Source organism: Kitasatospora sp. NPDC101183, from assembly GCF_044767945.1.
Classification (GTDB): Bacteria; Actinomycetota; Actinomycetes; order Streptomycetales; family Streptomycetaceae; genus Kitasatospora.
On record NZ_JBIWOW010000036.1, the window covers coordinates 1 to 57,671 of the forward strand.

44 protein-coding genes, 2 pseudogenes and 1 riboswitch (1 of these 47 running past the window's edge) are annotated in these 57,671 nt (G+C 73.2%); of the genes and pseudogenes, 9 read left to right on the forward strand and 37 right to left on the reverse strand.

Annotated features, from left to right (window positions below; all coding sequences use genetic code 11):
- Positions 1-99 (forward strand): annotated as a pseudogene (locus ACIRRS_RS34350) (ATP-binding protein); the annotation flags it as partial.
- 64 nt (positions 100-163) lie between these two features.
- Here ACIRRS_RS34350 and cimA read toward each other — a convergent pair.
- The 3 genes from cimA to ACIRRS_RS34365 all read right to left on the reverse strand — a co-directional run bounded on the left by cimA (position 164) and on the right by ACIRRS_RS34365 (position 4,493).
- Positions 164-1,768 carry a citramalate synthase gene (gene cimA / locus ACIRRS_RS34355; protein WP_402979569.1) on the reverse strand — a complete coding sequence of 535 codons (1,605 nt, stop codon included), beginning with the start codon at positions 1,766-1,768 and terminating at the stop codon, positions 164-166.
- A gap of 359 nt (positions 1,769-2,127) precedes the next feature.
- The gene (locus ACIRRS_RS34360) at positions 2,128-3,240 is read right to left on the reverse strand and encodes a branched-chain amino acid aminotransferase (protein ID WP_402979572.1); all 1,113 of its coding nucleotides are present in this window, start codon (positions 3,238-3,240) and stop codon (positions 2,128-2,130) included.
- A gap of 215 nt (positions 3,241-3,455) precedes the next feature.
- A complete protein-coding gene (locus ACIRRS_RS34365) occupies positions 3,456-4,493 on the reverse strand; it encodes a 3-isopropylmalate dehydrogenase (RefSeq protein WP_402979575.1) in 1,038 nt (345 codons plus the stop codon).
- A 131-nt stretch (positions 4,494-4,624) separates the two neighbouring features.
- On the opposite strand from ACIRRS_RS34365, the gene ACIRRS_RS34370 reads away from it, so the two are divergent.
- A complete protein-coding gene (locus ACIRRS_RS34370) occupies positions 4,625-7,108 on the forward strand; it encodes a YfhO family protein (protein WP_402979578.1) in 2,484 nt (827 codons plus the stop codon).
- A gap of 51 nt (positions 7,109-7,159) precedes the next feature.
- Here ACIRRS_RS34370 and ACIRRS_RS34375 read toward each other — a convergent pair whose 3' ends face one another.
- From ACIRRS_RS34375 to ACIRRS_RS34475, 21 genes and pseudogenes are all read right to left on the reverse strand, one after another.
- A complete protein-coding gene (locus ACIRRS_RS34375; protein WP_402979581.1) occupies positions 7,160-10,495 on the reverse strand; it encodes a S8 family serine peptidase in 3,336 nt (1,111 codons plus the stop codon).
- A 208-nt stretch (positions 10,496-10,703) separates the two neighbouring features.
- The gene (locus ACIRRS_RS34380; RefSeq protein ID WP_402979584.1) at positions 10,704-10,868 is read right to left on the reverse strand and encodes a hypothetical protein; all 165 of its coding nucleotides are present in this window, start codon (positions 10,866-10,868) and stop codon (positions 10,704-10,706) included.
- A gap of 313 nt (positions 10,869-11,181) precedes the next feature.
- Positions 11,182-12,768 (reverse strand): phosphoglycerate dehydrogenase, encoded by a 1,587-nt coding sequence (gene serA / locus ACIRRS_RS34385; protein ID WP_402979699.1) that lies wholly within the window; start codon positions 12,766-12,768, stop codon positions 11,182-11,184.
- Positions 12,769-13,008: 240 nt separating this feature from the next.
- Positions 13,009-14,007: a ketol-acid reductoisomerase gene (gene ilvC / locus ACIRRS_RS34390; protein ID WP_402979587.1), complete on the reverse strand. Its 999-nt coding sequence runs from the start codon at positions 14,005-14,007 to the stop codon at positions 13,009-13,011.
- Between the two features lie 105 nt (positions 14,008-14,112).
- Positions 14,113-14,637: an acetolactate synthase small subunit gene (gene ilvN, locus ACIRRS_RS34395; protein ID WP_030286969.1), complete on the reverse strand. Its 525-nt coding sequence runs from the start codon at positions 14,635-14,637 to the stop codon at positions 14,113-14,115.
- 32 nt (positions 14,638-14,669) lie between these two features.
- Complete coding sequence (locus ACIRRS_RS34400; protein ID WP_402979589.1) at positions 14,670-16,523, reverse strand: acetolactate synthase large subunit; 1,854 nt, start codon at positions 16,521-16,523, stop codon at positions 14,670-14,672.
- Positions 16,524-16,860: 337 nt separating this feature from the next.
- Entirely contained in the window at positions 16,861-19,887 is a 3,027-nt protein-coding gene (locus ACIRRS_RS34405) for a putative bifunctional diguanylate cyclase/phosphodiesterase (protein WP_402979702.1), read from the reverse strand.
- 501 nt (positions 19,888-20,388) lie between these two features.
- Positions 20,389-23,424: an AAA family ATPase gene (locus tag ACIRRS_RS34410; protein WP_402979592.1), complete on the reverse strand. Its 3,036-nt coding sequence runs from the start codon at positions 23,422-23,424 to the stop codon at positions 20,389-20,391.
- Between the two features lie 143 nt (positions 23,425-23,567).
- A complete protein-coding gene (locus ACIRRS_RS34415) occupies positions 23,568-23,726 on the reverse strand; it encodes a hypothetical protein (protein WP_402979595.1) in 159 nt (52 codons plus the stop codon).
- Between the two features lie 252 nt (positions 23,727-23,978).
- Positions 23,979-25,475, reverse strand: a complete 1,497-nt coding sequence (gatB, locus tag ACIRRS_RS34420) for an Asp-tRNA(Asn)/Glu-tRNA(Gln) amidotransferase subunit GatB (protein WP_402979705.1) — start codon at positions 25,473-25,475, stop codon at positions 23,979-23,981.
- A gap of 80 nt (positions 25,476-25,555) precedes the next feature.
- Positions 25,556-25,816, reverse strand: coding sequence for a hypothetical protein (locus ACIRRS_RS34425; RefSeq protein ID WP_402979598.1), 261 nt, complete (start codon positions 25,814-25,816; stop codon positions 25,556-25,558).
- Positions 25,813-27,306, reverse strand: a complete 1,494-nt coding sequence (gene gatA, locus ACIRRS_RS34430; protein WP_402979601.1) for an Asp-tRNA(Asn)/Glu-tRNA(Gln) amidotransferase subunit GatA — start codon at positions 27,304-27,306, stop codon at positions 25,813-25,815. Before gatA ends, ACIRRS_RS34425 begins: the two co-directional genes overlap by 4 nt.
- A 5-nt stretch (positions 27,307-27,311) precedes the next feature.
- The gene (gene gatC / locus ACIRRS_RS34435) at positions 27,312-27,608 is read right to left on the reverse strand and encodes an Asp-tRNA(Asn)/Glu-tRNA(Gln) amidotransferase subunit GatC (RefSeq protein ID WP_030057414.1); all 297 of its coding nucleotides are present in this window, start codon (positions 27,606-27,608) and stop codon (positions 27,312-27,314) included.
- 618 nt (positions 27,609-28,226) lie between these two features.
- A pseudogene (locus tag ACIRRS_RS34440) lies at positions 28,227-29,714 on the reverse strand (putative bifunctional diguanylate cyclase/phosphodiesterase); the annotation flags it as partial.
- A 373-nt stretch (positions 29,715-30,087) separates the two neighbouring features.
- Positions 30,088-32,406, reverse strand: a complete 2,319-nt coding sequence (ligA, locus tag ACIRRS_RS34445; RefSeq protein ID WP_402979604.1) for an NAD-dependent DNA ligase LigA — start codon at positions 32,404-32,406, stop codon at positions 30,088-30,090.
- Positions 32,407-32,423: 17 nt separating this feature from the next.
- Positions 32,424-33,452, reverse strand: a complete 1,029-nt coding sequence (locus ACIRRS_RS34450; protein ID WP_402979607.1) for a methionine synthase — start codon at positions 33,450-33,452, stop codon at positions 32,424-32,426.
- 83 nt (positions 33,453-33,535) lie between these two features.
- The gene (locus ACIRRS_RS34455; protein WP_402979610.1) at positions 33,536-34,225 is read right to left on the reverse strand and encodes an SDR family oxidoreductase; all 690 of its coding nucleotides are present in this window, start codon (positions 34,223-34,225) and stop codon (positions 33,536-33,538) included.
- 13 nt (positions 34,226-34,238) lie between these two features.
- Entirely contained in the window at positions 34,239-34,763 is a 525-nt protein-coding gene (locus ACIRRS_RS34460; protein ID WP_402979613.1) for a TIGR00730 family Rossman fold protein, read from the reverse strand.
- A gap of 41 nt (positions 34,764-34,804) precedes the next feature.
- A complete protein-coding gene (locus ACIRRS_RS34465) occupies positions 34,805-35,362 on the reverse strand; it encodes a Uma2 family endonuclease (protein ID WP_402979616.1) in 558 nt (185 codons plus the stop codon).
- A 64-nt stretch (positions 35,363-35,426) separates the two neighbouring features.
- Positions 35,427-36,563, reverse strand: coding sequence for a tRNA 2-thiouridine(34) synthase MnmA (mnmA, locus tag ACIRRS_RS34470; RefSeq protein WP_402979619.1), 1,137 nt, complete (start codon positions 36,561-36,563; stop codon positions 35,427-35,429).
- Between the two features lie 49 nt (positions 36,564-36,612).
- Complete coding sequence (locus tag ACIRRS_RS34475; protein WP_402979622.1) at positions 36,613-37,794, reverse strand: cysteine desulfurase family protein; 1,182 nt, start codon at positions 37,792-37,794, stop codon at positions 36,613-36,615.
- A 171-nt stretch (positions 37,795-37,965) separates the two neighbouring features.
- Between ACIRRS_RS34475 and ACIRRS_RS34480 the strand changes: the two genes are divergently transcribed.
- Complete coding sequence (locus ACIRRS_RS34480; RefSeq protein WP_402979625.1) at positions 37,966-38,742, forward strand: IclR family transcriptional regulator; 777 nt, start codon at positions 37,966-37,968, stop codon at positions 38,740-38,742.
- Here the strand turns inward: ACIRRS_RS34480 and ACIRRS_RS34485 are convergent.
- From ACIRRS_RS34485 to ACIRRS_RS34520, 8 genes are all read right to left on the reverse strand, one after another.
- Positions 38,648-39,307 carry a trimeric intracellular cation channel family protein gene (locus tag ACIRRS_RS34485; protein ID WP_402979628.1) on the reverse strand — a complete coding sequence of 220 codons (660 nt, stop codon included), beginning with the start codon at positions 39,305-39,307 and terminating at the stop codon, positions 38,648-38,650. The genes ACIRRS_RS34480 and ACIRRS_RS34485 overlap by 95 nt on opposite strands.
- Positions 39,308-39,352: 45 nt before the next feature.
- The gene (locus ACIRRS_RS34490; RefSeq protein ID WP_402979631.1) at positions 39,353-40,435 is read right to left on the reverse strand and encodes an ABC transporter ATP-binding protein; all 1,083 of its coding nucleotides are present in this window, start codon (positions 40,433-40,435) and stop codon (positions 39,353-39,355) included.
- 34 nt (positions 40,436-40,469) lie between these two features.
- Positions 40,470-41,561, reverse strand: coding sequence for an ABC transporter ATP-binding protein (locus tag ACIRRS_RS34495; RefSeq protein WP_402979634.1), 1,092 nt, complete (start codon positions 41,559-41,561; stop codon positions 40,470-40,472).
- Positions 41,558-42,568: an ABC transporter permease gene (locus ACIRRS_RS34500; protein ID WP_402979637.1), complete on the reverse strand. Its 1,011-nt coding sequence runs from the start codon at positions 42,566-42,568 to the stop codon at positions 41,558-41,560. Before ACIRRS_RS34500 ends, ACIRRS_RS34495 begins: the two co-directional genes overlap by 4 nt.
- A gap of 118 nt (positions 42,569-42,686) precedes the next feature.
- Positions 42,687-44,462: an ABC transporter substrate-binding protein gene (locus ACIRRS_RS34505; RefSeq protein WP_402979640.1), complete on the reverse strand. Its 1,776-nt coding sequence runs from the start codon at positions 44,460-44,462 to the stop codon at positions 42,687-42,689.
- Positions 44,463-44,514: 52 nt separating this feature from the next.
- Positions 44,515-45,504, reverse strand: a complete 990-nt coding sequence (locus ACIRRS_RS34510) for an ABC transporter permease (protein ID WP_402979643.1) — start codon at positions 45,502-45,504, stop codon at positions 44,515-44,517.
- Between the two features lie 458 nt (positions 45,505-45,962).
- Positions 45,963-46,832 (reverse strand): enhanced serine sensitivity protein SseB C-terminal domain-containing protein, encoded by an 870-nt coding sequence (locus tag ACIRRS_RS34515; protein ID WP_402979646.1) that lies wholly within the window; start codon positions 46,830-46,832, stop codon positions 45,963-45,965.
- Positions 46,833-46,947: 115 nt separating this feature from the next.
- On the reverse strand, positions 46,948-47,730 hold the full coding sequence (locus ACIRRS_RS34520; protein ID WP_402979649.1) for an enhanced serine sensitivity protein SseB C-terminal domain-containing protein: 783 nt from the start codon (positions 47,728-47,730) through the stop codon (positions 46,948-46,950).
- Positions 47,731-47,918: 188 nt separating this feature from the next.
- Positions 47,919-48,025, forward strand: a riboswitch (glycine riboswitch).
- 231 nt (positions 48,026-48,256) lie between these two features.
- On the opposite strand from ACIRRS_RS34520, the gene gcvT reads away from it, so the two are divergent.
- From gcvT to ACIRRS_RS34545, 5 genes are all read left to right on the forward strand, one after another.
- Positions 48,257-49,378: a glycine cleavage system aminomethyltransferase GcvT gene (gene gcvT / locus ACIRRS_RS34525; protein ID WP_402979652.1), complete on the forward strand. Its 1,122-nt coding sequence runs from the start codon at positions 48,257-48,259 to the stop codon at positions 49,376-49,378.
- Positions 49,379-49,469: 91 nt separating this feature from the next.
- A complete protein-coding gene (gene gcvH / locus ACIRRS_RS34530; RefSeq protein ID WP_402979655.1) occupies positions 49,470-49,847 on the forward strand; it encodes a glycine cleavage system protein GcvH in 378 nt (125 codons plus the stop codon).
- Between the two features lie 80 nt (positions 49,848-49,927).
- Complete coding sequence (gene glyA / locus ACIRRS_RS34535) at positions 49,928-51,208, forward strand: serine hydroxymethyltransferase (protein ID WP_402979657.1); 1,281 nt, start codon at positions 49,928-49,930, stop codon at positions 51,206-51,208.
- A gap of 151 nt (positions 51,209-51,359) precedes the next feature.
- Positions 51,360-52,727 (forward strand): L-serine ammonia-lyase, encoded by a 1,368-nt coding sequence (locus ACIRRS_RS34540; protein WP_402979660.1) that lies wholly within the window; start codon positions 51,360-51,362, stop codon positions 52,725-52,727.
- Between the two features lie 98 nt (positions 52,728-52,825).
- A complete protein-coding gene (locus ACIRRS_RS34545) occupies positions 52,826-53,749 on the forward strand; it encodes a hypothetical protein (protein ID WP_402979663.1) in 924 nt (307 codons plus the stop codon).
- 60 nt (positions 53,750-53,809) lie between these two features.
- On the opposite strand, the gene ACIRRS_RS34550 is transcribed toward ACIRRS_RS34545, so the two are convergent.
- From ACIRRS_RS34550 to ACIRRS_RS34560, 3 genes are read right to left on the reverse strand one after another with little or no spacing between them, the layout of a single operon-like run.
- Positions 53,810-55,150 (reverse strand): MFS transporter, encoded by a 1,341-nt coding sequence (locus tag ACIRRS_RS34550; protein ID WP_402979666.1) that lies wholly within the window; start codon positions 55,148-55,150, stop codon positions 53,810-53,812.
- Positions 55,033-55,365: an MFS transporter gene (locus ACIRRS_RS34555; RefSeq protein WP_402979669.1), complete on the reverse strand. Its 333-nt coding sequence runs from the start codon at positions 55,363-55,365 to the stop codon at positions 55,033-55,035. The genes ACIRRS_RS34550 and ACIRRS_RS34555 overlap by 118 nt, the downstream gene beginning before the upstream one ends.
- 22 nt (positions 55,366-55,387) lie before the next feature.
- Positions 55,388-55,981, reverse strand: coding sequence for an NADPH-dependent FMN reductase (locus tag ACIRRS_RS34560; RefSeq protein WP_402979672.1), 594 nt, complete (start codon positions 55,979-55,981; stop codon positions 55,388-55,390).
- A gap of 130 nt (positions 55,982-56,111) precedes the next feature.
- Here ACIRRS_RS34560 and ACIRRS_RS34565 point away from each other — a divergent pair, with 130 nt between their 5' ends.
- The gene (locus ACIRRS_RS34565; RefSeq protein ID WP_402979675.1) at positions 56,112-56,837 is read left to right on the forward strand and encodes a TetR/AcrR family transcriptional regulator; all 726 of its coding nucleotides are present in this window, start codon (positions 56,112-56,114) and stop codon (positions 56,835-56,837) included.
- Here ACIRRS_RS34565 and ACIRRS_RS34570 read toward each other — a convergent pair.
- Positions 56,834-57,274: a nuclear transport factor 2 family protein gene (locus ACIRRS_RS34570; protein ID WP_402979678.1), complete on the reverse strand. Its 441-nt coding sequence runs from the start codon at positions 57,272-57,274 to the stop codon at positions 56,834-56,836. The genes ACIRRS_RS34565 and ACIRRS_RS34570 overlap by 4 nt on opposite strands.
- A 55-nt stretch (positions 57,275-57,329) precedes the next feature.
- Positions 57,330-57,671, reverse strand: partial view of a hypothetical protein gene (locus ACIRRS_RS34575; RefSeq protein ID WP_402979681.1) — the end only. Its footprint extends 360 nt past the window's final position; the window shows 342 of its 702 coding nt (coding positions 361-702); its start codon lies beyond the right edge, outside the window; its stop codon occupies positions 57,330-57,332.

A 57,671-nucleotide genomic window follows, 5' to 3' on the forward strand; every position in this document is an offset into this window, starting at 1 on the left:
GACACCCCCATCATCACCCTCGACGCCCGCCGCCGCGACAGCGCCAAAAGCGCCCTCATCACCCTCGTCGAACACGCCCTCCTCGCCCGACTCCGGTGATCAGAACGACTGTGGCCCGAGGGAGTTGATCAACTCCCTCGGGCCACTGGCGTTTTCGGGGCGACTACTCGGCGGGCTCCAGGCCCGCGCGGATCAGGCCGTAGGTGTAGGCGTCCTCAAGTGCCAGCCAGGAGGCGGCGATCACGTTGTCCGCCACGCCCACGGTCGACCAGGTGGTGGAGCCGTCGGTGGACTCGATCAGCACCCGGGTCTTCGAGCCGGTGCCGTGCTGGCCCTCCAGGATGCGGACCTTGTAGTCCACCAACTCGAAGCCGGCCAACGGCGGGTAGATGCCCTCCAGGGCCGCGCGCAGCGCCTGGTCCAGCGCGTCGACCGGGCCGTTGCCCTCGCCGGTGGCGATCCGGCGCTCGCCCTTGGCCCAGAGCTTGACGGTGGCCTCGTTGCCCGAAACCCCGTGGGGGCCCTGCTCGCTGATGGTCCGCCAGGACTCCAGGGAGTAGAAGCGGTCCCGGCTGCCGCGCACCTCGTCGCGCAGCAGCAGCTCGAAGGAGGCGTCGGCGGACTCGTAGGTGTAGCCGAGGTTCTCCTGCTCCTTGACCTTGGCCACCACCCGCCCGGCGAGGTCCCGGTCGGTGGAGAGGTCGTAGCCCAGCTCCTTGCCCTTGAGCTCGACGGAGGCGCGGCCGGCCATGTCCGAGACCAGCATCCGCATGGTGTTGCCGACGAGTTCGGGGTCGGTGTGCTGGTAGAGGTCCGGGTCGACCTTGATCGCGGAGGCGTGCAGGCCCGCCTTGTGGGCGAAGGCCGAGAAGCCGACGTACGGCTGGTGGGTGGAGGGGGCGAGGTTGACCAGCTCGGCGATCGCGTGCGAGATCCGGGTCATCTCGGCCAGCCGGCCCTCGGGCAGCACCGTGCGGCCGTACTTCAGCTCCAGCGCTCCGACCACCGGGAACAGGTTGGCGTTGCCGACCCGCTCGCCGTAGCCGTTCGCGGTGCACTGCACGTGGGTGGCGCCGGCGTCCACCGCGGCCAGGGTGTTGGCCACCGCGCAGCCGGTGTCGTCCTGGGCGTGCATGCCGAGCCGGGCGCCGGTGGCGGCGAGCACCTCGGCGACGGTCTCGCGCACGCCGGCGGGCAGCATCCCGCCGTTGGTGTCGCAGAGCACCACCACGTCCGCCCCGGCCCGGTGGGCGGTGCGGACCACCGCGAGGGCGTACTCGCGGTTGGCCTTGAAGCCGTCGAAGAAGTGCTCGCAGTCGATGAACACCCGCCGCCCCTGGGAGCGCAGGAACTCGACGCTGTCCCGGATCATCTCCAGGTTCTCGTCGAGGGTGGTGCGCAGCGCCAGTTCGACGTGCCGGTCGTGCGCCTTGGCGACGAGGGTGACGACGGGGGCGCCGGAGGAGACCAGGGCGGCGAGCTGCGGGTCCTCCGCGGCCTTGCCGCCGGCCCGGCGGGTGGCGCCGAAGGCGACCAACTGGGCGTTCTTCAGCTCCAGTTCGGCGGCGGCGCGGGCGAAGAACTCGGTGTCGCGGGGGTTCGCTCCGGGCCAGCCGCCCTCGATGAAGCCGACGCCGAAGTCGTCCAGGTGCCGGGCGATGGCCAGCTTGTCCGCCACCGTCAGGTTGATGCCCTCGCGCTGGGCGCCGTCGCGCAGCGTGGTGTCGAACACGTGGAAACTGTCGTCGGTGCGGCTGGCCTCGGTCATGACCCCTGGTTCTCCGTTTCGGGGAGGTTGGTGCTGCTCTACGGGACTTCGTCCCGGTTCCACTGTCCAGCATCCCGCGCGCGGCCCCGGTGTCCCCGAGCCCTTCGTGGGGGCTCTCGGCCGGTCCGGGAAACAAAAAGACCCCTCGCGGGGTGCGAGAGGTCTGCGCGCGGGTCTGGACGCTGGTGGTCGCTCCGCATCGGGTACTGCGGAGCGGTCACTGCGGACCGGCGCGCCTGCTGCTAATAATCAGCGAAAGCGAGGACACGCTCGCAGTCTGGCACACCCCCCGGGAACCGGCCCGCGCGTCTCGCGATGCGAAACGTCGCAGGCCGGAGCCGGTCCGGGCGTTCCTCGGATCAGACGATCTTGTGCAGCCAGTTGTGGGTGTCCGGGCGCTGGCCGCCCTGGATCGCCAGCAGCGCCTCGCGCAGCTTCATGGTGACCGGGCCGGGCTCGCCGGTGCCCACCGTCCAGTCGGCGGCGGCGGACTTCACCGAGCCGACCGGGGTGATGACGGCGGCGGTGCCGCAGGCGAACACCTCCGTGAGGGTGCCGTCCGCGTTGCCCTGCTGCCACTCGTCGGTGGAGATCCTGCGCTCCTCGACGGCGTAGCCGAGGTCGGCCGCCAGGGTCAGCAGCGAGGCGCGGGTGATGCCCGGCAGCAGCGCGCCGGACAGCTCGGGGGTGACGATCCTCGCGTTCTCGCCCTCGCCGAAGACGAAGTAGAGGTTCATGCCCCCCATCTCCTCGACCCAGGTGTGCTCGGCGGCGTCCAGCCAGACCACCTGGTCGCAGCCCTTGGCGGCGGCCTCGGCCTGGGCGACCAGCGAGGCGGCGTAGTTGCCCGCGCACTTCGCGGCGCCCGTGCCGCCGGGCGCGGCCCGGACGTACTCCTTGGACAGCCACACCGAGACCGGCTTGACGCCGCCCGGGAAGTAGGCGCCGGCCGGGGAGGCGATGATCATGAACAGGTACGAGTTGGACGGGCGCACGCCCAGGCCCACCTCGGTGGCGAACATGAACGGGCGCAGGTACAGGCTCTGCTCCGCCTCGTCCGGCACCCAGGACTGCTCCTGCTGGACGAGCAGCTCGACGGCCTCGACGAAGGTCTCGACGGGCAGCTCCGGCATCGCCAGGCGGCGGGCCGAGGCCCGGAAGCGCTCGGCGTTGGCCTCCGGGCGGAAGGTGGCGATCGAGCCGTCGGCCTGGCGGTAGGCCTTGAGCCCCTCGAAGATCGCCTGGCCGTAGTGCAGGGTCATGTTCGCCGGGTCCATCTCGACCGGCGCGTACGGGACGAGCTGGGCGTCGTGCCAGCCGCGGCCCTCGGTCCAGCTGATGGTGACCATGTGGTCGGTGAAGACCCGGCCGAAACCGGGGTTGACCAGCCGGGCCTCGCGCTCCGCTGCGGGCAGCGGGTGGGCGGAGGGCTTGAGGTCGAACGTGATGGGCGCCGGGGTGGGCGTGCTCATGGCTGTTTCCTTCACCGTGGGGTTGGTTCGGGCCGCCGCCACCGCCGCGACGCCACGGCCGGGGAGAGCCGGGACGAACGCACAGCGGCACGGCCCACTGTCGATACTCGCATCCAGAGGGCCGTGCCGAACAGTTGCCCGCTCCTTGGAGCGCTGCAAGCTGCGGTTATACGGTCCGGCCCGCGGGCCGGAACCTTGTTCTTGGTCCCGGTCCGCTAGCCGGATACTCGGGCGGCGAGCGCGTCGCCGACCTGGGTGGTGCTGCGGGCGCCCGAGCGCTCGGTGAGGTCCGCCGCGACGGCCGCCTCCACCTTCGCGGCCTCGGCGGCGAAGCCGAGGTGCTCCAGCAGCATGGCGACGGACAGCACGGTGGCGGTCGGGTCCGCCTTGCCCTGGCCCGCGATGTCCGGGGCCGAGCCGTGCACCGGCTCGAACATGGACGGGAACTCGCCGCTCGGGTTGATGTTGCCGCTCGCGGCCAGGCCGATCCCGCCGGTCACGGCGGCGGCCAGGTCGGTCAGGATGTCGCCGAACAGGTTGTCGGTGACGATGACGTCGAAGCGCTCGGGCTGGGTGACGAAGAAGATCGTCGCCGCGTCCACGTGCAGGTAGTCGGTGGTGACCTCGGGGAACTCCCGGCCGACCTCGGCGAAGATCCGCGACCACAGGTGCCCGGCGTGCACCAGCACGTTGTTCTTGTGCACCAGGGTCAGCTTCTTGCGCGGCCGCGCCTGCGCCCGCCGGTACGCGTCGCGCACCACGCGCTCGATGCCGAACGCGGTGTTCAGGCTGACCTCGGTCGCCACCTCCTGCGGCGTCCCGGTGCGCAGCGAACCGCCGTTGCCGACGTACGGGCCCTCGGTGCCCTCGCGGACGACGACGAAGTCGATCTCCGGCTGCCCGGCCAGCGGCGAGGCCACCCCGGGGAACAGCCGGCCCGGCCGCAGGTTGATGTGGTGGTCGAACGCGAACCGCAGCTTCAGCAGCAGCCCCCGCTCCAGCACCCCGGACGGCACGCTCGGGTCCCCGATGGCACCCAGCAGGATCGCGTCGTGGGTCTTCAGCTCTGCCAGCACGTCGTCCGGCAGGGTCTCCCCACTGCGGTGGTAGCGCCGGGCCCCGAGGTCGTACTCGGTGGTCTCCAGCTTCACATCGGCGGGAAGCACGGCATCCAGGACCTTGAGCCCCTCGGCCACCACTTCCTGGCCGATGCCGTCACCCGGGACAACTGCGAGACGAAGAGTGCGAGACATGCCCGTGACACTACTCCGCCGTCCCAGACCCTGACATACCGCGTCCACCATTCGGACGCGGTGCTCGACCCGGACTCCACCCGGGGCGCGTGCGGCCGGGCGGGCGCCCGGGGCGTGCGTAGGGTGGCGGGATGGTGCGCAGTGGGGTCGGGTGGCGGCGGGAGGTGCTGGTCTGCGGGGGTGCGGGCGGGCTGGCGGCGGGTGGGTACGCGGTGGCGGCGGGGTTGCGGGGGCGGTGGCCGGCCGGGGCCGGGGAGGTCGCGGTGCCGTACCACGCGCACCTGTGGGACCTGCTGCACGGGGACGCCTCCGGGGACCTGCTGTTCAACTGGAACAGCGGCTACGGCGTCCCGTTCCTCGCGGACTTCTTCGCCTATCTGATGAACCCGTTCTCCTGGTTGACGGCCCTGCTCCCCCGCGACCAGGGCCACCTCGCGGTCTTCCTCGTCGCCCTGGCCACCATCGCCCTCGGCACCGCCCTGATGGCCCACCTGCTCGGCCGGGTGCACCCCGGCCCGCACCGGCTGCGGGTGTTCGCCGCCCTCGGGTACGGGCTCTGCGCCTGGGTCCTGGACATCGGCGGCGCCGCCCCGATGTGGCTCTGGGGCCTGGTCTCGCTGCCGCTGCTCGGCCTCGCCGGGGACTGGTGCCTGCGCGAGCGCCACTGGACGGCCGGCGCCCTGTGCGTGGCCCTCGCCTGGGCCGGCAACCTCTACACCGCCGCACTCGCCACCCTCGTCGCCGGACTCCTGTTCGCCGTACGGCTGTTCGCCACCCCGCTGGCGCTGCGGCACCGCGTCCGGGCGGTCGGACGGGCCGTCACCATGACCGCCACCGGGCTGCTCCTCGCCGCGCCCGTGCTGTACGTCGCCGTGCGGGCCGCCCGCGGCGCCCAGCCGGAGTCCCCCGTGCAGCCGCTCGGCCCGTCCGGCCTCGGCGGCCACCTGGCCCGGCTGCTGCCCGCCGCCCAGGACGGGCGGCCGCTGCCGGACGTCGCGATCGGCGTGCTCGGCCTGCTGCTGGTGTGCGGGCTGCCGTTCAACCGCCGGGTGCGGGTGCGCGAGCGCGCCGCCTGGTGCACGGCGCTGGTGCTGGTGGTGCTCACCTTCGTCTGGACCCCGACCTACCTGGTCTGGCACGGCCTGGCGATCCCGGCCGGCGGGCCGTACCGGGTCGCCTTCGTGCTCAGCGGGCTGCTGGTGCTGGCCGGCTGGGTGTCGCTCTCCCACCGGCCGGACGCCTTCGCCCTGCTCGGCTCCGCCGCGCTCGTCGCGGTGATCGCCGCCCTGGCGGCCTCCCGGCACGGGGTGGGCGCCACGACCTGGACGCTGCTCGGCGCGGGCTGCGCCGTCCTGCTGACGGCCCTGTGGACGCTGGACCGCCGCCACACCGACCGCCGGGCCGAGGCCCTGGCCACCTGGGTGATCGGCGGCGCGGTGCTCGGCAACGCCGTCTGGTCCGGCTACTCGGCCCTCGGCGCCGCCCCCGACCCCGGCCCCTCCCCCTCGGCCGTCCGCGCCGGGCACGCGGCCGTGCGCGCCGCCGACGACTGGCCGCACGGGCGCAGCGACCCGGGCCCGCACGCCTTCGGCACCAACGACCCGCTGCTGCTCGGCGGCCAGGGCGGCGGCTACTTCAGCGCCTACCTGCCGACCGTCGCCGCCCGCCTCCTGCACGACCTCGGCGCCGGCTGGACGGCAGGCGGGCGGCAGACCGGCAGCGTCACCGACCCGGTCGGGCAGGCCCTGTTCGGCGTCCGCGGCCACCTGGACGACGGGCCGCCGCCGCAGGGCTTCACCCCCGTACGGGCGGCGGCGCCGCCGCTGGTCACCGTGCTGGCGCCGGGCGCCCGGCCGGACACCTCCTCGGTGTGGTCCCGGCAGGAGGCGCTGCTCGGCTCCCAGGTGTACGACGCGCCGGTGCCCGTCCCGGCCGGCGGCCCGGCGCCCACCCTGCACGGCACCAGCGGCTGGTCCGTCCCGTCCGGGGGCGAGGGCACGGTGTTCACGGCGGCCTGCACCCCGGGCTCGACGGCGTACTTCCACGGCGTCTGGTTCCGGGGCGAGGTCAGCGCCCTCGGCACCACCTACCGCAGCGAGGGCGAGCAGCCCACCACCGCCGAGCCGATCCGCCGGCTGGGGCCCGTCCCGGCGGACGGGGTGGTCCGGGTGACGCTGCGCCCGGACGGGATCAGCCAGGTGCCCGCCCGGCCCGTCGGCTGCCTGCGGGCGGGGGCGCTGGACGCCGCCGTGGCCCGGTCGGCGGCCACGGGCGCCACCCGCGTGGCGGCGGGCGGGCACACCCTCACGGCGGCGCTGCCGCCCGGCTCCCGGGGCACGGCACTGCTGTCCGCCCCGGCCACGGAGGGCTGGACCTGCGCGGCCGGCGACGGCCCGTACGCGGCGCCCACCCCGGTGCTCGGCATGATCGGCGTCCCCCTGGGCGGCGGCGCCGACCGCGTCTCCTGCGCCTTCCGCCCGCCCGGCCTGACGGAGGGCCTGACGGTCGCCTCCGCCGCCGCGGCCGTCCTCGCCCTGGTCACGGTCTTCGCCCGCATCTCCCGCAGCCGAAGCAGCCGGAGCGGCCGGAGCCGCCGGGAGGCGGCCGCAGCGTAGGACGGCCCGCCGGAGGGGTCCGGCGGGCCGTCCGTTCCTCACGGGCGGGGCTCAGGGGAGGGTGACCACCTCCGCCCGGCGGGTCGCCGGGTTGAGGTGGTGGAGCAGCAGGAGCTGCGAGGTGTCCCCGGCCGCGCGCTGGACGGCGAGGACGGTGCCGGGGGCCTCCGGGGTGGCGAGGGCGAGGGGGCCGCCGGGGCCGGAGCGGACGGTCAGGGGCGGGTTCAGGACGTCCAGGGCGAGGCTCGGGCGGGTGCCGTGCAGGCCGATGGAGGAGTAGGACTGCGCCGGGTCGGGCGTGCCGGGGGCGACGGTGCCCGTCCAGACGCCGTAGCGGACGGTGCTGTGCCCCGGCCCGACGCCCGGCAGGGCGCTCAGCCGGACGGGCAGGACGAGGACGTCACCGTCGAGCAGCCCGGTGTCCACGTCCCCCCAGCGGGCGTTGAGCGGCTGCACGTCCAGTTCCGCGCCGGTGCGCGCGTCTACCGCCCGGGAGACCAGCACGTCGCTGCCGCGCAGCCGGTCGGCCTTGAGGACGACGTCGGCGACGCCGTCCCCGTCCGTGTCCAGCGAGACCCGCACGCCGTAGAGCCCGACCGGGGTCGGGGCCGCCGCCCAGAGCCGGACACCGATGTACAGCTCGTCCGAGGAGGCCGCCGCGCCGACGGCCCGCAGGTTGGCGGCCCGGTCGCCGGGGCTCTGCACGCAGATGTCCCTCGGCTGGTCCGCCGAGTCGGTCGCGTCCTCCGGCCGCACGCCCGCGCCGGGGCCGACGGCGGCGCCGCTGTCGGGCGGGCAGTCGGGCCAGCGGGCGCCCTCGCCGCCGAGGGCGAAGGCGCTGACGAGCCCGGGCCGCTCGCCCGGCGCCGCGCTGCCGCCGAGCACGACGAGGGTGCCGTCCCGGGTGGTGCGGGTGGCCGCGCCGGCGCCGAGGTCGGTCACCGGGCGGGGCGCGGCGAACACCGGCACCCGCAGCTGCGGCAGCGAGGCGGCGGAGGGGGTGAACAGCACCCGCCCGGAGAGCTCGCCCCGGTAGCTGCGCGCCCTGCCGCCCTGCTGGGCGTCGATGGTCGGGTCGGGCGTGCGCCCCAACTCCCCCGGTACGGACAGGGTGACGCGCACCCGGGCCGTCCCGCCCGCCGGGACCTCGACCTGCGCGGGCGCCACCTCGTAGGCGGCGCCGGGCAGTTCGGTCGCCGCCGCGTAGCCCGTACGGTAACTGACGCTCTCGGAGCCGGAGTTGCGCAGCTCGACCTCCCGGACGAGCGCCGTCGGACCGCCGACCTCGACGGGCCCGTAGGAGACGCCGACCGCGCCCTCCACGGCGCCCTCCCCCGCCGCGTACGCGACCACGGGCGTGCGGACGGTGCGGTCGACCTGGGCCCGCCCGGCGCCGGTGCGCTCCGGCCCGTAGACGGGCCCGGTGCGGTCGTCGCCGAGGTAGGTGTCGGCGGCCGTGTTCATCAGCGCGGCCTTGAGTTGCTCGACCGTCCAGTCCGGGTGCGCGGCGCGCACCAGCGCGGCGAGCCCGGTGACGTGCGGGGTGGCCATGGAGGTGCCGTCCTCGCGCTGGCCGCCGCTGCCGCTGCCGACCTTGGCGGACCAGATGCTCTCGCCGGGCGCGGCGAGGTCGGGCTTGACGATCCCGGGGACGCCGAGGCCGCGCGAGGTGAAGTCGGTGAGGGTGTCGGCGCGGCCGGGCTGGAGCTGGGAGACGGAGCCGTGCAGCGGGTTCCCGGCGGTCGCGAGCCGGACCTGGACGGGCCCGGCGGCGGCCGCCTGCCGCAGCCGCTCGCCGTCCGCGCGGCCGAGCAGCACGGCGGGGACGCGGTCGTCCCCGGAGATCTCGGCGAGGTGGTCGCTGTCGGCCGTGTAGAGGGCGCCGACGGCGCCCGCGTCGGCGGCGTGGTCGGCGCGCGGGCCGGAGTTGCAGGCCCGCTCGGCCTCGCGGGTGCGCCAGGCGAGCACCGCGACCTTGCCGGCCAGCCGCGCCCTGTCGGCCTCGCTGAAGGCGGTGCAGCCGTCCGACTGGTCGACGGGCAGGGCGAGTTGGCCGCTCACCTCGGCGGTGGACCAGCCCTCGTAGCGCTGGCTCCAGTGGCCGGGCACGACCCCGGCGAGGGTGTCGGGGGCGAGCACGGTGACGCCGTCCACGTCCGCGTGCCCGTGGACGGAGGCGGCGACGGTGACGGCCCGGGCGGCGGTGCCGGGGCTGCCGCCGATGCCGTACACGTCGCCGTCGTTGCCGGAGGCCGCGACGACGACGGTGCCGAGTTCGGAGAGCCTGTCGACGGCGAGGGCGTCGGCGTCGTCGGGGCTGCCGAAGCGGCTGCCGAGGGAGAGGTTGACGACGTCGAGACGGCCGGAGAGGTCGCCCTTGCCGCTCGGGTCGGCGGCGAGGTCGAGGGCCTGGGCGAGGCGGTCGGTGGAGCCGTCGCAGCCGAAGACCCGGATCGCGTACAGCTGGGCGCCGGGGGCCGCGCCGGGGCCGACCTTGAAGGAGGCCGGGTCGAGCCCGGTCCGGTACGGGCCGGTGTACGGGTGCCCGTCGGCGGTGACGCCGTACCCGGCGGCCGTCCCGGCGACGTGGGTGCCGTGGCCGTTGCGCACGCAGTCGAGCGGGTTGTCGCTCGGGTGCGGGACGGGCTGGTGGTGCGGGGAGGCCGGGTCGGGGTCGTAGTCGTCGCCGACGAGGTCCTTGCCGCCGATCACCTTGGCGCTGGGGAAGAGCCCGGCGGGGGCGGGCTTGCCGCGCTCGACGGAGCGGAACGCCTCCTCGGTGCCGGGGCCGCCGAAGTCGGCGTGGGTGTAGTCGATGCCGCTGTCGATGATGCCGATCCGCACCCCCTCGCCCGTGTTTCCCTCGGCGCCCTCCCAGACGGAGGGGGCGCCGGTGAGCGGCACGGAGTACGCGTTGTCGCGCTGCTTGCGGACGATCGGGTGCACGGCCCGGACGCCGGGCAGCGCCCGCAGCGCGTCCAACCGCCCGGCGGGCGCGTCCACGGCGAGGCCGGTGAGCAGGGTGCGGGTGCGGTAGAGCTCCCGGGCGGCGGGCGCGGCCCGGTGGACGGCGGCGGAGAGCCGGTCGAGCGCCTCGCCGGCCCGGCCGCGCTGGGCGGCCCCGGCGTCGGCGGCCTCCCGGCGGACGGCCTCCGGGGAGCGCCTGGCCCGCCGGGCTCCGTCGGCGGCCCGACGCCAGGCGGGCCCGACGGCCTCGGTGTCGAGTTCGAGCAGGACGGAGGCACTGGGGCCCGGCGGGGCGGCGGAGCCCGGCCCGCCGGCGGCCGGTCCGGCGGCGAGGGCGGTGGCCCCGGTGAGCAGGGCGAGGGCGAGGCCGATCCGGGCGAGTGGACGGCCGAGGGGATGGTTGAGGGGTGGCAGGCGCACTGTGGGTTCTCTCCCCCGGCCGGGGGACTGATCCGCACACCGTGGTCGCTGACGCCCGCCCTCGCGGACGTCGATCACCCTTCCGGGGGCCCCAAATTAGGATGATCGCGTTTGCGTGGGCGAGCGACATCCCCCGAATGGACCCCGGTTGCACTCGACGGAGTGACGCGCCGTCAGCCCGCAAGGCTCAATAGGCCGATGGTAGGAGTCATCCGCCGTGGCCGGTCTCGCCGCCGTTGTCCCGGCGGTCCAGCGACCGCTGGAGCGCGGCGGCGGCGAAGGGGTTGCGCTCGGCGGCCCGGCGGCGGCGCGGGGCGCGGACGGGGGCGGCGGAGGGGGTGGAGGTGGCGCGGCGGTCGGCGGTGGTGGGCATACCTGGCTCCTTGGAAGCGGCGCGCCCGGGGGCGCGGCGGAAGGGACTGGAGGGGTACGCGCGAGAGCAGGGGTCGCCTGCCCGTGAGGGCGCACGCGCACACGGGCCGCACACCCTGGCTACAGGGGCGGCACACCGTATGGCTCTTCCACGGTACGACCCCGCACCGGCCGTGTCTGCACGGATACTTGGATTTCCTAGTATCTGAGACGAGCCGCACTCGTGAGGACGCGGCAGGGGGCGCGGCAGGGAACGCAGCAGGGCCCGGACCCCCTCACGAGCGGGGGTCCGGGCCCTGGCGGAACGGAGCCGGTCAGCCCAGGTCGACCGAGCGGGCGAAGCGGGCGCCGATCTCGGCGGCGATCGCCGAGAGGACGTCCTGCGAGATCTCGGTGTCCACGGTGATGGAGGCGAGCGCGCTGCCGCCGTCACGGGCGACCTGCATGCCCGCGATGTTGATGCCCGCGTCGCCGAGGTGCTTGCCGAGCACGCCGACCACGCCGGGGCGGTCCTCGTACTTGAAGAAGGCCATGTGGTCGGTGAGCGCCACGTCCACGTCGAAGGCGTCCACGCCGACGATCTTCTGGGTCTGCTTCGGGCCGGCCAGCGTGCCGGAGATCGCGATCTCCTCGCCGTCCGCGAGGGTGCCGCGCACGGTGATCACGTTGCGGTGCTCGGGGCTCTCGCTGGAGGTGGTCAGACGCACCTCGACACCGCGCTCCTGCGCGAACAGCGGGGCGTTGACGTACGAGACCGTCTCGGCCACGACGTCCTCGAACACGCCCTTGAGCGCGGACAGTTCGAGCACCTTCACGTCGTGCTGGGTGATCTCGCCGCGCACCTCGACGTCCAGGCGGACGGCCACCTCGCCGGCCAGGGCGGTGAAGATCCGGCCGAGCTTCTCGGCCAGCGGCAGGCCGGGGCGCACGTCCTCGGCGATGACGCCGCCCTGGACGTTGACCGCGTCCGGGACGAGCTCGCCGGCGAGCGCCAGGCGCACCGACCGGGCGACGGCGATGCCGGCCTTCTCCTGCGCCTCGTCGGTGGAGGCGCCCAGGTGCGGGGTGGCGACCACGTTGTCGAAGGCGAACAGCGGGGAGTCCGTGCACGGCTCCTTGCTGTAGACGTCCAGGCCCGCACCGGCCACCCGGCCCTCGCGCAGGGCGGCGGCGAGCGCCTCCTCGTCCACGATCCCGCCGCGGGCGGCGTTGACGATGCGCACGGTCGGCTTGACCTTGTGCAGCGCCTCGTCGCCGATCAGGCCGATGGTCTCGGGGGTCTTGGGGAGGTGGACGGTGATGAAGTCCGAGACCTCCAGCAGCTCCTCCAGCGAGACGAGCTTGACGCCCATCTGCGCGGCGCGGGCGGCCTGGATGTAGGGGTCGTACGCGACGATCTTCATGCCGAACGCGGACATCCGCTGCGCGACCAGCACGCCGATGCGGCCGAGGCCGACGACGCCGAGGGTCTTCTCGCTCAGCTCGACACCGGTGTACTTGTTGCGCTTCCACTCGCCCTGCTTGAGCGCCGCGTTGGCCGGGGCGATGTTGCGGGCGACGGAGATCAGCAGGCCGCAGGCGAGTTCGGCGGCGGTGACGATGTTGGAGGTCGGCGCGTTGACGACCATGACGCCGGCCTTGGTGGCGGCGGAGACGTCCACGTTGTCCAGGCCGACGCCGGCCCGGGCGACGACCTTGAGCTTGCGGGCGGCGGCCAGCGCCTCGGCGTCCACCTTGGTCGCGGAGCGGATCAGGATCGCGTCCACGTCGGCGATCGCGGTCAGCAGCTCGGTGCGGTCGGCGCCGTTGCAGTGGCGGATCTCGAAGTCGGGGCCGAGCGCGTCCACCGTGGCGGGCGACAGCTCTTCGGCGATCAGTACTACGGCGGTTTTGGATGTCACAGTGCTCACGACAGTGGGGTCCTTAACTGTCCGGTTCCCCCGGGCACGTAGGTGGCGTGGAGGGCGGGGGAAGGTGGCATGCCGCGTAGGTAGACGCACGACGCTGTGGGCCTGACGCGCACTCGGAGTGTATCGACGGGCTGGATACCCGGCTGCTCCCGTCCGGCGAAATCACCCGGACGGGAGCAGCCTACTTGTACAAGGGCGTTACAAAATCTACGTCCTCGCGGATCTTGAGATTCAGGCCTTGTCGTTGACCCAGCTCATCAGCGAGCGCAGCTTCTTGCCGGTGGTCTCCAGCAGGTGGTCCTCGTCGGCCTTCTTGTACTCGTTGTACTTGGGCAGGCCGGCCTTGTACTCGGCGATCCAGGTGTTGGCGAAGGTGCCGTCCTGGATCTCGGTGAGGACCTTCTTCATCTCGGCCTTGGTGTCGGCCGTGATGATGCGCGGGCCGGTGACGTAGTCGCCCCACTCGGCGGTCTCGGAGACCGACCAGCGCATCTTCTCCAGGCCGCCCTCGTACATCAGGTCCACGATGAGCTTCAGCTCGTGCAGGCACTCGAAGTAGGCGATCTCCGGCTGGTAGCCGGCCTCGACCAGGGTCTCGAACCCGGCCTTCACCAGGGCGGCGGTGCCACCGCAGAGGACGGCCTGCTCACCGAACAGGTCGGTCTCGGTCTCCTCGGTGAAGGTGGTCTTGATGACGCCGGCCTTGGTGGCGCCCAGGCCCTTGGCGTAGGACAGCGCCAGGGCGAAGCCGTTGCCGGTCGCGTCCTGCTCGACGGCGACGATCGCGGGGACGCCGCGGCCCTCCTCGTACTGGCGGCGGACGAGGTGGCCCGGGCCCTTCGGGGCGACCATGCAGACGTCGACGTCCGCCGGGGGCTTGATGAAGCCGAAGCGGATGTTCAGGCCGTGGCCGAAGAACAGGGCGTCGCCGGCCTTCAGGTGCGGGGCGATGTCCGCCTCGTACACGTCGGCCTGGATCGGGTCCGGGACGAGGATCATGATGACGTCGGCCTCGGCCGCGGCCTCGGCGGGGGTGACCACGCGCAGGCCGGCCTCCTCGGCCTTGGCGCGGGACTTGGACTCCGGCTTCAGGCCGACGCGGACGTCGGCGCCCGAGTCGCGCAGGGACAGCGCGTGGGCGTGGCCCTGGCTTCCGTAGCCGATGACCGCGACCTTGCGGCCCTGGATGATGGACAGGTCGGCGTCGTCTTCGTAGAACAGCTCGGCCACGGGGGCACATCTCCTTGCGTGATGGTTGCCGGGGGTTCCACCGTAAACGGGGCCGGCAGTGGTGTGGGTCGGTGCTTCGAAAGGTGAGACGACAGCGCCGGGTGATCAGGCGCTGCGGTCGAGGGCGCGCAGCGAGCGGTCCGTGATGGAGCGCGCGCCGCGGCCGATGGCGACCAGGCCGGACTGGACCAACTCCTTGATGCCGTAAGGCTCCAGCATCCTGAGCATGGCCTCCAGCTTGTCCGAACTGCCGGTGGCCTCGATGGTCACCGCTTCGGGCGACACGTCGACGGTCTTGGCACGGAACAGCTGGACGATCTCGACGATCTGCGACCGCGTCTCGTTGTCGGCGCGGACCTTCACCAGGACCAGTTCCCGCTGGATCGCAGCGGACTGGTCGAGTTCGACGATCTTTATCACGTTCACGAGCTTGTTGAGCTGCTTGGTGACCTGTTCCAGCGGGAGGTCCTCGACGTTGACCACGATCGTCATCCGGGACACGTCCGGGTGCTCGGTCGGGCCGACGGCGAGGGAGTCGATGTTGAAGCCCCGCCGGGAGAACAGGGCGGCGATGCGGGCGAGCACGCCGGGCTTGTTCTCGACCAGGACGGAGAGGGTGTGCTTGGACATGTGGCGTTCCTCAGTCGTACTGGAAGGGGGGCTCAGTCGAGATCGTCGCCGAAGTCGGGCCGGACGCCCTTGGCGAACTGGATCTCGTCGTTGGAGGTTCCGGCCGCGACCATCGGCCAGACCATGGCGTCCTGGTGGACGATGAAGTCGATGACGACGGGGCGGTCGTCGATCGCCATCGCCTGCTCGATCACCGCGTCCAGGTCCTCGGGGCTCTCGCAGCGCAGGCCGACGCAGCCCATCGCCTCGGAGAGCTTGACGAAGTCGGGGATGCGGGTGCCCTGGGCCGGCGGCTCGATGCCGTCGTGTTCGGGGCCGGAGTGCAGCACGGTGTTGGAGTAGCGCTGGTTGTAGAACAGCGTCTGCCACTGCCGGACCATGCCCAGCGAGCCGTTGTTGATGACGGCGACCTTGATCGGGATGCCGTTCAGCGCGCAGGTGACCAGTTCCTGGTTCGTCATCTGGAAGCAGCCGTCGCCGTCGATCGCCCAGACCGCCTTCTCCGGGCGGCCCGCCTTGGCGCCCATCGCGGCCGGGACGGCGTAGCCCATGGTGCCGGCGCCGCCGGAGTTGAGCCAGGTGCCGGGCTTCTCGAAGCGGATGAACTGCGAGCTCCACATCTGGTGCTGGCCGACGCCCGCCGCGTAGATCGCGTCCGGGCCGACCTTCTGGCCGATGCGCTCGATCACCTGCTGCGGGGAGAGCCGGCCGCCGGGGGCGGGCTCGTAGCCGAGCGGGTAGGTGCGCTTCCAGGTGTCGAGCTTCTCCCACCAGTCCGCGTAGTCGCCCTTGTGGCCGGCGTCGAACTCGGCCTGGACAGCGACGATCAGGTCGGCCAGCACCTCGCGGGCGTCGCCGACGATCGGCACGTCCGCCGGGCGGTTCTTGCCGATCTCGGCCGGGTCGATGTCGGCGTGGACGACCTTGGCGTGCGGGGCGAAGCCGTCCAGCTTGCCGGTGACGCGGTCGTCGAAGCGGGCGCCGAGGGTGAACAGCAGGTCCGACTTCTGCAGTGCGGTGACGGCCGGGACGGAGCCGTGCATGCCGGGCATGCCCAGGTGCTGCGGGTGGCTGTCCGGGAAGGCGCCGAGCGCCATCAGGGTGGTGACGACGGGGGCGCCGGTCAGCTCGGCCAGGATGCGCAGTTCGGCCGTGGCCCGGGCCTTGATCACGCCGCCGCCGACGTACAGCACCGGGCGCTTGGCGGCGACCAGCAGCTTGGCGGCCTCTCGGATCTGCTTGGCGTGCGGCTTGGTGACCGGGCGGTAGCCGGGCAGCGCGGTCTCGACGGGCCAGCGGAAGGTGGTGGTGGCCTGGAGCGCGTCCTTGGCGATGTCGACCAGGACGGGGCCCGGGCGGCCGGTGGCGGCGATGTGGAAGGCCTCGGCGATGACCCGGGGGATCTCGGACGGGTCGGTGACCAGGTAGTTGTGCTTGGTGATCGGCATCGTGATGCCGCAGATGTCCGCCTCCTGGAAGGCGTCGGTGCCGATGGCCTTGGAGGCGACCTGGCCGGTGATGGCGACGATCGGCACGGAGTCCATGTAGGCGTCGGCGATCGGGGTCACCAGGTTGGTGGCGCCCGGGCCGGAGGTGGCCATGCAGACGCCGACGCGGCCGGTGGCCTGCGCGTACCCGGTGGCGGCGTGGCCGGCGCCCTGCTCGTGGCGGACGAGGATGTGGCGGACCTTGACCGAGTCCATGAGCGGGTCGTACGCGGGAAGGATGGCCCCGCCCGGGATGCCGAAGACGGTGTCCGCGCCCACGGCCTCCAGCGAGCGGATGAGCGACTGCGCGCCGGTCATGGTCTCGACGACGTGCTGGGGAGCGGGAGCGTGGGCGGCCGGGTTGTCCCCGCGGCGGGGGGATGCGGCGTGCTCGGTCATCTGCCTGTCTCTTCTCGGGTTTCGCCGGCCCGGGTTCGGGCCCCGGTGCTGCGAGGGGTGGGGTCCCGGTCGGGCCGATCGCCGGCTCTGCCCCGATCGTCCCTCCCGTGGCTACCGAGTCTCTCGAATCGGGACGGAACGGGCGGTCGGAGCTGGGGTATTGCGGGGTTCGAACAGCGTCGGTGCAACAAAAAACCCCTCGTGCCAAGGGCATGCGAGGGGTGGCGCGTCGGTCTGTCACGAGCGGGGCGTGGAAGCCCGCTCAGCCGACGCGCCCGCCAAGTACGAGAATTCGGGTGCGCATGGAAACGACCTTCCTCCGGTGCGGGGGCGTGTGTCAAGCAGGTGGGATGACCGTCTCGCCATGCGGACCCGCTCCCGGACCGGTCGCGGCCCGGTGTTCGGGCAGGTCGGAGGGCCCGTGGTGATGTGCGCCACGTCCCGGCGCGGCGGCGTCCCGGCCACTCGTCCGGGTGTCCGGAGCCGGGTGCGGGGCGGGGTTCGGTGCGGGGTGCGTCGCCGGGTGCGGAGCCGCCTGCGGAGCGGGGTTCGGGGCCTGGGGCGGAGCCGGGAGCGGAGCCGCGTGCGGCCGCCGCGCGGCGTGCGGCCCCGGCAGCGGGTAGCCGCGGCGGGCCAGGGCGCGGCGCAGCCGGGGCTCGTCCAGCGGCGGGGCGAAGGCGGAGCCCTGGGCCCGGCGGCAGCCCAGCTCCTGGAGCGCGGCGACCTGCCGGGGCAGGTCCACGCCCTCGGCGGCCGTGGACATCCCCAGGTCGCGGCCGAGCCGCAGGGCGTGCCCGGCCAGGGTGCGGCCGACGGCGGACTCGCCGAGGTCCTGGACGAGGGTGCGGTCCAGCTTGAGCCCGTCGAACGGCAGCCGGGCCAGCGCCCCGAGCGAGCCGCTTCCGGCGCCGTAGCCGGCCAGCCAGGTGGAGACGCCCAGGCGCCGCAGGGCGGCGAGCCGGCGGCCGAGTTCGTCGGCGAGCGCGTCGGGGCCCATCCTGGCGACCTCGATGACGAGGTCCCCGGCGGGCAGCCGGCTGTCGCGCAGGGCGGCGGCCACGGTCTCGTACAGGCCGGGGGTGCACAGCCGCTCGGCGGAGAGCCGTACGGCCACCGGGACGGGCGGGGGCGGGAGGGCGCTGCGGCCCCGGGTGGGCAGGTCGCGGCGGTCGGCGGCGGCCGCGACGGCCTCGTGGACGAGCCAGCGGGCGAAGCGGGCGGCGGCGTCCCCGTGGTCGGCGGAGCGCAGGAACTCGGCCGGGGTGAGCAGCAGCCCGCCCGCCGAGCGCCAGCGGGCCTTGGCCTCGACGCCGACGACGGCGCCGCTGGCCAGGTCGACCACGGGCTGGTGGAGCAGGGTGAACCCGCCCTCGCGGACGGCCAGTCGCAGCCGCTCCTCCAGTTCGCTGCGGCGCTCCAGGTCGGCGCGCATGGCGGGGCTGTAGAGCACCACCCGGCCCTTGCCCTCGGACTTGGCGCGGTACATCGCGAGGTCGGCGTTGCGCATCAGCTCGTCGGCGGCGGCGCGGGGGTCGGCGGCGGGGCCGCGTTCGGGGGTGCCGAAGGCGATGCCGATGCTGGCGGCGACGCTGAGCTCGGTGCCGCCGATCCAGTACGGCTCGGAGAGGGCGACGCGCAGCCGTTCGGCGAGCTCCTGGACCTGGAGGCGGCCGAGCGGGCCGCAGACCAGGGCGGCGAACTCGTCGCCGCCGAACCGGGCGACGGTGTCCCCGGAGCGGACGGCGCCCTGGAGGCGGCGGGCGGCCTGGACGAGCAGTTCGTCGCCGACCTGGTGGCCCGCGGTGTCGTTGACGGCCTTGAAGCCGTCGAGGTCGAGGAAGAGCACGGCGACGCCGGCCCCGGCCTCGCCCTGCTGTCCGCGCGCGCCGAGGGCGCCGCGCAGCCGCTGGGTGAACAGCGCCCGGTTGGGCAGGTCGGTGAGCGGGTCGTGGAAGGCGTTGTGCTGCAACTGGGCCTGGAGCATGACGCGTTCGGTGACGTCGCGGCTGTTGAGGATCAGCCCGTCGCGGTGCCGGCTGACGGTGGACTCCACGTGCAGCCACTCCCCGTCGCCGGAGCCGATCCGGCACTCGACGCGGGCGGAGGGCTCGGCGGTGCCGGGGCTGCGGTGGGCGGTGAGCCGCACCCGGGCGAGGTAGCGGCGGACCTCGGAGAGCACCCGGTCGATGTCCTCGGGGTGGACGAGGTCCAGCAGGTTGCCGCCGACGAGCTCCTCCGGGTCCCGCCCGTAGACGCCCAGCGCGGCCGGGGAGACGTACGAGAGCACGCCGTTGGCCCCGGCGATCATGATGACGTCGCTGGAGCCCTGCACCAGGGAGCGGAAGTGCGACTCCTTGTGGGCGAGTTCCTGCGCCAGCGAGAGGTTGTCGAGCAGCATCACGCCCTGGCGCAGGATCAGCGCCAGCCCGACGGTGCAGGCGGCGGCGCACACCACCCGGTCCAGCTCCCGCCCGCCGAGGGCGTTGTAGAGGATGCCGGCGGTGCAGACGGCGGCGGCCGCGTACGGGGTGAGCGCGCTGAAGGTGGTGGCGACCCGGCGGCGGGGCAGTCCGCCGGCCGAGGGGTGCTCGCGCAGCGGGCGGCGCCAGCGCGAGGACCAGGGCGCCCAGGCGAGCAGCAGGCTGCCGGAGAACCAGCCGGCGTCCAGGAGCTCGCCGGAGTGGTAGCTGTTGCGCAGCTCCGGCGAGGTGAACAGGGCGTCGCAGAGCACGGTGACGGCGAGGGCGATCATCGCGGTGTGCACGGCGGCCCGGTTGCCGTCCCTGCCGCCGAAGCGCAGGCCGACGACCAGGCTGACCAGCAGGATGTCCAGCACCGGGTAGGCCAGGCTGAGGGCGATGCGCAGCGGGGAGCCGTCCTCGCCCTCGGCGATCCGGCCGAGGGCCAGGCTCCAGCTGAGGGTGAACAGGGAGCCGGCGATCAGCCAGCCGTCGAGCAGCAGGCAGAGCCAGCCGGCCGCCGAGCGGGGGTGCTGGGCGAGGACGAGGACGCCGGTGATGGCGAGCGGGGCGAACAGCAGGAAGGCGTACTCGGCGAGCGAGTCCTGCGGCAGCGCACGGCGCACGACGAGTTCGTACCAGCCCCAGGTGCCGTTGCCGAAGGCGACCATCAGCGAGGAGAGGCCGAACAGCAGCCAGGCGGGGCGGGCGTGGCCGCCGGTGGTGCAGCCGTAGACCAGGCAGGAGAGGGCGGCGCCGAGGGCGGCGGCGGCCAGGCCGAAGTCGCCCATGAAGATGGAGAGTTGGTGGGACCCCCAGCCGGCGGAGGCGCCGACGGCGAAGGACAGGCAGAGCACGCCGAGGACGAGCCCGGGCAGGGTGCGACTGGCGCGGAGCCGGCGCAGCGGCCCCGGGCGCGGGGGCGCGGGGGGCCCGGGCAGGCCGGGCGCGGACGCCTCGACGGGCGCGGACCCGTCGATGGTCGGCGGGCCCGGGCGTCCGGCTCCGGGCAGCACCGTATCGGTGGAGCTCACTGGTCCTCTCCCCCTCCGGCCCGGGGCCTGGCGCCCCGGCCACGGACCACCGGCCGCGCGCCTCTCGGCCGTACGCGGTGGCCTGGCGCCTCGTCAGGACGGCGGCCCAGGGGGTGGGCGGCCTTGCGGCCGCCGCACCGCACCGATGCTCCCGGTCGGGACCCTACACCAATTCCGTCACTCAATGACACGCACATTCAACTTAGAGTAATGGCGTATGCGTTGAGTCAGTCCGCAGATTCCAACGGATCGGCCCGGTTGGCGGAGGCGTGCGAGGAGGGGCTCACGCGGCGCGCACGGGTGCACGCCCCGGCGCTCGAACGCCGGGGCCCGCCCCGTCCCCGCAGGTCGCGGGCCCTGCGGGGGTGGTGCTCAACCCCCGGTCACGGAAAGGTCGTCCGGGAACAACCGCAGCCGGTGCGCCAGTGCGGCGGCCTCGCCGCGGCCCGCGACCCCGAGCTTTCCGAGGATGTTGGACACGTGCACGCTTGCGGTCTTCGGAGAGATGTACAGTTCCTCGGCGATCTGACGGTTCGTCCAGCCGCGCGCGAGAAGTCGAAGCACGTCCCGCTCACGGGGGGTGAGGCCGAAGGACTCCCCGGCCGACTGCTCCGGACGGACGGCCGGCGACGCCGGGGCGGCGGGCGCGAGGTCCAGCCCGGCCCGCTCGGCCAGGCCCGCGATGTGCGCCACCAGCGGACGGTCCCCGCGGGCGGCCGCCACCTCGCCCGCCTCCCGCAGCAGGCCCACCGCGCCCTCGCGCCGCCCGGCCCGCAACTCGGCCTCGCCCGCCCGCAGCAGCGCGAGCGCCAGCGGGTACGGCAGCCCGGCGGGCCGCAGCAGCGCGACCGACTCCGCCCACTGCTCGGGGGTGTCCGACCCGTCGGCGCGGGCGAGTTCCGCGTCCAGCAGCCGGGCCCAGCCGTGGTGCAGCGGCGCCCGGCGCTGCAGCCCGGCCGCCGCCGAGGCGATCGCCGCCAGCGACGCCGCCCGGCCCTCCTCGGCCTGCGGCAGGCCCCGGCTGTCCGCCTCCACCGCGGCCCCCTCGACCAGCAGCGGGTAGACGTCCGCCTCGTAGCCGAGCGGCCCCTCGCCCTTCAGCACGCCCCTGAGGGTGGCCCGGGCCTCCAATGGCCGCCCCGCCTGGGCGGCCAGCGCCACCGCGAGCCGGGCGATCGACACCACCTGCGGCTCCTCGTCGGCGCGGTCCCCCGCCCGGGCGAGGGCGAGGGCGGCGGCCGCACCGGCGAAGTCGCCGTTCAGCCGGGCCAGGTCCCCGCGCATCCGCTCCAGCTCGGCGTTGCCGCCGCCCAGCCCGGAGGTGTCGGCCGAGGCCAGCACCTCGGCGGCCTCCTCCAGCCGGCCGAGGTCCATCAGCGCCTCGATCAGGTTGCTGGCCAGGATGCCGCCCATGTTGCGCAGCAGGCCGGTGCTCTCCGCGAACTCCAGCCCCTCCCGGGCCAGTTCGACGGCCTCCTCGGGCCGGCCCAGCTCCCGCCGCATGCTGGCCAGGTTGTTGAGGCCGCGCAGCAGCACGTCGGGCGCGCCGAGGCGGCGGGCCCGCTCCACGGCGTCCGTCACCCCGGCCAGCCCGGCCTCGGTGTCGCCGAGGATGTAGCGCAGGTGCCCCAGCGTCATCCGGGTGTTGACCTCGACCGAGGTGGCGCCGACCTCCCGCGCGATCCGGATCGCCCGCTCGGCCATCTCGACGTCCTCGGGCCCGGAGCCCCGGTGCATCGCCCGGGCGGCGCTGAGCGAGAGCACCTCGGCCTGCACGGCGGACGCCCTGCGCCCCTCCACCAGCCGCAGCGCGTACGCGATCTCCTCGTCGTCCCCGGAGCGGCGCAGGAACTCCAGCAGCCGGGCCCGGTTCATCCGGAACCAGGCCGCGCGCATCGGGTGCACGGTCTCGTCGACCAGCCGCAGGGCGCGCTTGGCCAGGCTCAGGCCGCGCTCGCGGTCGCCGCAGCGCCGGGCCGCGACCACCGCCTCCGCCAGCACGTCGACCAGCTGGATGCTCTCGCAGTCGTCCGCGTCGGCGTCGCAGGAGCCGGGCGGGTAGGACTCGGCCCAGTCGTACGGCCGCAGGGTGTTGGCCAGCACGTCCTCGGAGACGGAGTCCCACAGCTCCAGCGCGCGCTCCAGCATGCCGAGCTGCTCGGCGAAGGCGTTGCGCCGCCGGGCCGCCCGCGCGGCGTCCAGGGCGGTCGGCAGGGCGCGGGCCGGATCGTGCGCGTGGTACCAGTAGTTGGCCAGCCGGGCCGCCAGCGCGTCGGCGCGCACCAGGTGCGGGTCCGCCTCGACGGCGAGCGCGAACTTGCGGTTGATCCGGTGCCGTTCACCCGGCAGCAGGTCGTCCGAGACGGCCTCGCGGACCAGCGCGTGCCGGAAGCGGTAGCCCTCGCCGTCCGAGTCCAGGCGCAGGATGTTGGCGCCGACGGCCGCCCGCAGCGACTCGATCAGCGCCTCCTCGTCGTCGGCCAGGACGGCCGCCAGCAGGGCGTGTTCGATCCGCGAGCCGCCCTCGGCGGCGATCCGCACGACCCGCTGGGCGTCCTCGCCGAGGCCCTCGACCCGCACCAGCAGCATGTCGCGCAGCGAGTCGGGCAGCCCGGCGCCGCAGCCGTCGTGGAAGTGGGTGGCCAACTCCTCGACGAAGAACGGGTTCCCCTCGGAGCGCCGGTGGACGCGGTCCACCAGCTCCCCGTCCGGGGTGCCGGTGCCCAGGATGCCCGCGAGCTGGGCGGCGACCTCGCGGCGGCGGAAGCGCTCCAGCTCCATCCGCTGGACGGTGCGCAGCCGCTCCAGCTCCGCCAGGAAGGGCCGCAGGGGGTGACGGCGGTGCAGGTCGTCGGTGCGGTACGTGCCCACGAGCATCACCCGGGAGCTGTGCAGGGTGCGCACCAGGAAGGCGAACAGCTCCCGGGTGGATCGGTCGGACCAGTGCAGGTCCTCGACGGCGAGGACGAGGGTACGGTCCGCGCCGAGCCGTTCGAACAGCCTCGCGGTGTGCTCGAACAGCCGGGCCCGGCCGTACTCGTCGTTCGGCTCGCCGTCCGCCTCGCCGAACTCCGGCAGCAGCCGGGCGAGATGGCCCTCGCTTCCCGCGGCGGCCCGCTCCAGCTCGGGGCCCAGCGCGCGGTACAGCCTGCGCAGCGCGGAGGCCAGCGGCGCGAACGGCAGACCCTCGGCGCCGACCTCCAGACAGCCGCCGATCGTGGTGACCGCCCCGGCGTCCGACGCCCGGCGCAGGAACTCCTCCAGCAGCCTGGTCTTGCCGACCCCCGCCTCGCCGCCGATCAGGACGGCCTGCGGGCTGCCGGAGCCCGCTCGGCGCAGCGCACCGGTCAGGTCGGTGATCTCGCTGCCGCGGCCTACGAAGACGGGACTCACCGATATCTGCTGCATGGAGGCGAGCATGCCATAGCCCGAGCCACTGGTGAGAGGGGTTATCTCCTGCGGCGAACGCCCCGAACACCCGGAGGGGGAGGCGCCTTTCGGCTGCGCCTCCCCCTCCTGGACCACCTCGGCACCGTACGGGTGCCCGGCGGTCAGCATTCGCGCTGCTTCACGGGGCGCCGCGCGAAGCGGGCGGCCACCGGGCGGACCTGGAGGCGGCGGGCCAGCTTGGCCTCGCGCACCAGGCGCTCGTGCTCGGCGCGGTTGGCAAGCTCGTGGGCCTGCTGCTGAATGAGCTGGTACTCGATCACTTCGGTTCCCCCTGCGGGTTTCACTGCGTTTCCCTGACATGTAAGAGCTTCCTCCCCCAGGTGGGGGTGCCACATCGGGAGCGTTCCCGATGTTTCGAAGGCCGGATGCCTTAGATCGGGGCCGGGGGCACGACAAAGGCCCGGTCCTACCTCCTTACAGAGGTGAGACCGGGCCTTAGACCTTACTTAGAGGGCCTTAGATGCCTTAGATGCCTTGGAAAGGTGGCCTTGATGGCCTAAGCAACCTGAGGATCAGGCAGCGCCGAGCTTCTCCAGGATCAGATCCTTCACGCGGGCGGCGTCGGCCTGGCCCCGGGTCGCCTTCATGACCGCGCCGACCAGCGCGCCCACCGCGGCGACCTTGCCGTCGCGGATCTTGGCGGCGATCGCCTCGTTCTCGGCGATGGCCTGGTCGACGGCCGCGCCCAGCGCGGAGTCGTCCGAGACCACGGCCAGGCCGCGCTTCTCGACGACCTCGTCCGGCTCGCCCTCACCGGCCAGCACGGCCTCGATGACCTGGCGGGCCAGCTTGTCGTTCAGCTTGCCCTCGGCGACCAGCGCGGTGACCCGGGCGACCTGCGCCGGGGTGATCGGCTGCTCGGCCAGCTCGGTGCCGGTCTCGTTGGCGCGGCGCGCCAGCTCGCCCATCCACCACTTGCGGGCCTGGTCGGCGGGGGCGCCGGCCGCGATGGTCTCCTGGATCGGCTCCACCGCACCGGCGTTGAGCACCGACTGCATGTCCTTGTCGGACAGCGCCCACTCGGCCTGCAGCCGGGCGCGGCGCACCCGCGGCAGCTCGGGCAGACCGGCGCGCAGCTCCTCGACCCACTCGCGGGAGGGGGCCACGGGCACGAGGTCCGGCTCGGGGAAGTAGCGGTAGTCCTCGGCGTTGTCCTTGATCCGGCCCGAGGTCGTGGAGCCGTCCTCCTCGTGGAAGTGACGGGTCTCCTGGACGATCGTGCCGCCGTCGTTCAGGACGGTGGCGTGGCGCTGGATCTCGAAGCGGGCGGCCCGCTCCACGCTGCGCAGGGAGTTGACGTTCTTGGTCTCCGAGCGGGTGCCGAACGTCGAGGTGCCGTTCGGGCGCAGCGACAGGTTGACGTCGCAGCGCATCTGGCCCTTGTCCATGCGCGCCTCGGAGACGCCCAGGGACTTGATGACCTCGCGCAGCTCGGCCACGTACGCCTTGGCGACCTCGGGGGCGCGCTCCCCGGCGCCCTCGATCGGCTTGGTGACGATCTCGATCAGCGGGATGCCGGCCCGGTTGTAGTCGAGCAGCGAGTGGGTGGCGCCGTGGATGCGGCCGGTGGCCCCGCCGACGTGGCTGGACTTGCCGGTGTCCTCCTCCATGTGGGCGCGCTCGATCTCCACGCGGAAGGTCGAGCCGTCCTCCAACTGCACGTCGAGGTAGCCGTTGAAGGCGATCGGCTCGTCGTACTGCGAGGTCTGGAAGTTCTTGGGCATGTCCGGGTAGAAGTAGTTCTTCCGCGCGAACCGGCACCACTCGGCGATCTCGCAGTTCAGCGCCAGGCCGATCTTGACGGCCGACTCCACGCCCACCGCGTTGACCACCGGCAGCGAGCCCGGCAGGCCCAGGCAGGTCGGGCAGGTCTGGCTGTTCGGCTCGGCGCCCAGTTCGGTCGAGCAACCGCAGAACATCTTGGTCTTGGTACCGAGCTCGACGTGGACCTCAAGGCCCATCACCGGGTCGTACGACGCGAGAGCGTCCTCGTAGGAGACCAGGTTCATGACGCTCACAGCGTCCCTTCTCAACTAAAGACTCGGGAGGTACGGGTCCGGCCCCACCCGGGTGGGGCCGGACCGGGGCGTCAGCCCAGGAGGACGTCGTCGGAGGCGAGCTGACGCAGCTCGCGCACCAGCAGGGCGGTGCCCGTGATCAGCGCGGCGGCGCCGACCAGGGCGTTGACCAGCTTGAGGGTGTCGCTCTCCTCGCGGGCCCTGCGGACGTCCTTGGCCACCGAGATCGCGCCGAACGCGCTGGTGCCGATGGACAGCCACAGACCGGGCTTCGAGTGCTTGAAGCCCTTGAGAGAAGCGGACTGGGCCTTGGCCTTCTCGATCTTGCTCACAGTGCCGGTGCCTCCTCCAGCAGGGTGTGCCCCCACTTGTCGTTGAGTGCGGCCTCGACGGCGCCGCCCACGCGGTACAGGCGGTCGTCCGCCATCGCGGGCGCGATGATCTGCAGGCCGACCGGGAGATTGTCCTCCGGCGCCAGGCCGACCGGCAGCGACATGGCCGCGTTGCCCGCCATGTTGGACGGGATCGTGCACAGGTCGGCCAGGTACATCGCCATCGGGTCGTCGGCGCGCTCGCCGATCGGGAAGGCGGTGGTCGGCGTGGTCGGGGAGACCAGCACGTCCACGCCGGCGAAGGCGGCGTCGAAGTCGCGCGAGATCAGCGTGCGGACCTTCTGGGCCGAGCCGTAGTAGGCGTCGTAGTAGCCCGAGGACAGCGCGTAGGTGCCCAGGATGATGCGGCGCTTGACCTCGTCGCCGAAGCCGGCCTCGCGGGTCAGCGCGGTGACCTCCTCGGCGGAGCGCGTGCCGTCGTCGCCGACGCGCAGGCCGTAGCGCATGGCGTCGAAGCGGGCCAGGTTGGAGGAGCACTCGCTCGGCGCGATCAGGTAGTACGCCGGCAGCGCCAGGGTGAACGACGGGCAGGACACCTCGACGACCTCGGCGCCCAGCTCGCGCAGCAGCTCCACCGACTCGTTGAAGCGCTGCATGACGCCGGCCTGGTAGCCCTCGCCCGCGAACTCCTTGACGACGCCGATGCGCATGCCGCGCACGTCGCGCATCTTCGCGGCCTCGACCACGGCCGGGACGGGCGCGTCGATCGAGGTGGAGTCCAGCGGGTCGTACCCGGCGATGACCTCGTGCAGCAGCGCGGTGTCCAGCACCGTACGGGCGCACGGGCCGCCCTGGTCCAAGCTGGAGGAGAACGCGACCAGGCCGTAGCGGGACACCGAGCCGTAGGTCGGCTTCACGCCGACGGTGCCGGTGACGGCGCCGGGCTGGCGGATCGAGCCGCCGGTGTCGGTGCCGATGGCCAGCGGGGCCTCGAAGGCGGCCAGCGCGGCGGCCGAACCGCCGCCGGAGCCGCCGGGGATGCGGGTGAGGTCCCACGGGTTCCCGGTCGGGCCGTAGGCGGAGTTCTCGGTGGAGGAGCCCATCGCGAACTCGTCCATGTTGGTCTTGCCGAGGATGACGACGTCGGCGTCCTTGAGCCGCGTGGTCAGGGTCGCGTCGTACGGCGGCACCCAGCCCTCGAGGATCTTGGAGCCGCAGGTGGTCGGGATGCCCTTCGTGGTGAAGAGGTCCTTCAGCGCGAGCGGGACGCCGGCCAGCGGGCCCAGCTCCTCGCCCTTGGCGCGCTTGTCGTCGACGGCCTTGGCGGCGGCCAGGGCGCCCTCGGTGTCGACGTGCAGGAAGGCGTTGACCTTCTTGTCCACGGCGTCGATGCGGTCCAGGTGCGCCTGCGCGACCTCGACGGCCGACACCTCGCCCTTGGCGATGGCGCTCGCGGTCTCAGCGGCGGTGTAGCGAATCAGCTCGGTCATATCGGTCAGTCCTCCCCGAGGATCTGCGGCACACGGAAACGCTGCTCCTCGGCGGCGGGGGCGCCGGACAGCGCCTGCTCCGGGGTGAGCGACGGCCGCACCTCGTCCGCGCGCATGACGTTCGTCAGGGGGAGCGGGTGGGAGGTCGGCGGTACGTCCTGTCCGGCGACCTCGGAAACGCGGGCGACCGCGCCGATGATCACGTCGAGCTGCTCGGCGAAGTGGTCCAGCTCTTCGGGCTTCAGCTCAAGACGCGACAGCCGGGCGAGGTGGGCGACCTCCTCGCGCGTGATGCCAGGCATGCAGCGATCCTCAGGGTGAGTTCTGGTGAGGCCCGGCGGCGCCTGCCGGCGTACCGGGCCCGGGCAGGAGCGGCCGGGTTCGGCGCTCCGTCCTCGTGGTCTGTGGCCCCATCCTATGGGGCCGGGCCCGGCCACCGGCCAACGAGTAACACCGGGGCCGCGTCACTGGGGCCGGGTGTGGGCCCAACTCTGCGCGCCCGGGGGGACGGACGGGAGCGCCTGGACGTGCTGGACGCGCGGCTGCGGGTGCGGCAGGTGCTGGGCGTGCGCGGCCTGCAGGGGCACGGGCTGCCCCGCCGGGGCGCCCTGCGGGACGGGCTTGGGGACGGCCTTCGCGGCGGGCGGCGGCAGCACGGGCGCCGCGGCGGCGGGCGGCAGCACGGGCATCGCGCAGGGCATCGCGGCCGGGGGGATCACCGGCGGCAGCACGGGCGGGAGCACGGGCGGAAGCGTCGGCGGCAGCACGGGCGGCAGCGCCGGCGAGACGACGGCCGGGTGCGGGAGGGGCTGCTGGAGCGGCTGCGGCACGGGCTGCGGCAGGACGGGCCCCGTGACGGGCGGCGCCTGGCGCGCCGCGCCCAGCCGCTCGACGTACGGCGCGGAGGCGATGCGGTGCACCTGCAGCCAGGCGGTGGCCTGCTCGGCCGGCAGCGCCGCCGACACCAGCCAGCCCTGCACCGCGTCCACGCCCAGCCCGTGCAGCCGCTCCCAGGTCTCGTCGTCCTCCACGCCCTCGGCGACGACGGTCAGGCCCAGCGAGTGGGCCAGTTCGACGGAGCAGCGCACCACGGCGGCGTCGTGGTCGTCGGCGACCATCCGGGAGACGAAGGAGCGGTCGATCTTCAACTCCCCCACCGGCAGGCTGCGCAGGCGCACCAGCGAGGAGTGGCCGGTGCCGAAGTCGTCCAGGGACATCCCCACGCCGTAGCCGCGCAGTTCGGCGAGGGTGTCGGCGGCGCGGCGGGAGTCGTCCAGCAGCAGCCGCTCGGTGATCTCCAGTTGGAGCGCGTGGGCCGGCACCCGGTGGCGCAGCAGGTGCTCGGCGACGCGCTGCGCGAAGCCCGGGTTGAGCACGTCGCGCGGGGAGACGTTCACCGCGACCTGCACCTGGAGGCCCTGCTCGCGCCAGCTGGCGAGCTGGCCGACCGCCGCCTCCAGCACGTAGTCGGTGAGCCGGGGCATCAGGCCGCTGGACTCGGCGAGGCCGACGAACTCGTCCGGCGAGACCCTCCCCTGCCCGGGCCGCTCCCAGCGCAGCAGCGCCTCCAGGCCCACCACCCGGCCGTCGAAGGCGACCTTGGGCTGGTAGTGCAGCTGCACCTCGCCGGTCTCCAGCGCCCGGCGCAGGTCCCCCAGCAGCCCGATCCGGTACGGCGTGTCGGCGTCCTGCGCCTCGTCGTACTGGGCGACGCCGCTGCACCCGCGCTGCGCGTGGCCCATCGCGACGTCGGCGCGGCGCAGCAGGGCCTCGGCGTCCTGGGCGTGCCGGGGGTAGACGCAGACGCCGGCGGTGGCCTCCAGGACGAGCAGCAGCCCGTCGAGGCGGATCGGGGCGGCGAGTTCGGCGATCAGGGCCTTGGCGACGCGCTCCAGGCTGTCGGGGCAGTTGATGCCGGGCAGCAGCACAGCGAACTCGTCGCCGCCCATCCGGGCCACCATCGGGCGGCCGCGCCGGTAGTGCCGGGGCAGGCCCGCGAAGACGTCGTCGATGGACTCCCGGGTGGCGCTTCCGGCGGGGCCCCCGGAGCGCAGGGCGCGGTGGAGGCGGCGGGCGATGTGGACCAGCAGCCGGTCCCCGGCGGTGTGCCCGAGCGTGTCGTTGAGCGATCGGAACCGGTCGAGGTCGAGCAGTATCAGACCGACGCTGGCGCCTTCCCCGCGTTCGGCGATCGCCTCCTGGGCGGCCAGGAGTAACGCCTGACGGTTGGGCAGGTCGGTCAGCGGGTCGGTCAGCTGGTCGCGGGCGCGGTCCCGGGCGATCCGCCAGGCCGCGACCAGCACGGCCAGGGGCACCGCGAACAGCGGCAGCAGCTCGGGTTCGTACCGGTAGACCAGGACGGCCAGCGGGATGAGCGGCGCGGCTCCGGCCAGCAGCACGCCGAGCAGCAGGACCGCACCCGCCACCCCCTGCGGCGGGCGTGTGGGCGCACCGCCGGTCGTACGATCCATAAGCCCTGTCCTCCGTCGGGCCCGCCCCGTCAGGCCGCCTTCAGGTGAGGCACCGCGCCGGTACCGACAGCTGCCGGGCATGGAGCGACCCCGAGAGCCACCGGCTCAGCCGGTGCCCCCACCCCTGCTGACACTCTGTTGCGCTCCAGGGTATGCCGGGGTCAACCCGCTGGGCAGACTTTCGGACAACCGGAAACGCGCTGCCGCGCCGGGTGCCGCTCGGTGACACAATGCCCGCTTTCACGGAGCGGCACCCGATGACGTTGCATCAGGACGATAACAACCCGGATCCGGCCGCGAGGCCCCCGGGTCAGCCCTCCGCCGGGGCCTCCGGCTCGGCGGCGGGCTCCGGAGCGGGATCGGTGGGGTCGGCGGGAGCCTCGGGCTCCGGAAGCCCCAGGTGGGCGCGGGCGGCGGCCGGGCCGTCCGCGAGGAGGACGGCGAATCCGGCGTCGTCGAGGACCGGAAGCCCCAGTTGAACCGCCTTGTCGAACTTGGACCCGGGGTTGTCACCGGCGACCACGAAGTGGGTCTTCTTCGAAACCGATCCGGTCACCTTCGCTCCGCGCGAGGTCAGCGCCTCCTTGGCGCCGTCCCGGGTGTGGCCGGCGAGCGTGCCCGTCACCACGACCGTCAGGCCCTCCAGGGGGCGCTCCGCCTCCTCCTCGTCGGCGAACTCCTCGGTGAAGCGGACGCCCGCCGCGCGCCACTTCTCCAGGATCTCCCGGTGCCACTCCTCCGCGTACCACTCCTTGATCGAGCGGGCGATCGTCGGACCCACGCCCTCGGCGGCGGCCAACTCCTCCTCGGACGCGGCGAACACCGCGTCCAGGTCGCGGAACTCCCGGGCCAGCACCTGGGCCGCCACCGGGCCGACGTGCCGGATGGAGAGGCCGTTGAGGAAGCGCCACAGCGGGCGGTCCTTCGCCTTCTCCAGGTTCTCCAGCAGCACCTGGGTGTTCTTCTTCGGCTCGCCCCTGAGGTTCGCGAAGAAGGCGACCCGCTTCTCCTCGCCCGTCTCCTCGTCCAGCTTGGGCATGCCCGTCTTCTGGTCGCGCACCAGGACGGTGATCGGCAGCAGTTGCTCGACCGTCAGGCCGAAGACGTCGCCCTCGTTGCGCACCGGGGCCACGGCCGGCTCCAGCGGCTGGGTGAGCGCGGTGGCGGCGACGTAGCCGAGGCCCTCGACGTCGAGGCAGGAGCGCCCGCCGAGGAAGGCGATCCGCTCACGGATCTGGGCCGGGCACAGCTGCGCGTTGGGGCAGCGCAGGTCGATGTCCCCCTCGGCCATCGGGCGCAGCTCGCTGCCGCACTCCGGGCAGTGCGAGGGCATCACGAAGGCCTGCTCCGTCCCGTCCCGCAGGTCGTAGACCGGGCCGAGGATCTCCGGGATGACGTCACCGGCCTTGCGCAGCACGATCGTGTCGCCCAGCAGCACGTCCTTGGCCTTGACGATCTCCTGGTTGTGCAGCGTCGCGTACTGCACCATCGAACCGGCCACCTTCACCGGCTCGGCCAGCACCGCGTACGGCGTCGCCCGGCCGGTGCGGCCGATGCCGACCTTGATCTCGGCCAGCTTGCCGGTGACCTCCTCCGGCGGGTACTTCCAGGCGATCGCCCAGCGCGGGGACTTGGAGGTGGCGCCGAGCCGGCCCTGGAGGGCGATCTCGTCCACCTTCACCACGACGCCGTCGATCTCGTGCTCGACCGAGTGCCGCTGCTCGCCGAAGTGCGCGATGAACGCCCGGACCTCCGCGAGCGTCCCCACCACCCTGTTGTGCCGGGCGGTGGGCAGGCCCCAGTCGTGCAGCAGCTGGTAGGCGTGCGACTGGTTGTCGATCTCGAAGCCGACCCGGGCGCCGATGCCGTGCACCACCATGTGCAGCGGGCGGGAGGCGGTGACGTGCGGGTCCTTCTGGCGCAGCGAACCGGCGGCGGCGTTGCGGGGGTTCATGAACAGCCGGATCATCGCCCGGGGCCGTTTGCCCTCCTTGGCGCGCTCCTCGTTCTCCTGCCGACGGCGCTCGTTCTCCTCCGCGAAGGAGGCGTTGAGCGCGTCGAACTCCTCGGTCGGGAAGTAGACCTCGCCGCGGATCTCCACCAGCTCGGGGACGTTCTCGCCCTGGAGCTGGTGCGGGATCTCCTTGATGGTGCGGACGTTGGCGGTGATGTCCTCGCCGACGCGGCCGTCGCCGCGCGTCGCCGCCTGCACCAACTGGCCGTTCTCGTAGGTGAGGTTGACGGCCAGGCCGTCCACCTTGAGCTCGCACAGGTAGTGGTACTCGATGCCCTGGAGCTCGGTGGCGACGCGCTCCGCCCAGGCGCCGAGCTCCTCGTCGTCCATGGCGTTGTCCAGGCTGAGCAGCCGCTCGCGGTGCTCGACCTCGGCGAACAGCCCGGTGGCGGCGCCGCCGACCTTCTGGCTCGGCGAGTCCGGAGTGACGAGGGCCGGGTGCTCGGCCTCGACCGCCTCCAGCTCCCGCATCAGCGCGTCGAACTCGGCGTCGCTGACGACGGGCGCGTCCTGCTCGTAGTACCGGGCGCGGTGGCCGGTGATCTCCGCCGCCAGCTCGGCGTGCCGCCTGCGCACCTCCGCCGGGACGTCCTCCCAGCCCTCGACAGCCGTCACCGAAGCCTCCTACAGTCTCATTCCGGGTTGTCCACCAGGCTCTGCGCCGCCCGCGCGGCGAGCGACAGCGCCTTGCGGGCGTACGCCGGGGAGGCCCCGGCCAACCCGCAGGTCGGCGTCACCAGCACGCGACGGCCCAGCAGCTCCGGAGCGAACCCGAGCCTGCGCCACAAGGTCCTGACTCCCTGGACACTACCGGCAGGGTCTGACATCCCACTCGATTGACGGACGGCCTCCTCGGTCGAGGGCACGACTCCCGCCAGGATCGCCGTACCGGCCTCCACCGCCTCGCCCAGGTCGTCGTCCGCACGGTCGGTGAGCAGGGAGAAGTCCAGCGAGACGCCCGCGACCCCGGCCCGGCGCAGCAGCGGGATCGGCACCTCGGGGGCGCAGCAGTGCACCACCACGGGCGCGTCCAGGGCGCGGATCAGCTCGCGCAGCGCCTCCTCGGCCACCTGCCGGTCGACGGAGCGCAGCCGCTGGAAACCGCTGGCGGTCTTCACCCGGCCCGCGAGGACGGCCGGCAGGGACGGCTCGTCCAGCTGCAGCACCACCTGCGCGCCCGGGACGCGGCGGCGGACCTCGGCGAGGTGGCGGCGCAGGCCCTCGGCGAGCGAGCCGGCGACGTCCCGGCAGGCGCCGGGGTCGGCGAGCGCCTTCTCGCCGTACTTGAGCTCGATGCTCGCCGCGAGCGTCCACGGGCCCACCGCCTGGACCTTGAGCGCGCCCTGGTAGCCCTGGGTGAACTCCTCCAGGGCGTCCAGGTCCTCGCCGAGCCAGGAGTGCGCCCGCCGGGTGTCCCGGCCGGGGCGGTCGGCGAAGCGCCAGCCGCTGGGCTCCGTCTGCGCGAACAGCTCCACCAGCAGGCCGGCGCCGCGGCCGATCATGTCCGCGCCCGGGCCGCGGGCCGGCAGCTCGGGCAGGAACGGCAGGTGCTCCAACGCCCCGGTGGCGGTCTTGGCCGCCTCCCGGGCGTCGGTGCCGGGCAGCGAGCCGACGCCGGTCGCGGCGCCGGTCAGGTCGGGGAAGGGGTGTTCGGTGCTCACCCCACCGAGCCTAGGGCCTGTCTCCACACTCGCGTCTGCGGGGCGGCGTTGGGAGTGTGGAGACAGGCCCTAGTGGGCCCCGCTCACTGCCCCGGACGGACGGTGATGTCCGTGATCTCCGCGTCCCGGGAGGCGTCCAGGGCCGCGAGGACGGCCTTCGCCACCGACTCCGGGGCGATGAAGCGCGCGGCGTCGTACTCCCGGCCCTCCTGCTGGTGCACCTTGACCTGCATGGGGGTGGCGGTGCGCCCCGGGTACACGGTGGTGACGCGGACGCCGCCCGCGTGCTCCTCGTGGCGCAGCGAGTCGGCGAGGGCGCGCAGCCCGTGCTTGCTGGCCGCGTACGCCGACCACTCGGCGTGGGCGTTCAGCCCGGCGCCGGAGTTGACGAACACCACGTGGCCCTTGGCCAGGCGCAGCGAGGGCAGCATCAGCCGGGTCAGCTCGGCGGGGGCGACGAGGTTGACGTTGAGCGTCTCCTGCCAGGCCTTGACCGGCAGTTCGCCGACCTGGCCCAGCTCGACGACGCCGGCGACGTGCAGCAGCGAGTCCAGCCGAATGGGCATCTGCTGCTGCCCGAACGCCCAGGAGAGCTTCGCCGGGTCCCCCAGGTCGCCGACCAGGGTCTTCGCGCCGGTGAAGCGCCCGCGCAGCTCGGCGGCCCGCCGAGCGTCCCGGGCGAGGAGCCACAGCTCCTCCCCGCGCTCCAGGAGTCGCTCGGCCAGGACGGCGCCGATGCCGGAGCCGGCGCCGGTGATCAGATGTGCAGCCATGGTCCCGATCCTCTCAGGCCTTGAGCTGGGCGAACACCTCGGCGGGCGTGTCCGCGAAGGTGATCAGCTCGGCGAGCGGCTTGGGCAGGAAGCCCTCCGCGTCCATGCGCTCCAGCTGCGTGCGCAGGCCGGAGTAGAACCCCTCGGTGTCGAGCACCACGACCGGCTTGTCGACCATGCCGTGCTTCTTCAGCTCCAGCACCTCGGTGACCTCGTCCAGCGTCCCCAGCCCGCCGACGAGCACCACGATCGCGTCGGCCCGCTTCGCCAACTCCGCCTTGCGCTCGGCGAGGTCGGCCGTCCACACCAGCTCGTCCGCCCCGGTGTACGCCTTGTGCCGCAGCATCTCGACCATCACCCCGACCAGCTCGCCCCCGGCCGCCTTGACGTTGTCCGCCAGCAGCCCCATCAGCCCGGCGTCCGACCCGCCCCACACCAGCGTGTGCCCGCCCTCCCCCACCAACCGCGCGAACTCGGCGGCGGGCGCGGTGTAACGGTCGTCGAGCGAGTACGCGGAGCAGAAAACACAGATCTTCATAATGCGAACTGGTCTATCACGCCTCCGCCCCCGCGCGCCGCTCAGTCCGCGTAGGGGACCAGTTTCGAGAGGTCCAGGCTGAAGTCGAAGGGCGCCGGAACGGTGATCGCGTCGCCGAACTTCCGGTCGCTGCGGGTGTGGTACCGGTCCCGGTCCGGCTCGGAGAAGAGCGTGACCGTCTGCTGGCGGGGGTCGACGATGAGGTACAGCGGGATGCGCATCGCGGCGTAGTCGCGCAGCTTGTCCATCCAGTCGTTGCCCGGGTTGGAGGGCGAGACGATCTCCACGGCGATCAGGGCCTCCTCGGCGGGCGCCTTGTTGCCCGGCCCGGAGAGCACCTCCAGGGGCAGGTACGTGAGGTCCGGCTCGCGCCCCTTGGAGAGGTCCGGGCTGACGATCTCGCTCCGCTCGCTGGGGAGCCAGCCCTCCGGGGCGTGCCGCTCGAACTGCCGCCGCACCTGGGCCACGTTGAGCTGGTGGATGTTGGACGGCGCCGCCTGCATGATCAGCGTGTCCCCGGACCACTCGATCCGGACGCCCTCCGGGGCGATCCGCTCCAGCTCCTCGACGAAGTCGCGGTGCTGCTCGTAGAAGCTCATGCCACCCACTATGACCGACGGCGCCCGTGTTCCGGGCGCCGTCGAGGGCCGTCGGGGCCAGGCCTCAGGGGGTGAGGGCGGGGCGTTCGGTGGTGGCGATGGTGGCGGAGCCGATGACGCGGGGGCCGTCGTAGAGGACGACGGCCTGGCCGGGGGCGATGCCGCGGGCGGGGGTGTCGAGGCGGACGTGGAGTTCGCCGTCGACGACCCGGGCGTGGACGGGCACCTCCTCGCCGTGGGCGCGCAGTTGGGCGGTGTAGCGGCCGTCCGCGAGCAGCTCGGTGCCGCACCAGCGCGGGCGGATCGCGGTGAGGCCGATCACGTCCAGGCCCTCGACGGGCCCGACCGTCACGGTGTTGTTCACGGGCGAGATGTCGAGGACGTACCGAGGCTTGCCGTCCGCCGCCGGGCGGCCGATGCGCAGGCCCTTGCGCTGGCCGATGGTGAAGCCGTACGCACCGTCGTGCTCGCCGAGCTTGGTGCCGTCGGTGTCGAGGATGTCGCCGGTGGCCGTGCCGAGGTGGCGGGCGAGGAAGCCCTGGGTGTCGCCGTCCGCGATGAAGCAGATGTCGTGGCTGTCGGGCTTCTTGGCCACCGCCAGCCCGCGCCGCGCAGCCTCCTCGCGGATGGCCTCCTTGGTGGTGTCGCCGAGCGGGAAGAGGGAGTGGGCGAGCTGCTCCGCGTCCAGGACGCCGAGGACGTAGGACTGGTCCTTGGCGGGGTCGACGGCCCGGTGCAGCTCGCGCGAGCCGTCCGGCAGGTCGACGATGCGGGCGTAGTGCCCGGTGCAGACGGCGTCGAAGCCGAGGGCGATCGCCTTGTCCAGCAGGGCCGCGAACTTGATCTTCTCGTTGCAGCGCAGGCAGGGGTTGGGGGTGCGCCCGGCCGCGTACTCGGCGACGAAGTCGTCGATGACGTCCTCGCGGAAGCGCTCGGCGAGGTCCCACACGTAGAAGGGGATGCCGATCACGTCGGCCGCCCGCCAGGCGTCCCGGGAGTCCTCGATGGTGCAGCAGCCGCGCGCGCCGGTGCGGAAGGACTGCGGGTTGGCGGAGAGCGCCAGGTGGACGCCCGTCACCTCGTGCCCCGCTTCGACGGCGCGCGCGGCGGCGACGGCGGAGTCGACTCCGCCGGACATCGCCGCGAGCACGCGCAGACGGCCGGTGGACGGGGTGGTCGGGGCGCCCGGGAAGTCAGTCATGGTGACTACAAGGGTACGGGGCCGCCGAACATGCCCGACGCGGACGGATCTACCTCCGGACGGAGGCCAGCCCCGCGTTGCGCGCCCGCTGCACGGCGGGCCCGATCGCCCCCGTCAGCGCCGTCACGTCGTCGCGCACCGAGGTGTGCCCGAGCGAGAACCGCAGCGAGGCCCGCGCCAGCAGCGGGTCGACGCCCATGGCGAGCAGCACGTGGCTGGGCTGCGGCACCCCCGCCGAGCAGGCGGAGCCGGTGGAGCACTCGATGCCGGCCGCGTCGAGGAGCATCAGCAGGGCGTCGCCCTCGCAGCCGGGGAAGGAGAAGTGGGCGTTGGCGGGAAGCCGCCCCCCGGGCGACGGGTCCCCGTTGAGGACGGCGTCCGGGACGGCGGCGAGCACGCCCGCCACCAGCTCGTCGCGCAGCGCCCCGAGCCGCGTCCCGTGCTCCTCGCGCCGCTCGACGGCCAGCGCCGCGGCGGCCGCGAAGCCGGCGGCGGCGGGGGCGTCCAGGGTGCCGGAGCGCACGTCGCGCTCCTGCCCACCGCCGTGCAGCAGCGGGACGGGCGCCGCGCCGCGCGACAGCAGCAGGGCGCCGATGCCGAAGGGCCCGCCGATCTTGTGGCCGGTGACGGTGACCGCGGTGAGCCCGGAGTCGGCGAAGGAGACCTCCACCTGGCCGAGCGCCTGCACCGCGTCCGCGTGCACCGGGATGCCGAACTCGGCGGCCACTGCGGCCAGTTCGCGTACGGGCTGGACGGTGCCGACCTCGTTGTTGGCCCACATGACGGTGACCAGCGCCACCGAGGCCGGGTCCCGCTCGATCGCGGAGCGCAGCGCCTCGGGGTGCACCCGGCCGAGCGCGTCCACCGGCAGGTACTCGACCTCGGCGCCCTCGTGCTCGGAGAGCCAGTGCACCGCGTCCAGCACCGCGTGGTGCTCGACCGGGCTGCTCAGCACCCGGGTGCGGGCCGGGTCGGCGCCGCGGCGGGCCCAGTAGAGGCCCTTGACGGCCAGGTTGTCGGACTCGGTGCCGCCGCCGGTGAGGACGATCTCGCTCGGGCGCGCGCCCAGCGAGTCGGCCAGCGATTCGCGGGCCTCCTCCACCACCCGGCGGGCACGGCGGCCGGCCGCGTGCAGGGACGAGGCGTTGCCGACCACCCCCAGGTGCGCCGACATCGCGGCGATCGCCTCGGGCAGCATCGGCGTGGTCGCCGCATGGTCCAGGTATGGCATAACCCCCCGATTGTAGTGGGCGCCCCCGGGCGCCGTTCCCGGCCCGTACCGTTCCGGCCACCTTCCCGTCGCTCTCCGCCGGACGCCCGCGTCCGGTACCGGTTTGTACCGCTGTGGCACCCAGCGGTTAGCCTGACGAGCACTTCTGAACCAGACCCACCGGGGGCCGCCATGTCGCAGTCGGTCGACCGCGCGCTCACCCTCCTCGCCGCGCTCGGCGACGGCCCGCTCACCCTCGACCAGGCCGCCACCCGCCTCGCCGTGCACAAGTCCACGGCGCTGCGCATCCTGCGCGACCTGGAGGGCCACGGCTTCGCCCGCCGCGAGCCCGACCTGCGCTACCGCCTCGGCGGCCGGGTCCTGTCGCTGGCGCACCGGGCGCTGGAGGAGCTCGACGTGCGGGAGGTGGCCGCGCCCCACCTCGCGGCGCTGAGTTCGCGCAGCGGCTTCACCGTCCAGCTGGCCGTGCTGCACGACGGCGAGGTGCTGTACGTGGACGAGGTGGCCGGGCACTGGGCGGAGCGGCCGTCCCGGATCGGGCGCCGCGCGCCGGTGACGGGCACGGCGGTGGGCCGGGTGCTGCTGGCGGGGCTGCCGCAGGACGGCGCCCGCGAGGAGGAGCTGCCGCCCGAGCTGGCGGCGGTGCGCCGGCGCGGCTGGGCGGCGGAGTCGGCCGAGCACCGGGAGCCGGTGACCTGCGTGGCCGCCCCGGTCGCGGGCAGCGGCGGGCGGACGGTGGCGGCCTGCGCGCTGAGCGCCCCGGCCAGCCGGGTGCCCCCGGCGGAGCTGGCCCGGATGGTGCCGGAGCTGCTCTGCACGGCGGAGGCGATCTCGCTGGCGTACGGCGGCTCGCCTACTCCTCGCTGGTGCGAGAACCGTTGCGGTGCCAGGCCCGCGGCGCGCGCCAGCCGTACCGCAGGGCGAGCATCCGCAGCCCGAAGGCGGTGAGAGCGGCGGCGGTGCCGGTCAGGCCGGTGAGCCGGTCCAGGGCGATCAGCAGGGCCACCAGCGCGGCGCCGACCAGCGCCGGGACGGCGTAGATCTCCCGGTCCCAGCGCAGCAGCGAGGGGATCTCCCCAGCCAGCACGTCGCGGATCACCCCGCCGCCGGCCGCGGTGACCATTCCGAGCGCGACGGCCGAGACGGCGCCGAGCCCGTAGTCGTGGGCCTTGGCGGTGCCGGTGACGCAGAACAGCCCGAGCCCGAGCGCGTCCAGCGTCTGCACCGCCCGGTTGATCCGCTCCACCTCGGGGTGCAGGAACACCACCACCAGCGCGGCCCCCAGCGGCGTCACGAAGTACCCGAGGTTGGTGAACGCCGCCACGGGCGTCGCCCCGATCACCAGGTCCCGCATCACCCCGCCCCCCAGCGCGGTGACCTCCGCCAGCACGGCGATGCCGAAGATGTCCATGTTCTTGCGGACGGCGAGCAGGCCCCCGGACAGGGCGAAGACGAAGATGCCGACGAGGTCCAGCGTCTGCTGCACGTCGGAGGGGAAGATCTGGGAGGTCACCCGACAACTATGACCTGCCCGGAACCCTCCCCTCCGCGTACGGCGTCAGACGGCGGCCGCGGACGCCTCTTCGGGGCCGTGCTGACCGTTCCCCTCGGTGCCCTCGGGGAAGTGGCACGCCACCTGGTGCCCCGTGGCCAGGGTCGCCAGCGGCGGTTCCTGGGCCGCGCAGACGTCCTGGGCCTTCCAGCAGCGGGTGCGGAAGCGGCAGCCGCTGGGCGGGTTGATCGGCGAGGGGACGTCGCCCTTGAGCAGGATGCGCTCGCGGCCGCCGCGCTGGCGGCGGCGCGGGTCCGGGACGGGCACCGCGGACATGAGGGCGGTGGTGTACGGGTGGCGCGGGCTGCGGTAGAGCGAGTCGCGGTCGGCGATCTCGACGATCTTGCCGAGGTACATCACCGCCACCCGGTCGGAGACGTGCCGGACCACCGAGAGGTCGTGCGCGATGATCAGGTAGGTCAGGCCGAGCTCCCGTTGGAGGTCGTCCAGCAGGTTGACGACCTGGGCCTGGATGGAGACGTCGAGCGCGGAGACGGGCTCGTCGGCGATGATCATCTTCGGCCGCAGGGCGAGCGCCCGGGCGATGCCGATGCGCTGGCGCTGGCCGCCGGAGAACTCGTGCGGGTAGCGGTTGTAGTGCTCGGGGCTGAGCCCGCACAGCTCCAGCAGTTCCTGGACGGCCTTCTTGACCCCGCCCTCGGGCTGGGCGTTCTGCAGCTTGAACGGCGCCCCGACGATGGTGCCCACGGTGTGCCGGGGGTTCAGCGAGGAGTACGGGTCCTGGAAGATCATCTGGATGTCGCGCCGCAGCGGCCGCATCGCGCCGACGCCCAGGTGGGTGATGTCGGTGCCCTCGAACTCGATCGTCCCGCCGGTGGGTTCGTCGAGCCGGGTGACGAGCCGGCCCATCGTCGACTTGCCGCAGCCGGACTCGCCGACGACGCCGAGCGTCTCCCCCGGGTGGACGGTGAAGTCGATGCCGTCGACGGCCCGCACGGCGCCGGTCTGGCGGTTGAACAGCCCGCTGCGGATCGGGAAGTGCCGGGTCAGGCCGGTCACCTTCAGCAGCGGCTCGCGGTCCGGGGCGGGCGCCGGGGAAGGGGGCGAGGCCGTCTGAGTGTCCGTCATCGGTTCTCTCCAGGATGGTGGTACGAGGCCGGGCTCACAGCCGGGGCGCGATCTCTTCGGTGAAGATGCGGTGCCGGTCGGCCGCGGGCAGGTGGCAGGCCGCGAGGTGCCCGGGGGCGGCCTCGGCCAGCACCGGGACCTCGCCCACCGAGCGCCCGCCGGTCAGCTCGGCGTACGGGCAGCGCGGGTGGAAGGCGCAGCCGGACGGCACGTTGATCAGGCTGGGCGGGGTGCCCCTGACCGGCACCAGCCGGTCCTGCAGTTCGCGGTCCAGGCGCGGCATCGATCCCAACAGGCCCCAGGTGTAGGGGTGTTCGGGCGCATCGAAGAGGGTCTCGGCGGGGCCGCGCTCGACGCACTTGCCGCCGTACATGACGAGGATGTCGTCGGCGAGCTCGGCGACCACCCCGAGGTCGTGGGTGATGATGATGACGGCGGAGCCGAACTCCTCCTGGAGGTCGCGGATGAGGTCCAGGATCTGCGCCTGGACGGTGACGTCCAGGGCGGTGGTGGGCTCGTCGGCGATCAGCAGGGACGGGTCGTTGACGAGCGCCATGGCGATCATCGCGCGCTGGCGCATGCCGCCCGAGAACTGGTGCGGGTAGTCGTCCGCACGGCGGTCGGGCTGCGGGATGCCGACCCGGGCGAGCATCTCGATCGCGCGGGTCCGGGCCTGCTTCTTGCTCGCCTCCGGGTGGTGGACCCGGTACGCCTCGACGATCTGGGTGCCGACCGTGTAGTACGGGTGCATCGCGGTCAGCGGGTCCTGGAAGATCATCGCCAGTTCCCGGCCGCGCAGTTGGCGCACCCGGTCGGGCCCGGCGGCGATGAGGTCCTCGCCGGCGAGGCGGATCTCGCCGCTGATCCGGGCCCGCTTGGAGCGGTGCAGGCCCATGATGCCCAGCGAGGTGACGGACTTGCCGGAGCCGGACTCGCCGACGATGCCGAGAGTGCGGCCCTTGTGCAGGTCGAAGCTGACGCCGTCCACCGAGCGGACCAGGCCGTCGTCGGTGTCGAAGTGGATGCGCAGGTCGCGCACCGACAGGAACGGGTCGCCGGCGGGCACGCGCGGCTCGGCGTCGGCCACCGCGTCCGAAGGCTGCGCGGTCTTGTCGAGGTCGGTCACGAGATCCTCACCCGGGGGTCGACGAGGGCGTACAGGAGGTCGACCACGAGGTTGCAGACGACGATGAAGAAGGCGGCGAGCAGCGTGACGCCGAGGATCTTCGGCAGGTCGTTGTCGGCGATCGCCTGGACGGCGAACTGGCCGACGCCCTGGAGCGAGAAGACCTGTTCGGTGATCAGCGCACCGCCGAGCAGCAGGCCGAGGTCCATGCCGAAGATGGTGATGATGGGCGTGAGCGCCGAGCGCAGCCCGTGCTTGACCACGACCTTGCGCTCGACCAGGCCCTTGGCCCGGGCGGTGCGGATGTAGTCCTCGCTCATGGTCTCCAGCATCCCGGCGCGGGTGAGCCGGGCGTAGAGCGCGGAGTAGAGGAAGGCCAGCGAGATCCAGGGGAGGATCAGGTTGCGGGCCCACATCAGCGGGTCGTCGGTGAAGTCGACGTACTGCAGGTTGTCCAGGATGGGCCACTCGTAGCTGAACAGGGTCAGCAGCAGGGCGCCGGTGAAGAAGACGGGCAGCGAGACGCCGGCCAGGGCGACGCCCATGGCGAGCCGGTCGAAGATCGAGCGCGGCTTGAGGGCGGAGACGACGCCGGCGGCGACGCCGGAGACCAGCCAGATCACGGCCGCGCCGATGGCCAGCGAGACCGTCACCGGGATGCGGCTGGTCATCTCGGGCCAGACCTCGAGGTGGTTCTTGAAGCTGTAGCCGAAGCACGGCACGTGGCAGGTGACCGGTTCCGGGCCGAACTGGTACTCGGCGCCGGTGAACAGCCCCTTCAGGAAGTTCCAGTACTGCGTGTACAGCGGCTGGTCGAGGCCGAGGTTCTGCTTGACCGCCGCGATCGTCTCGGGTGACGGGTTCTTCCCGATGTACTGGGCGGCCAGCTGGTCGACGGTCTCGCCGGCCAGGCGCGGCAGCAGGAAGAAGATCGCGAAGGTGACCGCGCTGACCACCAGGAGCAGCACCAGGGCCGCGAAGATCCTGCGGATGATGTAGGCAAACACAGTTGGGCGGCTCCGGCGCCCGCCGCCGTCCGGGATCCTCCGGAGGGGCGGCGGGCGCCGCTGCCTTCACCTGCCTTCAGGGATGCGGAGCCGTGCTCGTGCTCTCGCGCTCGGGCTCTTACTTGTTGGTGCCGATGTTCAGGTAGTCGTACTCACCTGAGAAGGCGGAGGTGGAGGCGAGGTTGGTGGCGCTGTCCGGGCGGTACAGGAAGACCTTGAAGTAGGTCAGCGGCACGATCGAGGCCGAGTCCATGACCTTCTTGTCGATCTGGCCGTAGATCTTCTCCCGGGCGGCCTTGTCCGGGTTGACGGCCGCGGCGTCGATCAGCTTGTCGACCTCGGGGTCGTTCAGCTGCTGGATGTTGCTGTTGCCGGAGGCCTTGATCGCGCGGCTGTCGACGATCTGCTGGAGGAAGCCGTAGCCGGTCGGCCAGTCGGCGCCCCACTGCATCATCATCAGGCCGATGTTGTGGTCCTGGGTGAACTGCGGCGCGCCCGCGTTGTCCGTCAGGTACTTGCCCTGCGGGTACTGCTGGATCTCGGCGTTGATGTTGAGCTTCTTCAGTGCCGCCTGGATCGACGTGGCCGCCTGGACCTCGGTGGTGCGCTCGGTGCGGGCGGTCAGCACGGTGCTGAAGCCGTCCGCCTTGCCGCAGGCCTTCAGCGCGTCCTTGGCCTTGGCCTCGTCGCCCTTGTTGTCCTTGGTCTCGTACGTGTTGAAGTCCTGGTGGCCCGGGACGTCCGGCGGCAGGACGGTGCTGGCGATCTGGCCGCGGATCGGGCCGCCGAGGGCGGTCTGCACCGAGACCTTGTCGATCGCGTACTGGACGGCCTTGCGGCAGTCGGGGTTGTCGAACGGGGCGACCTTGGTGTTGATCGCCAGGTAGACCAGGCGGTTGCCGTAGGCGTTGTCGGTCTTCGCCTTGAGCTTCTGGTCGCGCAGGATCTGCGCCTGGGTCTGCGGGTCGACGCCGCCGCCGACCAGGTCGACCTGGGCGTTGCCGGCGATCAGGTCCTTGTCAATGGTGGCCTGGTCGATGTTCATCTTGAGCACGATCTTGTCCGCGAGCTGCTTGCGGATCGGGTCGGTGCTCGCGCTCCAGTTCTCGTTCGGCACCAGGACGGCCTGCTTGCCGTCCTCGTACGACTGGAACTTGTAGCTGCCCGAGGAGACCACGTGCTTCACGTAGTCGGAGCCCGTGTCCTTGGCCTGCGGGACGGGGGCGGTCTGCGGGGCGCTGACCAGGTAGTCGAAGTCCGCGAAGGCGTGCTTCAGGTGGAAGACGATCGTCAGGTCGTCCGGGGTCTCGATCGACTTGAGACCGCCCTCCTTGTCCTTGTACGGACCCTGGTAGGGGGTGTCGTTGTCGACCAGGTTCTCCTTGAAGTACGTCGGGCCGTTGGAGTTCACGTCCGGCGCGTAGTTGGAGCGCTCGACGGCGTACTTGACGTCCTTCGAGGTGATCGCGGTGCCGTCGTCGTACTTCAGGCCGGCACGCAGCTTGTACGTCCAGGTGAGGCCGTCCGCGCTGGGCTGGCCCAGGGACTCGGCCAGGTCGGGGACGAGCTTGTTGCCCGCCTCGCCCGCGCCCGGGGCGAAGGTGGTGAGCGGACGGCCGTACAGCCGCGAGAAGTTGTAGATGTAGGCGTAGTACGTGTTGCCCGGGTCGAGCGAGTCCGGGGTGCCCTTCATCTCGTAGGTGACCGTCCCTCCCTTCTTGTCCGAGACGTTGACGATGCTCTTGGTGGCGGCGTCCTGGCCGGCCGAGTTGGCGTCGGCGGCACCGGCGGAGGCGGAGGAGCCCCCGCTCTTGGAGCTGGAGCCGCAGCCGGTGACGATCAGGACCGCGGCGGCGGCCGCGGCGGTCAACGCGACGGTACGAGACCTGCGCATGGGTGAGATCAACCCCTTGAGGATGTGGAGGAGGGAGGGTCCTGACGGAGGGTCAGTTGCTCTTGGGATCGAGGGCGTCGCGGAGCCCGTCGCCGAGAAGGTTGAACGCGAACACGGTGATGAAGATCGCCATGCCGGGGACCACCATGTACTGCGGGTCCACTTGGTAGAACTGGATGGCGTCGCGGAGCATCCCGCCCCAGGAGGCCTGCGGCGGCTGGATGCCCACGCCGAGGTAGCTGAGTCCGGCCTCGAAGAGGATGTTGGTCGGGATCAACAGGGTCGAGTAGACCAGGATCGGACCGACCAGGTTCGGCAGCAGCTCCTTGAACAGGATGAACGGGCCGCGCGCACCCAGGCTCCGGGCCGCGTGGACGAACTCCCGCTCGCGCAGCGAGAGCGTCTGGCCGCGTACGATCCGGCCCATGTAGGGCCAGTTGAAGAAGCCGATCACGAAGATCAGCACCCCGATGTGCATCGGCAGGCCGTGGAGGCCGAAGGCGCCGCCCTGCAGCGAGGCCGAGATGGCGATCGCGAACAGCAGCAGCGGGAACGCCAGGAAGATGTCCATCAGGCGGCTGATCAGGGTGTCGACCCAGCCGCCGTAGTAGCCCGCCACGACGCCGAGGACGGTGCCGATGGTGTTGGACAGCACGGTCGCGCCGAAGGCGACCAGCAGGGAGACCCACGAGCCCTCGATGACGCGGGAGAGCAGGTCGCGGCCCTGGACGGTGTCGATGCCGAGCGGGTGGTCCGCGCTCATCCCGCCCCAGTCGCCGAGCGGGATGCCGCCGAGGTCGGCGTCCAGGAGGTCCTGGTGCAGCGCGTCGGGGTCGAGCCCGAACAGCGCCTCGATCGGCTTGGCGAACACGGCGAGGGTGATCAGCAGGATCACCACGATGCCGCCGGCGACGGCGGCCTTGTCCCGCTTGAAGCGAGTCCAGGCGATGCGGCCGAGGGAGCGGCCCTCGATCTTCTGGGCCGGGCTCTCGGAGGCCGGGGCCTCCGGGTCGTTCCCGGCGGTGGCTACGGGTGCGGTCATGGTCAGTTGGTCCCCTCGCCGACGGTGGCCGGCCCACGGGCGCCGGTCGCCGGGGGTCGGCGGTACGGCTGGCAGCGGACGTGCGGAGGTGCGTCTGAGAACGGTGTGCCCGGCGGATCGCCGTGCACGGGTACTGCCACCACGCGGGATGGGCGTCGCGTGGATCGAGCGGTCGGCGTGCGCGTTCACCTTCGTGGGGTTACCAGTTCGCGCGGTGCTTTGCGTTGTGCGCAGAACTCTCTGCCATCCGAACTGGCTTGCGCCAGCCCTGCCAACCGACAGATGCCCAACTGTGATCTGTGCGCATGCACCTCCCGGATTCGCGGCATATACCTCTTCACACAGCTGTAACTGCCATGTCAAGATGCCCACGCACCCCGTCCGGAAACTCGTCCGGAAAGCGCCGAAGCCGACCTGACGAAAGGTCAAGTCGGCTTCTCGGAAAGGCGTTTGTCTGATCAGCGTCCGGGGTATCCGGGCCAGGCCCCCGGCTGCTGGAACTGGGGCTGCGGATAGCCGTAGTGCGGCTGCGGGTACCCGGTCGGCGGCCGTCCGGCCTCCCGGTCGTAGAACGGCCGGGCGTTGGCCCGCATCCACAGCGCCACCGGGTCGTACTCGTCCGCCATCGCCACCGTGGACACCGCCAGCCCCTCCGGGGCCACCGCGATCGCCCGCTGCATCAGCGCGCGCACCGCCTCCACCGCCGGCGGCGAGCTCTCGTACAGCTCCAGCCCGATCGCCAGGTACGGCTCCCCCACCGAGGGCTGCACCCACGCCCGGCGCAACGCCCGTACGGCGCGCACCTCGACGGCCTGGCGCTCCAGCAGCGCGAAGAACTGCTGGGCGTTGACCTGCGGCTCGCTCAGCTTCAGCGGGCCGGCCGGCAGCCGGTCCAGCCCGGCGGCGATCCGCCGCAGGTCCGCCCAGGGCACGCCGACGCCGCCGCCGGGGGCGTGCGGGTTGAGCCACAGGCCCCAGCGCGTCCGGTACAGCGAGGCGGCGATCTCCCGCCCGGAGATGACCTCGTGGGCCCGCGTCCAGCCCGAGGCCGTCAGCTGCTCCTGCGAGGTCACAGCCGGCGCGTAGCCGTGGCCGCCGATCTCCATGTTCCCGTACTGGGCGTCGGGGCTGCCCGGAGTGCCGTGCCACAGCAGCATCCAGACCTGGCCCGCGGCCAGCGCGTGCAGCAGTTGCTCGTACGCCTCGTAGCGTTCCGGCGCGACCTCGCGCAGGGCGCGCTCCAGCACGCCCGGGTCCGCCCCGGGGCGCCCGGCCGGTGCCTGGCCCCACGGCCCCGGTCCACCGCCCGCTCCCGCTCCCGCACTCATGCGCCCACCTCGCCGCGCCTCTTTCGCTCATCCCGCCGGCCGTCAGCCGTCTGCACGCACCCTATGGCGCGGCAGAGGCCACCGCCACGGCGACGTGCCTTCGACAGAAACCCGCTCACGCCCGCGAGTAGAACGGCATCACCCGGGTGAGCAGCCACTCGACCACCGGGTCCTCGGCGAGGTCGAGCAGCACGAGGTGGACGCCACCGGGCAGCGGCGCGGTTCCCAGCGCCCGGCCGAGCGCCTCGTTCACCGCCGCCGGGTCCGCCGGGGCCGCCTGGTCCAGCTGGACGCCCACGAACATCACGGTCGCCTCGCCCTCGATGCTCGCCAGCGCCCGGCGCGCGGTCAACACCCCGGGCAGGGCGGCGAGTTCGGCCCGGCAGACGGCGAGGAAGTGCTCCGGGTCCTCCCCCGGCACGGGCTCGCGCAGCGCCACCCGGCCGCCGCTCGGCGCATCCGGCTGGTCCCAGCGATCCTCACGAGGCCCGCGACGCAGCTCGGCCACGCCCTGCGGCGGCACCGGAATGCCCACCGCCGCCTCAGGGTTCACGGCGATCCCCACGCCCAGCGGCAGCCCCCGGGCGAACTCCCAGGCCGGCGCGATCGCGAAGGCCATCCCCGGCGCCTGCTGCAGGAACACCTCCTGCGAGGAGAAGACGGGCACGTACGGGTCGCCGGCCAGCTCGATCGTCGGCAGGTCCAGCCCCTGCCCCTGCGGGTCCGCCCCCGCGGGCAGCGGGATCCACACCTGGCTGCGGGCCAGCACCTCGATCACCCGGGGCGTCGCGCCCGGGTCGCCCAGCGCGGCGGTCAGCACCTGCTCCAGCTCGTTGGCCGGCCACGCGCCCCCGGGCGGCGCCGTCTCCGGGCCGCCCCACCCCTGCTGCTGCTCCACCGGCACCCCATCCACCGCCGTACCGCCGGCCGCCCTGTTGCCGCACCGACGCGCAGCAGTTTAGGGCCCTTGTTCGGAAGCAGGGTTCCGTGTGACGCGGCCCCCTCTCCCTTCGGCGCCCCGGACGTGCCATGATGTGCCCGTCCGACGGCATGCGCCGCGGGCCCCACAACTCCACACCGGCCGCTCGAACCCGCGCGGGAGAGCCCGGAGTGCCGCCCCCAGGCGGCACAGCCGGCGCCGAAGGAGCAAGTCCTCCCCGGAATCTCTCAGGCCCCCCTACCGCACGGGTTAGGCACATCTGGAAAGCGGCGCACGGCCCGGTCGTGCGCCCACCCACGGTGCAAGCCGCCACGCTGGGCCCCAAGCTGGAAGCAGCTCCGGGCAGGCGGGCGGTGAAGCTCTCAGGTTCGACGACAGATGGGGAGACCCACGCCGCCGCATGCCCGCGCGCGGGGTCGGTCCCCGAGCGGGTCCGGTCCGGCGCGCGCACCCCTGAGTGCCCCCGACCGAGGAGTTCCTGGCCATGTCGTCCCTCCGCCTGACCGCGCTCGACGCGCTGCACCGCAGCCTCGGCGCCACCATGACCGACTTCGCCGGCTGGGACATGCCGCTGCGCTACGGCAGCGAGCGCGAGGAGCACCTCGCCGTCCGCACCAAGGCCGGCCTGTTCGACCTCTCCCACATGGGCGAGATCACCGTCACCGGCCCGCAGGCGGGCGAGATGCTGGACCACGCCCTGGTCGGCTTCGTCTCCGCGCTCGGCGTGCTGCGCGCCCGCTACACCATGATCTGCGCCGAGAACGGCGGCATCCTGGACGACCTGATCGTCTACCGCCTGCGCGAGGACGCCTTCCTGGTCGTCGCCAACGCCTCCAACGCCCAGCCGGTCCTCGACGAGCTGATCGCCCGCGCCAAGGGCTTCGACGCCGTCGTCACCGACGACCGCGACACCTACGCCCTGATCGCCGTCCAGGGCCCCGAGGCCACCGCGATCCTGGCCGACACCACCGAGGCCGACCTGCCCGGCCTCAAGTACTACGCCATCCTCCCGGCCCAGGTCGCCGGCAAGGACGTGCTGCTGGCCCGCACCGGCTACACCGGCGAGGACGGCTTCGAGATCTTCAGCGCCCCGGCCGACGCCGAGGCGATCTGGCAGGCCCTGACCACCGCCGGCGAGGGCCGCGGCCTCGTCCCGTGCGGTCTGTCCTGCCGCGACACGCTGCGCCTGGAGGCCGGCATGCCGCTGTACGGGCACGAGCTCTCCACCGACCTCACCCCGTTCGACGCCGGCCTCGGCCGGGTCGTCCGCTTCGACAAGACCACCAACGACGGCGCCTTCGTCGGCCGCGCCGCCCTGGAGCAGGCCGCCGCCGCGGCCGAGACCAACCCCCCGAAGGTCCTCGTCGGCCTGGTCTCCGAGGGCAAGCGCGTGCCGCGCGCCGAGTACACCGTGGTGTCCGTCGAGGGCGCCCCGATCGGCCGGATCACCTCCGGTGCGCCGTCCCCCACCCTCGGCCGGCCGATCGCCATGGCGTACGTGGACGCCGCCCACGCCGCCCCGGGCACCACCGTCGCGGTGGACGTGCGCGGCAAGCACGAGCCGGTCCAGGTCATCGCGCTGCCGTTCTACAAGCGCGCCCGCTGACCCCAGCGATTTCCCCCATCACCGCACGTCGCAGCCGTCCCGCCGACGGCCCGCGTCGTCGTACCCGCTTCCCATCCTGGAGAATGACGCCATGAGCAACCCCCAGCACCTGCAGTACACCAAGGAGCACGAGTGGCTGACGACCGCGGACGCCGACGGCGTCTCGACGGTCGGCATCACCAAGCACGCCGCCGACGCCCTCGGTGACATCGTGTACGTGCAGCTGCCCGAGGTGGGCGACACCGTGACCGCCGGCGAGACCTGTGGCGAGCTGGAGTCGACCAAGTCCGTCAGCGACCTGTACTCCCCGGTCACCGGCGAGGTCGTCGAGATCAACCAGGACGTCCTGGACGACAACGCCCTGGTCAACGGCGCCCCGTTCGAGGGCGGCTGGCTGTTCAAGGTCCGCGTCGAGGCCACCGACGCGCTGCTCAGCGCCGAGGAGTACACCGCCCTCATCGGCGGCTGACACCTCCGTTCGGGGCGGTCGCAGCGCGGCGGCCGCCCCCGCCCGGCCCCTTTCCCTCCTCCTCCCGGGAAGACCCCACCATGACGGTTCTGAACCAGTCCCTGCACGCCCTCGACCCGGAGATCGCCGCCGCGGTCGACGCCGAGCTGCACCGCCAGCAGACCACCCTGGAGATGATCGCCTCCGAGAACTTCGCCCCGGTGGCGGTCATGGAGGCCCAGGGCTCGGTCCTCACCAACAAGTACGCCGAGGGCTACCCCGGCCGCCGCTACTACGGCGGCTGCGAGCACGTCGACGTGGTCGAGCAGATCGCCATCGACCGGGTCAAGGCCCTGTTCGGCGCCGAGCACGCCAACGTCCAGCCGCACTCGGGCGCGCAGGCCAACGCCGCCGCCATGTTCGCGCTGATCCAGCCGGGCGACACCATCCTGGGCCTGAACCTGGCCCACGGCGGTCACCTGACCCACGGCATGAAGATCAACTTCTCGGGCAAGCTCTACAACGTGGTCGCGTACCACGTGGACGACAAGACCGGCCAGGTCGACATGGCCGAGGTCGAGCGCCTCGCCAAGGAGCACCAGCCGAAGCTGATCATCGCCGGCTGGTCCGCCTACCCGCGCCAGCTGGACTTCGCCGAGTTCCGCCGCGTGGCGGACGAGGTCGGCGCCCTGCTGATGGTCGACATGGCGCACTTCGCCGGCCTCGTCGCCGCGGGCCTGCACCCCAACCCGGTGCCGTACGCGGACGTGGTCACCACCACCACCCACAAGACCCTGGGCGGCCCGCGCGGCGGCGTGATCCTGTCCAAGGCCGAGTTCGCCAAGAAGATCAACTCCGCGGTCTTCCCCGGCCAGCAGGGCGGCCCGCTGGAGCACGTCATCGCGGGCAAGGCCGTGGCCTTCAAGGTCGCCGCCTCCGAGGAGTTCAAGGAGCGCCAGCAGCGCACCCTGGACGGCGCGCGCATCCTCGCCGAGCGCCTGCTCCAGGCCGACGTCGCCGAGGCCGGCGCCTCGGTGCTCTCCGGCGGCACCGACGTCCACCTCGTCCTGGTCGACCTGCGCAACAGCCAGCTCGACGGCCAGCAGGCCGAGGACCGTCTGCACACGGTCGGCATCACCGTGAACCGCAACGCCGTCCCGAACGACCCGCGCCCGCCGATGGTCACCTCCGGCCTGCGCATCGGCACCCCGGCCCTGGCCACCCGCGGCTTCGGGGCCGAGGACTTCCGCGAGGTCGCCGACGTCATCGCCGAGGCCCTCAAGCCGGGCTTCGACGACACCGTCGCCGCCGCGCTCAAGGCCCGCGTCACCGCGCTGGCCGAGAAGTACCCGCTGTACCCGAACCTGGCCAACCAGGACTGACCCCGTACGCGGGTGAGGTGACCGGCCTCACTCCGTACGTGCACCTGGGACCCCGGGGCACCGCGCACACTGGACAGTGCGCGCGGTGCCCCGTCCCGTGTCCCCTCCCTGCCTGCAAGCCCTCCCACGAGACCCGACAAGGACGTCCCCCGTGGCCATCAGCGTCTTCGACCTCTTCTCCATCGGCATCGGCCCCTCGAGCTCCCACACCGTCGGCCCGATGCGCGCCGCCCGGATGTTCGCCCGCCGTCTGCGGTCCGAAGCCCTGCTGCCCCGGGTGACGGGCGTGCGCGCCGAGCTCTTCGGCTCCCTGGGCGCCACCGGCCACGGCCACGGCACCCCGAAGGCCGTCCTGCTCGGCCTGGAGAACAACTCGCCCCGCACGGTCGACGTCGACCAGGCCGACAAGGACGTCGAGCGGATCCTCGCCGAGAAGAAGCTCAACCTCGTCGGCGAGCACACCATCGACTTCGACCCCGACAGCCAGCTGGTGCTGCACCGCCGCCGCTCGCTGCCGTACCACGCCAACGGCATGACCCTGTGGGCCTTCGCCGAGGACGGCTCCACGCTGCTGGAGAAGACCTACTACTCGGTCGGCGGCGGCTTCGTCGTCGACGAGGACGCGATCGGCGCCGACCGGGTCAAGCCCGACGACACCGCGCTGCGCTACCCCTTCCGCACCGGCGAGGAGCTGCTGCGGCTCACCCGGGAGACCGGGCTGTCCATCTCCGGCCTGATGCTGGAGAACGAGAAGGCCTGGCGCAGCGAGGAGGAGATCCGCACCGGGCTGCTGGAGATCTGGGCCGTGATGCAGGAGTGCGTGCGGGCCGGCATGAGCCGCGAGGGCATCCTGCCGGGCGGCCTCAAGGTCCGCCGCCGGGCCGCCTCGGGTGCCCGGGCGCTGCGGGCCGAGGGCATCGGGCCGGCCAACGCGATGGAGTGGGTGACGCTCTACGCGATGGCCGTCAACGAGGAGAACGCCTCCGGGCAGCGGGTGGTCACCGCGCCCACCAACGGCGCGGCGGGCATCATCCCGGCCGTCCTGCACTACTACCTGAACTTCATCCCGGGCGCCGATGACGACGGCATCGTCCGCTTCCTCCTCGCGGCCGGCGCCATCGGCATGCTCTTCAAGGAGAACGCCTCCATCTCCGGCGCCGAGGTCGGCTGCCAGGGCGAGGTCGGCTCCGCCTGCTCCATGGCCGCCGGCGGCCTCGCCGAGGTCCTGGGCGGCTCGCCCGAGCAGGTCGAGAACGCCGCCGAGATCGGCATCGAGCACAACCTCGGCCTCACCTGCGACCCGGTCGGCGGGCTCGTCCAGATCCCCTGCATCGAGCGCAACGGCATGGCCTCGGTGAAGGCCGTCACGGCGGCGCGCATGGCGCTGCGCGGGGACGGCCGGCACCACGTCTCGCTGGACAAGGCGATCAAGACGATGAAGGAGACCGGGGCCGACATGAAGATCAAGTACAAGGAGACCTCGCGCGGCGGCCTCGCCGTCAACGTCATCGAGTGCTGATCGGGGTTCCACCGGTACGGCCACGCGCCCCGGCGCGGTAGTCTCCGGTCTCGCCCCGGCCGTCTCCGGCCGGGGCGAGGTCGAACGTGGGGGGCGGCATGGGGGCGTACTGGGACGAGCAGCGGCGGCAGTGGGTGCAGCAGGCGCCGCCGACCGCGCCGCCGCCGATCGGCTCGGTGCCGCCCCCGCCCGTACCCGCCCCCGCGCCGCCCATGGCCCCTCCGCCGCTGACGGCGCCGCTGCTGGGGCCTCCGCCGCAGGCGTACCCGGCTCCGCCGTTCTCCCCCTCGGCACCTCCCGGCCCGCCCCTGCCCCCGCCGCCGCCCTCCGGCCGGCGGATGCGGCCGCGCGCCGTGCTGATCGCCGCGCTCGTCGGGGTGCTCGCCGGGGCGGGCGCGGGCGGCGGCTGGTACCTGTACTCGCGGCAGGACGACGCGAAGAAGCCCGCGGCCACCGCCCTCGGCACGCCCCTGCCGACCACCCCGGTCGCCACGCCGCCCTACCCCGCGTTCACCTTCCCCGCCGCGCCGACCGCCTCCCCCAGCCCGACGGCGACCCCGACCACCGGCGCGCACTCGACGCTCGTCCAGGACGCCGGGGGCTTCTCCCTGCCCGTGCCGGACGGCTGGCAGCGGCGCGTCGACGGCACGTCCGTCTTCTACGACTCCCCGGACGGCACCAGCCTCATCCAGGTGTTCTCCATGGGCACCGGCACCCCGTACGACCAGGCCGTCGCCACGGACACCAGCCTCGCCTCCAACCCCAGCCGGTTCCCCGGCTACCGCAAACTCGCCCTCACCCGGACCCCGGGCGGCGGCGCCGTCCTGGAGTACTCCTACGACCTCGCGGGCAAGGGCGTACGGCACACCGTCGACCAGATGGTCACGACCCCGGACGGCCAGGTGTACGCCCTCCTCGTCGCCGGCCCGGAGAGCAGCTGGCCCGCCCCACTGCGCGACGTCCAGCAGTCCCTGGCGGCGGGCTTCTGCCTCACCGGGCACTGCCCGACGGCGAACGGCTGACGCGCCTCCTGCGCGTCGGCACGGGCGACGGGCGGGTGCTGGACTGCGCGACGGGCTGATCTAGCGCCGTGCTGCCAGCGCTTCCGGGGCCTCCTGCGGCGCCGCGCCCGGCCCCAGGTTCGGCCGGGCCAGGAACGCCACCGCCGTCGCCGTCGCCGCCAGGGCGACGCCGCCGATCACCGTGCCGCGCAGCCCGCTGGTGACGGCCGCGCCGACGGCCTCCCGGACGACCGGCGGCAGCCCGTCCAGCGAGGCCGGGGTGAGCCCGCCGCCGGTCAGGTGGGCAGCCTCCGCCGGGCTCAGCCGGTCCGCCAGGGAGGCGGTCATCCGCGCCGTGTACGCCGCGCCGAGGGCCGCCATCCCGAGCGAGCCGCCGATGCTGCGCAACAGGGTCACCACGCCCATCGCCGCGCCCATGTCCTGGAGCGGCGCGGCGCCCATCGAGGTCAGCATGGTGCTCTGCATCAGCAGACCGATGCCGATCCCGGCGACCGCCGTGAGCCCGGAGGCCAGGGCCACCGGGGTGTCCGTCCCCAGGAGCAGCAGCAGCGCGGCCCCGGCCAGGGTCAGTGCCCCGCCCAGCAGCGGGTAGCGCCGCTCGCCGCCGGGCCGGGCCATCAGCCGGGCGGTGACCAGCTGGGTGACCATCATGCCGAGCATCAGCGGCAGCAGGAGCAGTCCGCCGGTGGTCGGCGAGACGCCCTGGACGAACTGGAAGTACTGCGGGACGTAGCCGATCAGGGCGATCATCACCGCGCCGGTGAGGAAGCCCAGCACCTGGGAGACCGAGAAGGCGCGGCTGCGGAACAGCGCGGGCGGGATCAGCGGGCCGGGGGCGCGCAGTTCCGTCCGGACGAATCCGGCCAGCGCGGCCAGGGCGACGAGGGCCATGCCGAGGATCAGCGGGGACGTCCAGGCGTCCTGGGTGCCGCCCCAGCTGCCGACCAGGGTGAGGGCGAGGATGCCGGTGGTCAGCAGGGCGACCCCGGCCAGGTCGAAGGGGGCGCGGGCGCGCTCCTCCTTCGGCAGCCGCACCCCGACGGCGACCGCCGCCAGGGCGAACAGCCCGATCGGCAGGTTGACGTAGAAGGCCCAGCGCCAGCTGAGCCGGTCGGTGAGGAAGCCGCCGAGCAGCGGCCCGCCGACGAAGGCGACCGGCATCAGCACGCCGATCACCGACTGCACCCGGCCCCGGTCGGAGGCGGGCACCAGCGCCCCGATCACCGAGAGCGCACCGACCATCAGGCCGCCCGCGCCGACGCCCTGGACGGCGCGGAAGGCGATCAGCTGGCCCATGTCCTGCGCCAGGCCGGACAGTGCCGTGCCGTGCCGGCCAGGAAGACCACCACCGCCCACTGGTGGGCGCCTTTGCGCCCGTACAGGTCCCCGAGCCGGCCCCACAGCGGGGTGGCGGCGGCGGAGGTGAGCAGGTACGCGGTGACGGCCCAGGCGAGGTGCTCCAGCCCGCCGAGGTCGCCGACGACGGTCGGCAGCGCCGTGCCGATGATCTGGCCGTCGAGGGCCGCGAGGAAGATGCCGAGCATCAGCCCGATCACACCGATGAGCGGCGGCTTCGGGCGGTCGTCGCCGACCGGTCGCACCGGTTGCGTGGTCATGGCGGCCCCGTGCCTTCCGGGCTCAGGCCGCGAACGGGCGGGTCTGCCGGGCGGCCTTCAAGGCCCGGGCCCACCAGTCCAGTTGGTCGAGCATCGTCTTCGCGGCGGCGGTGGCGCCCGGGTCGCGCGGCGTGCCGTCCTCGTCGAAGGCCTGCGCGGCGCCGTGGAAGCTGACGGTGTTGCGGATGGTCACGGCGTTGAGCTCGGCCATCACCACGCGCAGCTGCTCGACGGCCCGCAGGCCGCCGGAGAGCCCGCCGTACGAGACGAAGCCGACGGGCTTGGCGTGCCACTGGTGGTTGTGCCAGTCGACGGCGTTCTTCAGCGCGGCCGGGAAGCTGTGGTTGTACTCGGGGGTGACGAACACGAAGGCGTCGGCGGCCTCCAGCCGGGGCGAGACGGCGCCGAGCATCGCGATCTGCTCCGGCGGGAGTTCGCCGCCGAAGGAGGGCATGACGGTCGGCAGCGGGGTGACGGCCAGGTCGACCAGGTCGGCGGTCATGTCGCCGCGCGCTTCGAGGTGGCCGAGCAGCCAGTCGGCGACGGCCGGGCCGAAGCGGCCGGTGCGGGTGCTGCCGAGGAGGACGGCGACCTGCAGGTTCTGGTTCTCGGGCATGAGGTTCCCCTCCGGGGAGACGGGCACGGCTTCGCTGTGTACGCCGTATCGACTCAATACAACGTACACATCGGCGCGTACGGCGTCCACTGACCCGATACGTTGTACACGCGAGTGCTACCGTGGACCCATGCCCACCCAGCAGACGCCCCCCGACCGGCCCTCACTCTGGGAGCGGCTCGACCGCCCGGCCGCCGCCCCCCGGACCACCCTGACCCCGCAGCGGATCGCCGCGGCCGCCGTCGCCATCGCCGACACCGAGGGCCTGGACGCCGTCACCATGCGCCGCCTGGCCGCCCTCCTGGAGGTGGCCCCGATGGCCGCCTACCGGTACGTCTCCGGCAAGGACGAACTCATCGAGCTGATGGTCGACTTCGTCTACGGCCGGCTCCCCCTGGACGCCGCCCCCGGCGGCTGGCGCGAGACCATGCACTCCCTGGCCGTCCACCTGCGCGCCATGAACCTGGAACACCCCTGGATCGTCCGGGCCGCCGCCCCGTCCGTCCTCAGCCCCAACCAACTCGCCGTCCCCGAGCGGGCGTTCGCCGCCCTCGCCGACCACGGCCTGGACGCCGACACCACCATGGCGGTCTTCCGCACCGTCACGGGCTACGTCTACGGCTCCGTCTCCACCGAACTCGCCGTGGAGAACCTCCGCCGCGCCAACGGCTGGACCGACGGCGAGGAGACCCGCGCCGCCCTGGCCCCTCGCATGTCCTACCTCATGGGCACCGGCCGCTACCCCGCCTACGAGCAGTACCTCCACCGGGCCACCCGCAAGGACGACCCCGCCTGGCACTTCCACACCGGCCTCGACTGCGTGCTGGACGGCATCGCCGCCCACTTCGCCCTCTAAGGCGCCTCCTCCAGCCGGGCGGCGACGGTCGACAGCCGCCCCATCGCACGGGCGACGCCCAGCCCGTCCATGTAGTCCCGCACGTGCACCAGCAGCCCGCCCCGCGCCCGCAGCACCAGCACCCCCGGCAGCGCGAACGGCCGCCCCGTCCCCGCCACCGTCCCGACCACCACCTGCTCGACGGTCAGCACCTCCGGATCGGCCGCCGCGTGCACGGCCACCTCCCGCACCTCCTCCGGCCGCGCCGCACTCGCCCCCCACACCGCCCGGTACCCGGCCCGGATCTCCTCCCGCCCCACGTACCGCTCGGGCATCCCGGGAAACAGGAACGGAAACTCGTGCACCCCGTTCTCGGCGTACAACTCCGCGAACGCGTCCGCATCCATGGCAAGCATCGCCGCCCGATAGCGAGCGAGCAGATCCACCACACCCGACATAGCTGTCCCCCTCCAGCTCACGCGACCGCCCCACCCTACCGACCGGGCGCCGAGATCATCCCAACTCGGCTACCAGAGCGCCGTACTGCGCCGCTGTCAGATTGAGCCTCCAGAAGGGGTCGAGCCTCCCGCCCCGCTCGTCACCGCCCCCGCTGAGCGGCGATTCCGCAGTGGCGTCGAGCACCCCCTCCACCCCGAACCGGCCGCGCAGCAGCCACTCAGCCGTCGCCTCGGTATCGCCGGCCGGCGCGCCGATGGCGGCGAGGGCCTCCGCGAGGCGCTCCGCCGACGCCTCCTCCCCCACCAGGGCGGGCAGGAGGAGCAACAGCCGCTCGGCCGGGGCGTGCACGCCCGGGGCGGCCGGGTCGGGGGTGTCGGCGATGCGGACGAGGCGCCG

Excerpts from the sequence above, each read along its gene's own strand:
- ACIRRS_RS34570 (WP_402979678.1), bottom strand. The coding sequence starts at position 57,274 with ATGTCGGGTGTGGTGGATCTGCTCGCTCGCTATCGGGCGGCGATGCTT.
- gatA (WP_402979601.1), bottom strand. The coding sequence starts at position 27,306 with ATGACCGAGCTGATTCGCTACACCGCCGCTGAGACCGCGAGCGCCATC.
- ACIRRS_RS34555 (WP_402979669.1), bottom strand. The coding sequence starts at position 55,365 with ATGACCACGCAACCGGTGCGACCGGTCGGCGACGACCGCCCGAAGCCG.
- ACIRRS_RS34465 (WP_402979616.1), bottom strand. The coding sequence starts at position 35,362 with ATGAGCTTCTACGAGCAGCACCGCGACTTCGTCGAGGAGCTGGAGCGG.
- cimA (WP_402979569.1), bottom strand. The coding sequence starts at position 1,768 with ATGACCGAGGCCAGCCGCACCGACGACAGTTTCCACGTGTTCGACACC.
- glyA (WP_402979657.1), top strand. The coding sequence starts at position 49,928 with ATGACGGTTCTGAACCAGTCCCTGCACGCCCTCGACCCGGAGATCGCC.
- ACIRRS_RS34480 (WP_402979625.1), top strand. The coding sequence starts at position 37,966 with ATGTCGCAGTCGGTCGACCGCGCGCTCACCCTCCTCGCCGCGCTCGGC.
- ACIRRS_RS34490 (WP_402979631.1), bottom strand. The coding sequence starts at position 40,435 with ATGACGGACACTCAGACGGCCTCGCCCCCTTCCCCGGCGCCCGCCCCG.
- ACIRRS_RS34545 (WP_402979663.1), top strand. The coding sequence starts at position 52,826 with ATGGGGGCGTACTGGGACGAGCAGCGGCGGCAGTGGGTGCAGCAGGCG.
- gatC (WP_030057414.1), bottom strand. The coding sequence starts at position 27,608 with ATGCCTGGCATCACGCGCGAGGAGGTCGCCCACCTCGCCCGGCTGTCG.
- ACIRRS_RS34515 (WP_402979646.1), bottom strand. The coding sequence starts at position 46,832 with ATGAGTGCGGGAGCGGGAGCGGGCGGTGGACCGGGGCCGTGGGGCCAG.
- ACIRRS_RS34455 (WP_402979610.1), bottom strand. The coding sequence starts at position 34,225 with ATGGCTGCACATCTGATCACCGGCGCCGGCTCCGGCATCGGCGCCGTC.
- ACIRRS_RS34360 (WP_402979572.1), bottom strand. The coding sequence starts at position 3,240 with ATGAGCACGCCCACCCCGGCGCCCATCACGTTCGACCTCAAGCCCTCC.
- ilvN (WP_030286969.1), bottom strand. The coding sequence starts at position 14,637 with ATGTCCAAGCACACCCTCTCCGTCCTGGTCGAGAACAAGCCCGGCGTG.
- ACIRRS_RS34505 (WP_402979640.1), bottom strand. The coding sequence starts at position 44,462 with ATGCGCAGGTCTCGTACCGTCGCGTTGACCGCCGCGGCCGCCGCCGCG.
- ACIRRS_RS34365 (WP_402979575.1), bottom strand. The coding sequence starts at position 4,493 with ATGTCTCGCACTCTTCGTCTCGCAGTTGTCCCGGGTGACGGCATCGGC.
- ACIRRS_RS34370 (WP_402979578.1), top strand. The coding sequence starts at position 4,625 with ATGGTGCGCAGTGGGGTCGGGTGGCGGCGGGAGGTGCTGGTCTGCGGG.
- ACIRRS_RS34400 (WP_402979589.1), bottom strand. The coding sequence starts at position 16,523 with ATGACCGAGCACGCCGCATCCCCCCGCCGCGGGGACAACCCGGCCGCC.
- ACIRRS_RS34410 (WP_402979592.1), bottom strand. The coding sequence starts at position 23,424 with ATGCAGCAGATATCGGTGAGTCCCGTCTTCGTAGGCCGCGGCAGCGAG.
- gatB (WP_402979705.1), bottom strand. The coding sequence starts at position 25,475 with ATGAACCTGGTCTCCTACGAGGACGCTCTCGCGTCGTACGACCCGGTG.
- gcvT (WP_402979652.1), top strand. The coding sequence starts at position 48,257 with ATGTCGTCCCTCCGCCTGACCGCGCTCGACGCGCTGCACCGCAGCCTC.
- ACIRRS_RS34565 (WP_402979675.1), top strand. The coding sequence starts at position 56,112 with ATGCCCACCCAGCAGACGCCCCCCGACCGGCCCTCACTCTGGGAGCGG.
- ACIRRS_RS34560 (WP_402979672.1), bottom strand. The coding sequence starts at position 55,981 with ATGCCCGAGAACCAGAACCTGCAGGTCGCCGTCCTCCTCGGCAGCACC.
- gcvH (WP_402979655.1), top strand. The coding sequence starts at position 49,470 with ATGAGCAACCCCCAGCACCTGCAGTACACCAAGGAGCACGAGTGGCTG.
- ACIRRS_RS34460 (WP_402979613.1), bottom strand. The coding sequence starts at position 34,763 with ATGAAGATCTGTGTTTTCTGCTCCGCGTACTCGCTCGACGACCGTTAC.
- ACIRRS_RS34380 (WP_402979584.1), bottom strand. The coding sequence starts at position 10,868 with ATGCCCACCACCGCCGACCGCCGCGCCACCTCCACCCCCTCCGCCGCC.
- ACIRRS_RS34510 (WP_402979643.1), bottom strand. The coding sequence starts at position 45,504 with ATGACCGCACCCGTAGCCACCGCCGGGAACGACCCGGAGGCCCCGGCC.
- mnmA (WP_402979619.1), bottom strand. The coding sequence starts at position 36,563 with ATGACTGACTTCCCGGGCGCCCCGACCACCCCGTCCACCGGCCGTCTG.
- ACIRRS_RS34475 (WP_402979622.1), bottom strand. The coding sequence starts at position 37,794 with ATGCCATACCTGGACCATGCGGCGACCACGCCGATGCTGCCCGAGGCG.